Source organism: Streptomyces sp. G-G2 (assembly GCF_030063135.1).
Classification (GTDB): Bacteria; Actinomycetota; Actinomycetes; order Streptomycetales; family Streptomycetaceae; genus Streptomyces.
Genome location: NZ_JASISO010000006.1, coordinates 1 through 56,480, shown reverse-complemented (window position 1 = coordinate 56,480; position 56,480 = coordinate 1). Strand labels below are relative to the sequence as shown.

Sequence of the window (56,480 nt, the reverse complement as noted above, 5' to 3'; positions counted from 1 at the left end):
CATCGGCAACGTCGTCTTCGACAACGCCGAACTGACGCAGGTCATCGGCTACGCGGCCCTCGTGGTGATCCTCGCCGAGGGTGGTCTGGGCACGAAGTGGAAAGAGGTCAGACCGGCGCTGCCCGCGGCGATCGTGCTGTCGCTGGTCGGCGTCGCGGTCAGCGTGGGCGTCACGGCCGCCGGAGCGCACTACCTGGTGGGGCTGGAGTGGCGCCAGGCGCTGCTGATCGGGGCCGTCGTCTCCTCGACGGACGCCGCCGCCGTCTTCTCCGTACTGCGCAAGGTGCCGCTTCCCTCGCGGGTGACCGGTGTGCTGGAAGCCGAATCCGGCTTCAACGACGCTCCCGTGGTGATCCTGGTCGTGGCCTTCGCCACGGTCGGTCCGGTCGACGACTGGTACGTCCTGCTCGGGAAGATAGCCCTGGAACTCGCCATCGGCGTCGCGATAGGCCTGTCCGTGGGCTTCGTGGGGGCCTACGGCCTGCGGCACGTGGCCCTGCCCGCCTCCGGCCTCTACCCGATCGCCGTGATGGCGATCGCCGTGACGGCGTACGCGGCGGGCGCGATGGCCCACGGCTCCGGCTTCCTCGCCGTGTACCTGGCCGCGATGGTGCTGGGGAACGCGAAGCTGCCGCACTGGCCCGCGACCCGCGGGTTCGCGGACGGGCTCGGCTGGATCGCCCAGATCGGCATGTTCGTCCTGCTCGGTCTGCTGGTCACCCCGCACGACCTGGTGCACGACTTCTGGCCCGCGGTGATCATCGGCCTGGTGCTGACCATGGTGGCGCGCCCGCTGGAGGTGTTCCTGAGCCTGCTGCCCTTCCGGGTGCCCTGGCAGGAGCAGGCCCTGATGTCCTGGGCGGGCCTGCGCGGCGCCGTCCCCATCATCCTGGCGACCATCCCGATGGTGTCCGGGATCGAGGGCAGCGACCGGGTCTTCAACATCGTCTTCGTGCTGGTCGTCGTCTACACCCTGGTCCAGGGGCCGACGCTGCCGTGGCTGGCGCGCACGCTCAAGCTCGGGGACTCGGGGGCGGCCGCCGCGGACCTCGGGATCGAATCGGCGCCGCTGGAGCGGCTGCGCGGGCACCTGCTGTCGTTCGGGATCCCGGAGGGCTCCCGGATGAGCGGGGTCGAGGTCAGCGAGCTGCGGCTGCCCGCCGGGGCGGCCGTGACACTGGTGGTCCGGGACACGAAGAGCTTCGTACCGCTGCCCGCGACCGTGCTGCGGCGCGGGGACGAGCTGCTGGTGGTGGCGACCGACCCGGTGCGCGACGCCACGGAGGCGCGGCTGCGGGCGGTGGCCCGGGGCGGCAAGCTGGCGGGCTGGCTGGGGACGGGCGGGGCAACGGCCGTGACGCACCGGGGGCCGGGTCCGAAGCAGGGGCCCAGGACGGGGCCGAAGTAGGGCCCCGGCGGGGCCGGGGGCCTGCCGTCGGGGTCGAGGCGTGGCCGGGGTGGGCTCGGGGCGCGGCCGGGCTGAGGTCGAAAGGAGACAGGTTCGATGCCCACTGGCCGGTTCTGCCCTGTTTTCAGGGGTACCGGAAGGCGAAGTTCCCGTTAATCGCAGGTGAAGACATTCGATGTCGCCGCAATCACAGGGCGCTATGGGCACTTTGCCTGTAGCATGAAGGCACACCATATCGAACCAACTCTGTCTGACGCAGAGCTGGCGCGACCGCTCGGCGGCCGTGGCTCCCTCCCGCAGTGGGCGCCCAGGTATCACTCGGTTCGGCGCAAGAGGACAGCTCTCGGGGCTCCCACATGTACGGGTGCGGCTCGCTCACAAGGCGGCGCACCGTCCGCAGTCGGGGAGTTCTACCAGGCAGCGGAAAGGCCAGGCCGTGACATCCGCGGTCACGACCGACACGACCCGCCCCGGCTACGGGCAGCTCCTGCGCACTCCCGGTGCCCTCAGCTTCCTGATCCCCGGCTTCGCCGCCCGGCAGCCCTTCGCGATGCTGACCATCGGCATCGTCCTGCTCGTCCAGAACACCACCGGATCCTTCGGTGACGCGGGCATCGTCGCCACCGTCACCGGCGTCTCGATGGCCCTGTTCGCCTCACAGACCGGCAAGCTCGCCGACCGGCGCGGCCAGGCCGCCGTCCTGATCCCCATCGTCTTCCTCCACGCCGCCTCCGTCGTCGGGCTGACCGTGCTCGCGCTGCTGGGCGCGCCGCTGTGGGCCCTCGCCCTGGCCGCCGTACCGGCCGGCGCCTCGGTGCCGCAGGTCGGGCCGATGGTCCGGGCCCGCTGGGCCGTCAAGCTCGAAGGCTCGCCGCTGCTGCCGACGGCCGCCGCGTGGGAGTCCGTCACCGACGAGCTGACCTTCGTGGTCGGCCCGGTGCTCGCGACCTTCCTGTGCACCCAGGTCCACCCCTCGGCCGGGCTGCTCACCGAGGCGGGCCTGACCCTCATCGGCGGTCTGCTGTTCGCCGCGCGGCGCGGCACCCAGCCCACGCCGGCCCCGCGCGTCGCGGGCCAGGCGAAGCACGCCTCGGCGCTGTCCTTCCCCGGTCTGCGCGTCCTGATCATCGCCTTCGTCGGCATCGGCGCCGTCTTCGGCGGCATGCTGATCTCGCTCGCCGCCTTCTCCGAGGAGATCGGCAACCCGGGCGCGAACGGCCTGCTCTACGGCGTCTTCGCGGGCGGCAACATGATCGCGGGCATCGCCTGCGGCACCGTCGCCTGGAAGATCGGCCCGCGTCGGCGCCTGATCCTCGGCTACGTCGGCCTCACGGCCGCCGCCTCCGTCCTCTGGACCGTGAACTCGGTCTTCCTGCTCGGCGGGCTCGGCCTGGTCGTCGGCCTGTGCATCGCCCCGGCCCTGATCACCGGCTACACGATGGTCGAGCAGCTGATTCCGGCCGCTTCGCGGACCGAGGCGTTCACCGCGCTGACCGGAGCGGTCGCCTTCGGGCAGGCCGCCGCGGTCACCGTCGCGGGCCGCCTGACCGACGCCCACGGGTCCTCGTACGGCTTCCTGGTCCCGGCCGTCGCCACCGCGCTCGCGCTGGTCACACTGCTGGCGCTGCGCTCCAAGCTGGCTCCGAAGGCCCCGAGCCGGATCATCGGCGCGTCCCGTCCTACGGCTACCGTGCGGGTGAACGAGCGTGCGAACGAGCGTGTCGTCGGTCACCGCGTACCGGTGACGGTGGACTGATCCGCCGGAATACGTCACCATGGAACGTCGTTAGCACTCATTGAGTCAGAGTGCCAGGAGGAAATTCGTGCCGACCTACCAGTACCAGTGCACCGAGTGCGGTGAGGGCCTTGAGGCCGTGCAGAAGTTCACCGATGACGCGCTGACCGTGTGCCCGAGCTGTGACGGACGCCTGAAGAAGGTGTTCTCCGCGGTCGGCATCGTCTTCAAGGGTTCCGGTTTCTACCGGAACGACAGCCGCGGCTCGTCGTCGAGCAGCACGCCGGCCTCCAAGCCCGCGTCCGCCCCGGCGGCGTCGTCCTCGACGTCCACCGCTTCGGCGTCCTCCTCGACGTCCTCGTCCTCCTCGGCGGGGTCCAAGAGCAGCAGCGGCACCTCGGCCGCCTGACGCCCCACCCTCCGCGTTCGAGCCCCGCGCCGGTCATACCGGCGGCGGGGCCCTTCGCATGCCCGGGCCTGGGAGCGCGCACCAGCCCCCACCGGCCCCGGGGCACCTCCCGGCGGTAGCCGGGGGAAGGTCCTTCGACCACACGGCCTAAGGTTCAGGACATGGTGAACGCAGAGATCGGTGTCATCGGCGGTTCGGGCTTCTACTCCTTCCTGGAGGACGTCTCCGAGATCGAGGTGGACACCCCGTACGGCAGGCCGAGCGACTCCCTCTTCGTCGGTGAGCTGGCCGGGCGCCAGGTCGCGTTCGTCCCCCGTCACGGGCGCGACCACAAGGTCCCGCCGCACAAGATCAATTACCGGGCCAACCTGTGGGCCCTGCGCTCCGTCGGCGTGCGCCAGGTGTTCGGCCCCTGCGCGGTGGGCGGGCTCCGCCCCGAGTACGGCCCCGGCACCCTGCTCGTACCGGACCAGCTGGTCGACCGTACGAAGTCCCGCGCCCAGACCTACTTCGACGGCGAACCCCTGCCAGGGGGAGGACCGGTTCCGAACGTCGTGCACACCACCTTCGCCGACCCGTACTGCCCGGTCGGCCGCGACTGGGAACCGGTGGACGGCGGCACCATGGTCGTCATCGAGGGCCCGCGCTTCTCGACCCGCGCCGAATCCCGCTGGCACGCGGCGGCGGGCTGGTCGGTGGTCGGCATGACCGGCCACCCCGAGGCCGTCCTCGCCCGCGAGCTGGGGCTCTGCTACACCTCGATCGCCCTGGTCACGGACCTGGACGCGGGCGCGGAGACCGGCGAGGGGGTCTCCCACACCGAGGTCCTGCGGGTGTTCGGCGAGAACGTCGGCCGCCTGCGCGAGGTGCTCTTCGACGCGGTGGCCGCCCTCCCGGTGACGGAGTCGCGCGACTGCCTGTGCACGCACGCCCACGACGGCTGGGACCTGGGCATCGAACTGCCGTAGGCCGCCGCCGGGGCTCGTGCGGTATGGGGTTCCCGCCGCCCCGTACCTCGCGTCCTCGCGTCCTCGCGTCAGAGGGTTTCGCGGAGGCGGTCGGCGAACTCCTTCGGGTGCGCGAGGAATCCGGCGTGGTCGCCCGGGAACTCGACCGCCGGAGCGGAGCCGAGGCGGTCCGCCAGGGCGAGGGCCGTGCGGTGCGCGGTCTGGCCCCGGGAATCGGCGCCCACGCCGACGACGATGCGGCTGGTACCGGCGGCCAGGGCCCGGAAATCGGGCTGGTGGGTGACGGTGCCGTGCAGCTCGTGGCCGAAGAAGCGGGCGCTGTTCAGCAGGTCCTGCGGGGACGGCTCGAAGGGCGCCTCCGCGTCCCTGTCCGGCCCCGTATCCGCCGGGGTCGCCGCCGGGGCCTGCCGGGTCGCCTGGGGCGGGGCGTCGGCGCTGGTCGCCGGGGCTCCCGGGGCCGTGTCGATCGTGGCCATGAAGCGGGCCCAGGCCGCGCCCACGCCCTCCCGGCGGAACACCTCGACGACCGCCTCGGCATCGGCGCGGCGTTCGGCGGCGTCGGGGAGCAGTTCCAGCAGGGGCGGTTCGTGCGCGACGAGGGTCCGTACCCGCCCGGGGTGGCGGGCGACGAGCGCGAGGCCGGTCACGGCGCCGCCACTGCTGCCGAACACGTCGGCGGACTCCGCGCCCAGCGCGTCCAGGACGGCGGCGACGTCGTCGGCCCGCAGCTCCGGCGTGGAGTCCTGCCCGGGGTCGTCGAGCACACTGCCGGAGATGCCCCGGGGGTCGAGGGTGACCACGGTGTGGTCGGCGGCGAGAACCTCGGCGGGCCCGCCGAAGGCCGAGGCGTCCATCGGCGCTCCCAGCAGCAGGAGCAGCGGCCCGGCGCCGCGTACCTCGTAGTGCAGGAGGGCCCCGGGCACCCGGAGGGTGTGCGACTGGGGGTGGAGGCCGTCGGTGGCGGTCATGGCGGGTCCTTTGCTGGGTGTCGGGCGCGGTCACAGGTAGGACCGCGGGCGGCGGCGGAACTCATCGGTCGTCCGCACCCTGCCCTGTCGGCCCCTCGTGCGGGTGACGGGGTTGTCCACAACCTGGGGACCGTCCACAGGCCGGAGCGGGGTCCGGGGAATCGGCGGATCGTGTGGGGAGTCCGGGCAGGGTGCCCGGAGTTCACCTGGCGAAGGGTGTGGTGACCATGTCCGGTTCCACTCGATCCACCCGATCCTCACTCCCCGGCCCCGCCGGCCCCGCTGTCCCGGCCGTCCCGTGCGGGCCCGCGCACACGGTGCCCGACTTCGCCCCGCTGCGGGTGGGGCGCGGCGGGGACCGGTTGCGCAGGGCGGTGCGGCGCAGGCGGCGGGTGGTGGGTGCGGGGCTGGCGGTGACGGCGGCCGTGCTGGCCGCCGCCGTCGGGCCCGAGGCGCAGGCCTCGCGGGGCGCGCCGTCCCCGCCGCCGCGGCCGGTGGTGGCGCCCGCGGCGGGGGCGCGGCCGGTGCCGCTGGTGTCGGCGCCGGTGCGGATCGCGGACGCGGCGACCGTCCGGCTGCTGAGCCCGGGGGACCGGGTGGACGTGGTGGCGGCGGAGCGGGACGGGCCGCCGCGGGTGCTCGCGGAGTCGGCCCGGGTTGCCGAAGTACCCGATCCGGACAAGGGTGTCGGGGACGGTGGGGCGCTCGTGGTCCTGTCGGTGCCCCGGGACACCGCGCGGGCTCTCGTGGGGGCGGGTGCCATGACGCGGCTGGCGGTGACCCTGTGCTGACGCGTACGGGTACTCGCGATGACGTCTGCACTCGCACGCGGACTCGCACGCGCGCGCAGTCAAGTCACCTGAAGGTGGGCCCCGATTGGACACGCCGCGCCCGGACTGCCGTAGCTTTCGGAACCGTTGGCTCCGAGTTCAGTACGAGCGAAATGAGATGCAGTGGTGAGCGAGAAGAAGACCGGCGTTCTGGCAGGCTTCAAGGCCTTCCTGATGCGCGGCAACGTGGTCGACCTCGCGGTGGCCGTAGTCATCGGCGCGGCGTTCACGAACATCGTGAACTCCGTGGTGAAGGGGATCATCAGCCCGCTGGTCGGCGCGATCGGCACCAAGGACCTGGACGCGTACTCGTCCTGCCTGAAGAGCCCCTGCCAGACCAACGCCAAGGGCGAGGTCGTGTCCGGCATCCCCATCATGTGGGGTTCCGTGCTGAACGCGACGCTCAGCTTCCTGATCACCGCCGCCGTCGTCTACTTCCTGATGGTGCTGCCGATGGCGAAGTACCTCGCCAAGCAGGAGCTGCGCCGCAAGGCCAGGGAAGGCGTTCAGGAGACCATGGAGATCACCGAGCTGGAGGTGCTCAAGGAGATCCGCGACGCGCTCGTCGCTCAGCGGAACGCGGGCGGCCAGGGGCGCGACGCCTCGGCCTGACTCAGATGTGGTGCGGGGGCTTCTCGTCGAGGAAGCGGGCCAGATCGGCAGCGCTGTCCGCGGCGGCCGGCCGTTCGCCCCAGCCCCGGTCCGTGTCGTCCGACGACTGCCGGTCCAGCGGGTCGTCGAAGTCGAGCCTGGGCTTCGGCCGGGACCCGGCGGGCTGGGGTGACTGCGGGCCGGAGGCGGGGGCGGTACTCATGCCTCAAGGGTACGGCCGCCCCCGCGGCCGGTCAGCTGGGAGCTTCGGCGCCCTTGCGGGCGTAGAACCACCAGCAGACGACCAGACAGGTCGCGTAGAACCCGATGAACATCCACAGCGCGTTGGTGACCGCCATGGCGGCGAACATCGCCGGGATGAAGAAGAAGCCGTAGGCGGCGATCGCGGAGGAGAAGCCGGTGACGGCGCCCGCCTCCATCTCCGACTGCTTCAGGGCGGCGGCCTGCACCTCGGGGCCCTGACCCTCGGCCAGCTTCGCGTGCTGGTCCCGGAAGATGACCGGGATCTGCCGGAAGGTCGAGCCGTTGCCCATCCCGGAGAAGAAGAAGGCCACGAGGAAGCCGATGAAGAAGGTCCAGAAGCTTCCCTGGTCGCTTCCGGAAGGCAGCGCGAAGATCACCACGACCAGTGCGGCCGCCATGCCGACGAAGGACAGCATGGTGACCCTGGCCCCGCCGATCTTGTCGGAGAGCCAGCCACCCACCCACCGCATGATCGCGCCGACGAAGGGGCCGATCCAGGCATAGGTGGTGGCCTGGTAGCCCTGGGCCTCGAAGTTGTTCTTGATCAGCAGCGGCAGGCCCGCGGCGAAGCCGATGAAGGACCCGAAGGTGCCGACGTAGAGCCAGGTCATCAGCCAGTTGTGCTTGCGCTTGAAGATGATCTTCTGTGCGCTGAAGGGGGACGCGGCCACCTTGAGGTCGTTCATCAGGAACCACGCGAGCAGCGCCATGATGACCAGCAGCGGCACCCAGAGGAAGGCGCCGTTCTGCAGCCAGATGTCGGTGTCCTTCTTGGCGTCGTGCTGCGGTCCGCCCGCCGGGGCGCCGAGCACCGCGGCGGTGACCACCAGCGGCGCGACCAGCTGGACGACGCTGACGCCGAGGTTGCCGAGGCCGCCGTTGAGGCCGTTGGCGCTGCCCTTCTCCCGTTTGGGGAAGAAGAAGCCGATGTTGGCCATCGAGGACGCGAAGTTGGCGCCGCCTATGCCGCAGACGGCCGCGATCAGGGCCAGCTCCCAGTACGGCGTCCCGGTGTCCTGGAGCGCGAAGCCCAGCCACAGCATCGGGGCCACCAGGACCAGGGTGCTGAGCGCGGTGAACTTCCGCTCGCCGAAGATCGGCCCGATGAAGGTGTACAGGATCCGGAAGGTGCCGCCGGTGATGCCGGGAATGGCGGTCAGCCAGAACAGCTGCGATGTGGAGAAGCCGAAACCGACGTCGTTGAGCTTGACGACGGTGACCGACCAGACCTGCCAGACCACGAAGCCGAGCATCAGCGCGGGGATCGAGATCCACAGGTTGCGCTGGGCCACAGTGCGGCCGGTGGACTGCCAGAAGCCGTCGTCCTCGGGGCGCCAGTCCCCGATCGTGGCGCCCGGCTTGTAGGTCTCGGCCCGGTGGGACCGGGGCGCCCGCGAGGTGGGAGTGGGGGTGGGTATGGACATGGTCATCGGTCCTTCGGGTCGAGGAGCCACAGACCCAGCACGACCAGGAAGGACAGGAACAGGAATCCCGCCCCCCACCAGGCCGTGTGGGTATTGCCCTTCATCCACTCGTTGACGGTCACGGTCAGCGCCCAGAGCTGGCCGATCACGACGGTGAGGGCGAGGGCGAGACGGGCGTTGAGCTTCGAGGAGCGTTCCGGCTCCTGCTCGGTGCCCGCCCCCGGGCCGGGGCCCGTGTGCCGGATCCGGGGGTCGCCGTAGCCACTGGTGGCACGGATCTGGGGATAGCGCTCCCGGACCGGCCGGTTCAGCCGGGGCTGGGCGCTGCCGGGCACGTACTCGGGGCGCGGCGGGAGCCGCTCGTCGTTCATGTCCGCCTGCTCTCGGTGGCGCGGGCCCCGCCCGGGCAGCCCAGGCGGGCGGCCATGTCCGGGCGGGCCTCGCTGAACTGCCGGCACAGGGCGTCCTTGGCCGGCTCTCCGGACCGGGAGGTGGCCACGGCCCAGACGCTGCCGTCCACCTCCTCGGTCAGGAAGATCCTGGGCAGCGGGCGGGGCGGGGGGCCCGCGGTGACCTCGCCGGTGCGGGCGTCGAAGACGCCCTCGTGGCAGGGGCAGTACAGCTCCCCTTCCGGGCCGCGGTCCTCGCGCCAGAGCACCGCGCAGGCCAAGTGGGTGCACACGGCGGAGTAGCCGACGAGGGTGCCGTCCTTGAGGCGGACCGCGAGGGCCCGGTCCTCCTCGCCGGGGAACCGGAAGGCCACCGACTCCCCCGGCGGGAGCAGGTCGACGACCTTCTTGGCCTTGGGCGGCTTCTCGGAGTCGCCGTGCCGGTGCAGGATGCCCGCCGCCACGCCCACCCCGCCGACGGCGAGTCCGCCGGAGACGGTGGCGACGATCCGCAGGTAGTCGCGCCGGGTGGTCAGGGAGTCGGCGCTGATCCGGTCGCGGAGCTGCTCGGCGGCGGCGTCCACCCCCGTATCGGCGGCGGGTCCGCTGCCCGAGCCGGATCCGCCGCCGGGGCCAGGGCCGGAGTCGCCGCCGGGGGGCGGAGCGGGCTGTTCGGTGACGCTCATCGGACATCGACTCCGTTGATCTCGACGACGGGGAGCCCGCCCGGGACGGGCCACTGCACCTTGTCGGCGGGGACGACCATCGCCACCCCGGTCTGGACGACGACATCGCCGAAGACGAAGGAGTCGGCGACCTGGACGCCGGGGCGCTCGGCCTGGAGTTCCTCGAGGGTGCCGTAGAACAGCGCCCCGGTGGGGCAGACCGTGGCGCACATCGGGGCGAGGCCGTAGGCGGTGCGGTCGTAGCAGAGGTTGCACTTCATCTGCAGCTTCGCCTGGAGGTCGATCTTCGGGACGCCGAAGGGGCAGGCGTTGACGCAGTTGCCGCAGCCGATGCAGCGGGTGGTGTCGGCCTGCTGCACCACCCCGTCGGCGGTCACGAGGATCGCGTCGGCGGGACAGACCTCGGCGCAGGGCGCGACCGGGTCCTCACAGTGCATGCACACGGTGGGAAGGGAGGCGACGGACATGCCGGGGTCGGTGTAGTCCAGGTGGATCATCGATGTGCCGCGGTGCGAGTCGCATTCGCGGCAGGCGGAGACACACGCCTGGCAGCCGATGCAGCGGCCCGGGTCGATGAAGATCGTTCTGCCCATCATGGCGGGTCAGCTCCTGTCCGCCGTGCCGCGCCCCTGCGGGGACGAGGGTGGCAGGGGGTCGGTGCGGGAGACCTGGGTTTCCGGGTAGGCCACGTGCCCGGGGGCGGTCGGCGGGGCGGGCACCTCGTCGACCCGCTCGGCGGCCTCGATCCGGGCGGCGCAGACCTTGTACTCGGGGATCTTGGACCGGGGGTCGAGGGCGTCGATGGTCAGGGCGTTCGCGGCCGTCGGGACGGGCCAGTGGTAGGGGATGAAGACGGTGTCCGGGCGGATGGCCTCGGTGACCAGGGCCGGGAAGACCTCGCTGCCCCGGCGCGTGACCACCCGGACCGGATCGCCGTTGCGGAACCCGTGCGAGGGGTGGACCTCCACCCAGGGGCGCGGGGTCTGCTCGACCAGGGCACCCAGACGGCGGGTCTGGTTGCCGGAGAGGAAGTGCGCGACGGTGCGGCCCGTGGTGAGGGAGAGGGGGTACTCCTCGGTGTAGGCGTCCATGGGCGGATGCCACTCGACGACCTGCAGGTGGACCTTCTCGTCGGGGTGGAAGGTCTTGCCGCCCTCGAACAGCCGGGGGGTGCCCGGGTGGTCGGTGGAAGGGCACGGCCAGACGATGCCGCCGGTCTCCTCCAGGCGCTCGTAGGTGATCCCGTAGTAGTCGTTGACCGTGCCCGCGGAGGCGACTCGCAGCTCCTCGAAGACCTCGCGGGAGCCGGGGAAGTCGAATTTTTCGCCGACGCCGAGGCGGCGGGCCAGTTCGCACATCACCCAGGTGTCGGTGCGTACCCCGGCCGGGGGCTCCTGCGCCTTGTTGTGCTTGACGACGCGGGCCTCGGTGTTGGCCATGACGCCCTCGTCCTCGGCCCACACGGTGACCGGGAAGACCACGTGCGCGTTGGCGGCGGTCTCGGAGAGGAAGAAGTCGAACTGGGCGTGGAATTCGAGGGCGTCGTACCCCTCCTTGACCGTCGCGTAGTTGGGGAGCGAGACGAAAGGGTTGTTGCAGATGCCGATCAGACCGCGGATCTCGCGCCGCTGCATCTGCCAGACCATCTCCATCATGGAGGTGCCGGCGAGCGGGAGTTCGGATTCCTCGATGCCCCAGATCGCGCAGATCTGGCGGCGGTGCTCCTCGTTCATGATGGAGCGGCCGCCGGGCAGGAGGTCGGACTTCTGGCCGTGTTCGCGGCCGCCCTGACCGTTGCCCTGGCCGGTGATGGTGCCGTATCCGGCGCCCGGCTTGCCGAGGTTCCCGGTGGCCGTGCAGAGGTTGATGATCGACAGGCAGTTCTCGACGCCCTGGGAGTGGTGCTCCACGCCGCGCGCGTGCATGGCCATGGCGTTCCCGGCGCCCGCGAAGGCGCGGGCGACCTGGACGATCTGGGAGGCCGGGATCCCGCAGATCTCGGCGGAGCGGGAGGGCGGGTACTGCGCGACGGTCTTCTTGACCTCGTCCCAGCCCGTGGTGTGCTCGGCGAGGAAGGCCTCGTCGGTCAGTCCCTCTTCGACGACGACGTTGAGGACGGCGTTGAAGAAGGCCGAGTCGGTGCCGGGCTTGAGGGCGACGTGGATGTCGGCGGTCCGCGCGACCGCCGTCTCACGCGGGTCGATCACGATGAGGAGGGCTCCCCGGTCCCGGGCGCCCCACACGTACTGGGTCATCACGGGGAAGCACTCCCCCACGTTCGACCCGGCGATCAGCAGGCAGTCGGTGAGGAGGATGTCGGAGAAGGGGTTGCCCGCCCGGTCGATGCCGAAGGCCAGTTTGTTGGCCCCGGCGGCGCTGACCATGCACAGCCGGCCGTTGTAGTCCACGTGCCGGGTCTTGAGGGCGACCCGGCCGAACTTGCCGACCAGGTAGGTCTTCTCCGAGTACAGGCTGGCGCCGCCGAGCAGGCCGAAGGCGTCGTTGCCGTGCGCGGCCTGGATGCGCCGGACCTCGGCGACGGTGTGGTCCAGCGCCTCGTCCCAGGAGACCTCCTTGAAGGGTTCCTCGCGGGAGCGGCGCATCAGCGGGGCGGTCAGCCGGTCGGGGTGGTTGACCTGCTGGTAGGCGTTGATGCCCTTGGGGCACAGGCGCATCCGGTTGATGTCGTGGTTGCGCGGTTCGACGCCGAAGACCTTGCCGCCCTTGTCGACGCGCAGGTACATCCCGCACTGCACCCCGCAGAAGCAGCAGTGGGTGGGGACGAGGGTCTCGCCGTTCTGGTCGGCGTGCCACTGATCGGCCGGGATGCCGCCCGCGTCGCGGAAGTTGCGGGTTCCGGGCGGGGAGATCGAAGGGTCGAGCGGGATGCGCTGCTTGCTCACTTGAAGCCCTTCTTCACGTGGTCGAGGTACGCGCCGCCGCGCAGCACCCGCTTGCAGCGCGGGCAGTACTCCGCCCAGGCGTCGAAGTCGAGCTTCAGGTCCCGCATGGTGCCGCGCAGGTTCTCGACGTACGGGGCCGTGTCCACGGGCTCCCCGCACCGCTTGCAGGCGAAGACCTGGTCGTCCTGGCGGCCGGTGTACTTGAAGAGCTGCATCCCGACGGCCGCGGGCCGCTGCACGATGTGGAAGAACTTCCCGAAGGGGATGTAGATGAGGGTGAAGACCACCGAGACCATGTGCAGGATCGCCAGGAACTCGTACCCCCCGCCGTGCAGGAAGATCGACGAGAAGGTGAGCAGCAGCCCGGTCACCGAGATGACGATCAGCATGATGAGCGGGAGCAGGTCGTAGGCGAAGCGCTGCCCGGTGATGGCCCCGCGGTCCTTCATCCGCCGCCACAGGAAGTACGAGGCCCCGGGGATGACCAGGGCGGCGGCGATGTCGAGGCCGTGGAACATCAGCCAGCCCAGGATGTTCAGCGAGTCGAAGCCGAGCACCTTGAAGCCCCAGATGCGCATCTCGTAGCCGGGTCCCGAGGCGCTGTTCGAGGTGAAGGTGAACCAGCCCCAGGTCAGCGGGAAGGTGATCATCGCGGCCAGGACGCAGCCCCAGAAGATCAGCTGGTGGGCGGCCCAGCGGGCGTGCGAGCGGGCGCCGAGGAACTTCTGGAAGCCGAGGTAGGTGGCGATCATCTTCGGCAGCGCGGTGGGTGCCTTGCGGAAGTTGGCCGCCGAGAAGAGGCTGCCGAACCCCTTCTTGAAGAGACGGCGCGCGCCGGGCGCGGAGACCCAGACCGTGTAGCGGTAGGCGACGCCGAAGGCGAGGAAGACGGTGGCGACCGCGTACGGGAGCAGCGCCGAGTCGAAGTCGCGCAGCAGCCTGCTGCCCAGGACGATCGCGGCGATCAGGAGCAGCGAGACCACGGCGCCCGCCAGGGTGGCCCGCGCGGTGACGGACCGTCCCGCGCCCGGCTCCGGCCGCGGCGGGGGCTGCGGAACGGGCGCCTCGTCGGGGGGTGGCGCTGCGGCGAGTACTTCTGAGGGCTCGGGCACAGAACCACGCTAGGGCGTATGTCCTGGTTCAGCCCGTTATTAAGCCCTTATTGCTGAGCCATTCGAGCGAAGGCCATTCAGCGGGGCCGGTGCGGACCGCCCACACGGGCGGTCGTACGGGCGGTCGTGCGGACCGCCCGGGGCGGCGGATCAGACCGCAGTCAGGCCGCGGGCCGCGAAGACCGCCTTGGCCTCGGCGATCTGCTCGCCGGTCGGCGACGGCGTGTCGCGCAGCGAGAACTCCATGCCGAGCGCGTCCCACTTGCTCTCGCCGAGCTTGTGGAAGGGCAGTACGTCGACCCGCGAGACGTTGCCGAGTCCCCCGGCGAAGGCGGCGACACCCTCGACGTTCTCCCGGGCGTCGGTCAGCCCCGGCACCAGGACGAAGCGCAGGTGCACCTCCTTGCCGAGGCCGGCGAGGCGGCGGGCGAAGTCGAGGGTGGGTTCCAAGGGGCGGCCGGTGACGCGCTGGTAGGTCTCCCGGTCCCAGGACTTGATGTCCAGGAGCACCAGGTCCACATCGCGCAGCAGCGCGTCGGCGGCGCGGGCCCCGAGGAAGCCGGAGGTGTCCAGGGCGGTGTGCAGCCCGAGGTCGTGCTTCATCCGGTGCAGCAGCTCGCCCGCGAAGACCGGCTGGAGCAGCGGCTCGCCGCCGGAGATGGTGGCGCCGCCGCCGGAGGCGGTGATGAACCGGGTGTACTTGCCCGCCTCGGCGATCACGTCGTCGGCGGAGGTCCGCCTGCCGTTGCGCATCCGCAGGGTGTCGGGGTTGTGGCAGTACAGGCAGGCCAGCGGGCAGCCCGCCAGGAACGTCACGAACCGGGTCCCGGGGCCGTCCACACCGGTCGACAGGTCCCAGGAGTGCACGGAGCCCTCGCTCGGCCGCTGGGTCGCCGCGGCGGCGGGGGTCCGGGGGCTTCGGCCCGGGCTCACGGGGACGGCGTTGGCGGCGCCGACGGGGATGTTCGTACCGAACAGGACGGTCATGGCAGGTGCTCCAGATGCGAGAGGCTGATCTGGTGTGGGGCCGGGTGATCGGGTGGGGCGGTGGGAGTCGCGCGGTCCCGGGGCCGGGGCGGGAGGCCCCGCCCCGGGCCGCACGGGTCATGGCGCCCCGTGAGCCCCGCGAGGCCCCGCGAGGCTCGCGCGGCCCGTCGGCGTCCTACAGCGAGCCGTGGAACGTGCGGTTCAGCACGTCCAGTTGCTGCGCGCGGGTCAGCCGGACGAAGTTCACCGCGTACCCGCTCACGCGGATGGTCAGCTGCGGGTAGTCCTCCGGGTGCTCCATGGCGTCCATGAGCGTGTCGCGGTTGAGCACGTTGACGTTCATGTGGAAGCCGTCGCTGGCCATGTAGCCGTCGAGGACACCCGCCAGGTTCTTGATCCGCTCCTCGGGGGTGCGGCCCAGGCCGTCGGGGGTGACCGTGTTGGTCAGCGAGATGCCGTCCTCGGCGTCCTCGTACGGCAGCTTGGCGACCGACAGGGCCGAGGTGACGTAGCCGTGGGTGTCGCGGCCGTTCATCGGGTTGGCGCCCGGGGAGAACGGCTCGCCCGCGCGGCGGCCGTCCGGCGTGTTGCCGGTCTTCTTGCCGTAGACGACGTTCGAGGTGATGGTCAGCACCGACTGGGTGTGCTCGGCGCCGCGGTAGGTCGCGTGCCCCCGCACCTTCTTCATGAACTCCTCGACCAGCCAGACCGCGATGTCGTCGACCCGGTCGTCGTTGTTGCCGTACGCCGGGTACTCGCCCTCGGTCACGTAGTCGGTGACCAGGCCGGTCTCGTCGCGGACCGGGGTGACCCCGGCGTACTTGATGGCGGCCAGCGAATCCGCCGCGACCGAGAGACCGGCGATGCCGCAGGCCATCGTGCGGCGCACGTCGCGGTCGTGGAGCGCCATCTCGATGCGCTCGTAGGCGTACTTGTCGTGCATGTAGTGGATGACGTTGAGCGCGTGCACGTAGGTGCCCGCGAGCCATTCCATCTGCTCGTCGAACTTGGCCATGACCTCGTCGTAGTCGAGCACCTCCGAGGTCAGCGCGCCGGTCGAGGGGCCGACCTGGGCGCCGGACTTCTCGTCCCGGCCGCCGTTGATCGCGTAGAGCAGGGTCTTGGCGACGTTCACGCGGGCGCCGAAGTACTGCATCTGCTTGCCGACGGGCATCGCCGAGACGCAGCACGCGATGGCGGTGTCGTCGCCGAAGCGCGGACGCATCAGCTCGTCCGATTCGTACTGGACCGACGAGGTGTCGATGGAGACCCGGGCGCAGAACTCCTTGAAGCCCTGCGGCAGCCGCGGCGACCAGAAGACCGTCATGTTCGGCTCGGGGGCCGGGCCGAGGTTGTAGAGGGTCTGGAGGTAGCGGAAGGAGGACTTGGTGACCAGCGGGCGGCCGTCCTCGCCCATGCCCGCGATCGACTCGGTGACCCAGGTGGGGTCGCCGGAGAACAGCTCGTCGTAGTCCGGGGTGCGCAGGAAGCGCACGATGCGGAGCTTGATGATGAAGTCGTCCACCAGCTCCTGGGCCGCTTCCTCCGTCAGGAGACCGGCTTCGATGTCGCGCTGGAGGTAGACGTCGATGAAGGTGGAGGTGCGGCCCAGCGACATGGCCGCGCCGTTCTGCTCCTTCACGGCGGCGAGGTAGCCGAAGTACAGCCACTGGACGGCCTCGTGGCCGCTGCCCGCCGGGCCGGAGATGTCGCGGCCGTAGGAGGCCGCCATGGCCTTCAGCTCGGCGAGCGCGCGGATCTGCTCGGCGAGTTCTTCGCGCAGGCGGATCGTCTCTTCCAGCGAGCGGTCGCCCGCGGGGAGGGCGTTCAGCTCCTCCTTCTCCTCCTTCTTCACGGCGATGAGGCGGTCGACGCCGTAGAGGGCCACGCGGCGGTAGTCGCCGATGATGCGGCCGCGGCCGTAGGCGTCGGGCAGCCCGGTGACGATGCCCGCCTTGCGGGCGGCGCGGATCTCGGGGGTGTAGGCGTCGAAGACACCGGCGTTGTGGGTCTTGCGGTACTCCGTGAAGACCTTCTCCAGGTCCTCGGAGACCGGGTAGCCGTAGGTCTCCAGGGCGCCGGCGACCAGGCGCCAGCCCCCGTACGGCATGATCGCGCGCTTGAGCGGGGCGTCCGTCTGGAGGCCGACGATCAGGTCCTTGTCGCGGTCGATGTAGCCGGGAGCGTGCGCGGTGATCGTGGAGGGGATGTCGTGCGCGACGTCGTAGACGCCCTTCTCGCGCTCCTCCGGGAACTTGTCCGTGATCGCCTTCCACACGGCGGTGGTGCGCTCGGTCGGGCCCGCGAGGAAGGAGTCGTCACCCTCGTACGGCGTGTAGTTCTGCTGGATGAAGTCGCGGACGTCGATGGCGTCGCGCCACAGTCCGCCCTTGAAGCCGTTCCAGGCTCCGCCGTTCTTCGTGGTTTCCGCAGGGGTGGCAGTCATCGCCCGCACCTTCCGAGTCGCCTCATTGCTTGCCTCCATTGGACGCCTTTTGATCGATCATTTACGGCCGCGTTGGTCCCCACCTGACGCCCGAAGGTCCCGCGCAATCCGCCTTCCAGCCCCCTACCCCGCCCCTGACCTGGCATTTCGAGCCGGACCAAAGTCCTTGGTTCGCTTGTGAATACATTCACAAAGATGTCGGCGTGTGTGTCCGTACGCACCGACGGGGCCGGAGTCACCAGGACTCCGGCCCCGTCGGGGGCACCTGCGGCACGGGCACGCGCAGCCCTCAGCTGGGCGCCTCCGCGCCCTTGCGGGCGTAGAAGTACCAGGCCACGACCACACAGCTGGCATAGAAGGCCACGAAGCCCCACATCGCGCTCGTCACGGCGAAGTTCGCGAACATCGCCGGAATGAAGAAGAACCCGTACGCGGCGATCGCGGCGGTGAAACCGGTGACCGCGCCCGACTCGATCTCCGCCTGCTTCAGCGCGGCCGCGTACCGCGGGGTGCCCTCCGCCAGGCCCTTCAGGTGCTGGCCTCGGAAGATGACCGGGATCTGCCGGAAGGTCGAGCCGTTGCCGATGCCGGAGAAGAAGAACGCCGACAGGAAGCAGAGGAAGAAGCCGTGGAAGGAGCCGGGATCGGAGCCCGCGGGCAGGAAGGTGATCACGCCGATGATCGACGCGGCCATGCCCACGAACGACAGGATCGTGACCCGCGCCCCGCCCAGCTTGTCCGCGATCCAGCCGCCCGCCCACCGGGCCAGGGCGCCCAGGGCCGGGCCCATCCAGGCGTAGGTGGCCACCGAGTACGCCGGGAAGGTGGTCTTGATCAGCAGCGGCAGGGCCGCCGCGAAGCCGATGAAGGAGCCGAAGGTGCCGACGTAGAGCCAGGTCATCACCCAGTTGTGCTTGCGCTTGAAGATGACCTTCTGCTGGCCGAAGGGGGTGGCGGCGACCTTGAGGTCGTTCTGCCCGAACCAGGCCACCACCGCGAGGACCACCAGCACCGGCACCCACACGAAGGCGGCGTTCTGGAGGTAGATCTCCGAGCCGTTCGCCTTCTTCTGGCCCGCGCCGATCGCCAGCACCGAGGAGGTGATCAGGATCGGGGTCAGCAGCTGCACCACCGAGACGCCCAGGTTGCCCAGGCCGCCGTTGATGCCGGTCGCGTTGCCCTTCTCCTGCTTCGGGTAGAAGAAGCCGATGTTGGCGAGCGAGGACGAGAAGTTGGCGCCGCCGATGCCGCAGAGCGCGGCGATCGCGACCATCGTGGTGTACGAGGTCTGCGGGTCCTGGACCGCGAAGCCCAGCCACAGCAGCGGAACGATCAGGACGACCGTGGAGAGCGCGGTGAAACGGCGCTGGCCGATCATCGGACCGAGGAAGGTGTAGAAGACGCGGGCGGTACCGCCCGTGATGCCCGGGACGGCCGTCAGCCAGAACAGCTGCGACTGGCTGAAGCCGAAGCCGACGTCCTTGAGGTTGGTGGCCGTGATGCTCCAGACCTGCCACACCACGAAGGCCACCAGCAGCGCGGGCACCGCGATCCACAGGTTGCGGGTGGCGACCTTCTTGCCGGTGGACCGCCAGAAGGACGGATCCTCCGGAGTCCATTCGGTGATGGTGCGGCCGGGCCGGTACTGCGCCGGGTCGGGCGCCTGCGCGCGGCCGGTCGCCGGGCGCACGTCCTGGGTGGCGGAACTCATGGCGTGTCCTGAACGTTGGGAATCGTGCTGGGAGTCCTGACGTATCCAGAGTCCGCCCCGGGCCGTGTCCCGCGTCAGGGGACAACGTCGTGTGGGCGACAGGACAAGGTCCTGTCGCCCACAGTGCGTTGGTCGCGCGCCCGCGCTGCCGTAAGGCTGCCGCTGAGGCTCCCACTACGGCTACGGCTACGGCTCCGCACCCGGGCTCGGTGGTGGTCCCGCTGCTGCCCGGCGACGGCTTCCACCGCCGGATCGACCTCCCCGCGCTACTGGAGGGGCTGGTGGTGGACCGCTACGAGTCCGCGCGGGGTACCAGGATGCGGCGGGCCGCGCGCCTGGCCTGCCAGGCGGCCCGGCACTGCTGTGATTGCCGGTATGGCATACGTACCCATGACCGCCCGGAGTCCCGACGAGGGCCACCGGGCGGCGACCCCGCTGGAACTGTTCTTCGACCTGTGTTTCGTCGTCGCCGTGGCGCAGGCGGGCGCCCGGCTGGTGCACGCGCTGGCCGAGGGGCACGTGGGCGCGGGGATCAGCGGTTACCTGTTCGTCTTCTTCGGCGTGTTCTGGGCCTGGGTCAACTTCTCCTGGTTCTCGTCCGCCTACGACACCGATGACGTCCCGTACCGGATCGCGGTCCTGGTCCAGATCGCCGGCGTGCTGGTCTACGCGGCGGGCGTGCCCCGTGCCTTCGACTCCAACGACTGGACCATCGCGGTCATCGGCTACCTGGTGATGCGGGCGGCGCTGACCGCGCAGTGGCTGCGGGCCGCCGTCGGGGAGAGCGGCCGGGCGCGGCGCGCCGCGCTCTTCTACGCGGTGGGGCTGCTGGTGTGCCAGTGCGGCTGGGTGGCGCTGCTGGTGGCGCCCGCGCCGGCCCGGCACTGGCTGTTCCTGGTGATGGTGGTGGCGGAGCTGTCGGTTCCGATGATCGCCGAGCGCTACCACCAGACGCCGTGGCACGCCCATCACATCGTGGAGCGGTACGGGCTGTTCACCTTGATCGTGCTCGGCGAGACCGTGTCCGCGAGCACGGTCGCCGTGCAGTCGGCCCTGGACGAGGAGGAGGTGCTGGGCGAGCTGCTGCCGATCGCGGCGGGCGCGCTACTGCTGGTGTTCGCCGCCTGGTGGATCTATTTCGCGGTGCCCGCGCACGAGCGGGTGACGGACAACCGGGCGGCGATCCCGTGGGGTTACGGGCACTTCGCGATCCTCGGGTCGGCCGCGGCGATCGGCGCGGGCGTCGAGGTGTCGGTGGAGCAGGCGGTCGGCAAGGCCCACGTCTCGCTGCTGGCCGCGAACCTGGGGGTCACCGTGCCCGCCGCGCTGTTCCTGGCCGTGGTGTGGCTGCTGCACGCGAGGCACTTCAAGCAGGGCGCGGCCCAGCAGCTGCTGCTGCCGGTGGCGGCGCTGGCGGTGCTGGGCTGCGCCTGGACGGGCCAGCAGGCGGTGCTGTGGGCGGGGCTGGTGGCGGCGGCCACTGTGGCGCTGGGCGTGACCTTGCGGCACCGGGCGCGTTCAGAAGCGTGAGTGCGGGGGCCGCGGGGGACGGCGGGGGCGCACGAGGCTCCAGGGCGCCCTGGACACCCTGACCATCTGGAAGAAGGTGCGGGCCATGACGGTCCCGGCACAGCGGCATCCGTCCGACACCGATCTCGCCGACCCGGCGTTCTGGCAGCTCCCCCCGGAGGCCCGGATCGCGGCCTTCGCGCGGCTGCGGGCCCTGGACGGCCCGCGCCGGTTCGTCGAGCGCCCGGCGTCCTGGCGCCGTCCCGAGCGCGCGCACTGGGCGCTCGTACGGCACGCGGACGTGCAGGAGGCGAGCAGGCTGCCCAAGGTGTTCGCGAGCGCGCCGGGGGTGACCACGCCGGAGCCGGCCCGCTGGGTGCGGGCGCTGTTCGGGGACTCGATGGTCAACCTGGACGGTCCGGACCACGCGCAGCTGCGCAAGATCGTGCAACGGGCCTTCACCCCGCGGCTGCTGGCCGCGGCCGAGGCGGACGTCCACGCGGTGGCCGCGCGGATCGTGGACGACGTACTGGCCGAGCGGCCCGCGGAGTTCGTCTCGGCGGTCTCCTCGCGGCTGCCCTTGGACGTCATCTGCAACATGATGGGGATTCCCGAGGAGTACCGGTCGGAGATCGCCGACCGGGTCAACCACGCCTCGGAGAACATCGGTGTGGAGCGCGGCCTGACCGCGCGGCTGCGGATGCCGGGCCGCGGGCTGCGGGCGCTGGCCCGGATGCAGCGGATGGTCGCGGGGATCGCCGAGGAGCGGCGGCGGGCCCCCGGCGACGACCTGATCTCGGCGCTGGTGACCGCGAACGTGGACGGCCAGGCCTTGGGCGTGCGTCAACTGGGCGCGTTCTTCTCGCTGTTGATGGTGGCGGGAGTGGAGACCACCCGGAACGCGATCACCCACGGGCTGGCCCTGCTGACCGATCACCCGGACCAGCGCGCGCTGTTGCTGGGGGACTTCGAGAAGTACGCCGATGGCGCGGTGGACGAGATGGTCCGGCACTCGACGCCGATCATCCAGTTCCGCCGCACGGTGGTGGCCGAACACACCCTGGGCGGGCACCTGTTCACGCCGGGCGACAAGGTGGTGCTGTACTACGCGTCCGCCAATCGCGACGAGGCGGTCTTCCCGGATCCGGACGCCTTCGACATCACCCGCTCGCCCAACCCGCACCTGGGCTTCGGGGGCGGCGGTCCGCACTTCTGCCTGGGCGCCCACCTGGCCCGGGTGGAGATGAAGGCGCTGTTCCGCGAGCTGTTGAGCCGCCCGGTGGGGCTGCGCGCGGTGGGACTGCCCGAGCTGGCCGGGTCGAACTTCGACAACCGGGTCCGGTCGCTGCGGTTCGCGTTCGACACCTGAGCCGCCACACCCGCACGCGGAGGGCGTACGACCGCCCGCGCGGGCCGGCCACCGGGCAGGCTGGGGGCCCGGCGGCCGGCGGTCGGCGCCCCGCGCCCGGTGGCTACTTCTTGAGCCGCTGCACCCGCAGCACCGCGTGCACGCTGCTGGTCAGGACCTCTTCGTCGCCGACGAACTGCTGCAGCGCCTCGGCGTCGAGGGGCTCGCCGGGCTTGGCCTGGGGCCAGGGGCGGGTGGCGAAGAGGAAGTAGACCTCGTCGCTGTCGGCGGCCGCGGCCACCCACTCCGGCGGCGCGGTGCACCGGGCGTTGAGGCCGATGTCCTCGCCCACGACGGTGAGCGCGACCTGGTCGCCCTCGACGAGGATCTTCACCGGGAACTTGTGGGGGTGGGTGGTGCCGTCCAGCACCTCGTCGCCGATCCGCAGCCCCAGGTGCTCCAGCAGCCCGCGCGCGGACGATTCCGCGGCCTCGTGACCGTGCGGGCAGTCGCCCAGGGTGTAGGCGATGAGGTACGGAATGTTGTGCCCGTCCTCGGGGTCGCCGATCCACGCGAGCACCGAAAGGGTGCCAAGGTGGGACCGGTCGAGTTCGGTGTGAGTCGAAGTCATGGCCCGCACCTTAGTGGCCTTTCCCCCCGCTATTTCCCGGCGCTTCACCCGGGTGGGTTCAGACCGCCCAGAATCCCTCTCCGGAATTCGCCTGCGTGTTCGCGTCCTGGTACTGGAGGCGTACGATCCGCACGTTTTCCGGGATTTCGAACGCGACCCATCCCTCGGCCCGGTCACCGACCGAAAGCGAATCGAAGACGAGGGGCTTGCCGGTGGTCAGCCCGCCCGTCTTCACCGCCGGATAGCGCTGTCCCGCGCTGTCGTACGCCCACATGCTCCCGAGCGCCCCGTACGTCGACCCGCCCACGTTGACGAAGGACATCCCGGCCCCCACCCAGCGCTTGCCCGCGGCCGGGGCGAAGGTCTGGTCGACACTGACCGCCGGGTCGACGTACGCGGTGAGCACCGCCTGGAGGTGCCTGCCCACCTGCTGACCGCGCACTCGTACGGGGTCACCCACATGGGCTTCCTTGACGGCCGGGCCCGCGAGCGCGCCCGGGGCCGCCGCGGCCTCCTCGTCGGCGCCGCCGGGCACGCCGTCGTCGACGGGGACGGCCGGGGCGGCGGCGGGCGCGAGCGCGGCCCCCTCGGGGGCGCTCTGGCAGGCGGTGGACCCGAACAGCAGGAGGGGCAGGAGGGCGAGGGCGAGAACGGAGGCGGGCTGGCGCATGCGGGATCCCTTCGGGGATGTATTGCGGCCAGTCTCACGCGCCCGGACGGGAAATTGCACTCACCGACACGAGTGACCGGAGCGGGATACCGCCGAGCGACCTGCACAATTCGTTCCGGCGGAATTCACCGCCCGCACCCACCTGGAGGAACGATGGGCACGCCCGTCTCCCGCATCACCTTGTCCGCGCTGGCCGCACTGGCCGCCGGCGCCGTTTGCGCCGTACCGGCGACCGCCGATTCCGGCCTGAATACGATTTCCGTACGGGACCACGCGACCATCACCCGGGACGGCCGCGTCACCCTTTCCGGGGTCTACCGCTGCGCGCCCGGATCACCCGAGGGGGTGCAGATCCAGACCCTGGTGCGCCAGGACGGCGACAAGCGCCTCGGCATGGGCGCGGGCAGCGCCGCGTGCGACGGCGCCGTCCACGAGTGGTCCGTCACCGGCACCGTCGGGGTCGCCCCCGGTCTGCACCCCGGCGCCGCCGAGACCGAGGCCCGGCTGACCGCCACCCGGGCGCACGGCCACTCCTTGGTGCCGACCTCGTTCTCCCAGGACGTCCTCGCGCAGGACGGTCACGGCCTCACGATCGACGGCCACTGACGGGCGCCGCCGTACGACCCGGGCCCGCGGCCCCGCCCCGCGGCCCGCTCCGACCGGTAGCCGCCGCTACCGGCATTCCGGCGCCGCGCCGGTCATCGACATGAAGGCCACCGACCGGCACCCGGGCGCCGCGTGCGCGCGGCCCGCCGTCCAGTCCGCGATCCTCGGGGCGGCGCCCGCGATCACCGCGATCACCAGCGCCGCCAGCAGTACGAGCCCCCACGGCCGAATCCTCTCCATGACCGGATCATCACCCGCCCCGGCCGAACCCGCGACTCGACGTGAGGGAAAAGTCACCCGGAGTCATCGGGAGGCGCGTCGAACTCGCACCACACCGCCTTGCCGTCGCCCCGGGACTCCACGCCCCAGTGCGTGGCCAGCGCGTCCACCAGCAGCAGCCCGCGCCCGGTCGTCGCCGCCTCCCCCGGGGTCCGCCTGCGCGGCCACACGCTGGAACGGTCCTTGACCCACAGCCGGATCCGGCGCACCGGTTCCGGCAGCACCTCCATGGTCAGCACCGCGCCGCCCTCGGTGTGCAGCAGCGCATTGACCAGCAACTCCCCCGCCGCCAGCTCCACATCGTCGGCCAGCCCCGGCACCCCCCAGTCGCGCAGCGCCTGGCGCAGCGCGTAACGGGCCTCCGAGAGGCCCTCGGGGTCGGCCTGGTGGACGTACTGGTGGATCCGGGGCGCCCGGTGCGTGCCCGGGTCCGGGGCCCGGCGCAGCACCAGCAGGGCCACGTCGTCGCCCGAGCCCCAGCGCTCCCACAGCCGGTCCAGCAGGTGATCCGCCAGCGCCCCGGCCTCCTGGGGGCCCGAGCGCACCGCGTGCGCCAGCGCGTCCATCCCGGTGGTGATCGTCGTACCGGGCTCCTCCACCAGCCCGTCCGTGCACAGCACCAGGGTCTCGCCGGGCACCAGGTCGAGCCGGGTCTCGGGGAAGTCCTCCTGCTCGAAGACCGAGGCCAGGCCCAGCGGGAGGCCGCCGCGCAGGTTCGGCCAGCCGGTGCGCCCGTCGGTGTGCCGGATCAGCGGGCCCAGGTGTCCGGCGCGCACCGCCCGTACCCCGCCCGTCTCCAGGTCCACCTGGGCGTAGGTGCAGGTCGCGAAGCGTTCGGTGTCCAGTTCGGCGAGGAAGCGCGAGGCGCGGGCGAGGACCGTGGCGGGCGGATGGCCCTCGCCCGCGTACGCCCGCAGCGCGATCCGCAGTTGCCCCATGATCGCCGCCGCGTGCGTGTCGTGGCCCTGGACGTCGCCGACCACGATCCCGACCCGGTCCCGGGGCAGCGCGATCACGTCGTACCAGTCGCCGCCGACCTCGCGCCCGCTCCACGCCGAGTGGTAGCGCACCGCGATCTCGCCGCCGGTGATCTCCGGGATCCGCCGGGGCAGCATGGCCGCCTGCAGGCCGGTGGCGAACTCCCGCTCCTGGTCGAAGAGCAGCGCGCGCTGGAGCGACTGGGCGACGATGCCCGCCAGCCCCAGGCACAGGTTCCGCTCCTCGGGGCTGAACTCGCTGCGCCGCTCGTAGAAGAGCACCAGCCCGCCGATCGCCTTGGCCTGGGCGATCAGCGGCAGATAGGCGGCCGCGTTGAACCGGATCCGGCTCAGGTAGGGCGCGAACAGCGGGAACTCGGCCGCCAGCTCGCCCAGGTCGTTGACGAAACGCGCCTTGCGCGTGAGGACCGTCTGGGACAGCGGCAGCGATCCGTCCAACCGGGTGAACTGTCGCTCGCTCAGGATCTCCAGCGTCTCCCCGCTCAGCGCGATGATCTTCATCGCGCCGTTCTCGACCAGCCCCAGCGCCAGCCCCTCCGCGCCGAGCCGCTCCAGCGCGCCCGCGCCGGTCAGCGTGGCCGTGACGTCGTCCACCGTCACCGCCCGGGACAGGGCCTCCGTGGTCCGCTGGACGATCGTGCTCTGCTTGGCGCGCGCCGCCTCCAGCTTCCGCAGCAGCGTGGCGTGGGCCAGTTCGGCGGTCGCGTCGCGGACGATCCCCACGATCCGCCGGGGCCGCCCGTCCTCGTCGCGCAGCACCCGGCCCTGGGTGTGGGTCCACTGGTCGCGGCCGTCGCGCCGCCGGACCGTGAAGTACGAGCCGTACGTGTCCCCGCCGCCGTCCAGGGTCGCCAGGACCGAGTCCGCCAGCCGGGCGCTGTCATCGGCCGGGATCCGCAGCCCCAAACCCTCCGGGGTGCCGTCGAACTCCGCCGGCTCCAGGTCGAAGACCACCATCCCGGCCGGGTCCAGTTCCATGGTCCCCGAGCCCAGGTCCCACTCGAAGCTGCCCATGCCGTTCAGTGCGAGCCGCTCCTCGGCGGTGATCGCCGGGGGCGGTCCGGGCCCGTCGTGCTCCGCCGCTGCCACGCGTCACACCACCTATCGGCCGGGCCAGCACGGCTGGGAGATCAACCGCTCCCACTCCTCGTCAGGATGCCCTGGAAGGGTGCGTCCGGCCTCCCGCCAGCGCGTGACCAGGGAGAGGTAGATGGCGGGCTGGTCCCCCTGCGGTGGCTGCGGCGGCCGGGCCGCGCTCCCGCGGCCCGGCCCGGCGGGCTGCTCCGCGCGGCTGGCCGGAATGTGGACCCAGCCCCGCCCCTGTGCTCTCTCCGGGCTCATCGCGGACCCCTTTCGCACCGGCTCTCACACCGGATAGGTCTTCTGATGCCCGGCACCGAGGCCCCGGGGGGCGGCGGCGCCGGTGGAGCCCGGCAGCGGGCCCTGGGCGCCCAGGCGCTTGCGGACTCCTCTCACCAGTCTCCCCGCCGTGAAGCCCGCGCCGTGTACGAATCGCATGGAAGGGCCGAATGAGGGAGCCGTGAGCAGTCCCGCGAAGAACAGCCCCGGCCACGAGGACTCGAAGTGCGCGCTCAGCTCGGGGACGTCCGGGCCCCCGGCAGGATCCGCGCTCGCGGCCGTCCGCACCGCCGTACGCAGTCCCGCGTCCAGCAGTCCGAGGCGCCCCAGCCCCGGGCGGAAGCCGGTCGCCGCGATCACGTGCGCGACGTCCAGGACCACCGACTCACCGGAGGCGGTGGTCAGCCCCAGCCGGGTCCGGGCGCCCACCGGCACCGCCCGGTGCAGGGCGTGGCCCAGCAGCACGGGCACCCGGCTCTCGAACCGGTCCCGCAGCCACCAGGCCCCGGCCGGGCCCAGCTCGGTGGCCGCGATCCGCTCCCGGGTCGCGGCGGGCAGCCTGCGCACCGCCCAGGGCAGCTCCGACCAGGCCCAGCCGCGCCAGCCCGTGCCGAGCCCGCTGTGCGGATCGCGCAGGGCCCGGGTCAGGGGGCGCTCCAGGGGCTGCGGGAGGGTGTTCCAGTTCAGCCGGGACCGGCGGGCCACCAGTACGGGCCGGGCCCCGGCCTCGGCCAGCAGCGCGGCGGTCTCCAGCGCGGCCTGACCCGCGCCGAGCACCGCTACCTCCTGACCGGCGAAGCGGGTCAGGTCCCGGTGGTCGCTGCTGTGCGAATAGTGGGCCGGGGGCAGCGCGCGCAGCGCGGACGGGTGGTTCACGAAGGGCATCACCCCGACCGCGAGGGCGACCGTACGGGCCAGCAGGGGTTCGCCCCCGTCGGTGCTGATCCGGAACCCGGCGCCCTGCGGGGTGACCTCGGTGACCGTCACCTCCTCGACCGGGGGCGCGGCGTGCCGGGCGAACCAGAGCCCGTACGCGCTGAAGGTCCCGATCGGCAGCGGAGTGCCGTGCTCCGCGACCGTGCCGCGAGTGGCGCAGAAGTCGGCCAGGGTGTAGCGCCCGCCCGGCGCGGACAGGTTCGAGGACCACGGCTCGGACTTGAGGTACATGCCCTCGGGCATGTGGTCCCGCCAGGAGGCCATCGGGCGGCCGAGCACCCGTACGCCGAGCCCGGCCGCCGCCGCGTGGGCGGCGACGGACAGCCCGTACGGTCCCGCGCCGACCACCACGAGATCGTCCATGCGCGCCACGGCAGTCTCCAGTCTCCTGCCGGTCTCACACCGGCCCTAGCTACCCGTCCGCTCCCGCATCCCGGGCCCGGATCCCTTCCACGCACCGCCCCCGACTCCGAACCGGAGCAGCCACAACCGGCCCGGCCGAAACCAGCCAGCCCACCCACAACCAGCCCGCCCCGCCACCTCCGGCCCGGCCACAACCGTCCCGCCCACAACCGTCCCGCCCACCCACCTCCAGCCCGGCCACAACCAGCCCGCCCGGCGTTTGAGGGCCCGCCGGAGGCACCGCGCGGACCACGCGACCCGCACACCGCACACCCCACGCGCACCCCCGGCGTCACCCCGTCACCCCGTCACCGGGTCACCAGCCCCTCCGGCTCGGCGGATTCGGCCGACTCGACGCACTCGACGGACGCGGCGGACGCGAGCGACTCGGCCGCCTCACCCACCCCACCCACCACCCGCGCCCCCGGCGCGACCCGCTGCCGAGGCGCCCGCGCCACGGCCCGCGCCGTCCGCCACCCCCTCGCCGGCACCTCGCTCAGCGCGTTCCACGCACCCCGCGCCCCCTTGTCCGCCCCGCGCCCCAGGAACGCCGCGACCATCGCCAGGAACGGCAGGACGTCGTCCGCCGCGAACCAGGCCAGTTCCACCCGCCCCCGCTCCGCCGCCGGAACGACCCGCACCGGCCGCGCGGCGCTCTCCCCCGCCACCGGCTTCGCGGGCGTCGCCACCACGACCGGCGCGGCCCGCCTCGGCAGCGGCCCCCGTACGGCCGCCAGCAGCGCGTAGTTCTCCGCCACGAACACCCGCCCCGGGCCGCCCACCGGTTCCGGCACCCGTTGCCCCGTCAGGTCCCGGTACAGCGCCTGTACGACGTCCAGCCCGCCCGCGTCGGTGAACAGCCGGAACTGCGCCCCGGGCCGCGGGTTGAAGTCCACCAGCCGGAAGCACCCCCGCTCGTCCCGGCGGAAGTCCAGGTCGAGGATCCCCTGGTAGCCGAGCCGCTCCGCGATCCGCAGCCCCGCCTCCTCCACCGCCGGGTCCGGCAGCCAACGCCCCATCGCCGTCAGCCCCGTACGCACCGGCCAGGACAGCTCCTTGCGCCCCGAGCCGGTGAGCAGCGGGTGCCCGCCCCGGGTGAAGCAGCCGTGGAAGAACCAGTCCGTGTCGGTCCCGGCGGGCAGGAACCGCTGGAGCAGCAGCGGGCTCCCGGCCTCGGCGGAACGCTCGTACAGCCGCCGCGCCTCGGCGGTGGTGTGCACCAGCGTGGTGCTGCGCAGGCCGACGCCCGCGGGCAGCAGCCAGGGGCGGCTCCACTTGGCGACCACCGGCAGCCCCAGCCGCCAGGCGGCCTCGACGGCCTCGGCGGCGCTCTGCGGGATCACCGTCTCCGGGTGCGGGATGTCCCAGCGCTCGCAGAGCCGTGACAGCTCCGCCTTGTCGGCCACCCGGGCGGGCAGGCCGTCCGGCTGATGGGGGATCCGGAACCGGTCCTGGAGCATCGGCGCGATCCGCGACACCGCGATGGCGCTGAGATCGTCCATGGCGACGAGCACCGCGGGACGGCCGATCCGCTCCGAGACCCCGGTCAGACACTCCAGCAGCCCCTCGGGGCGTTCGGGGTCGACCCCGTCGGACGGCCCGGGGTGCACCGCGCGCAGATAGCGCGACCGACCCATGGGACCTCCCCCGGTCTCGACGACGGCATGGACCTCCACGCCCTTGCGCCCAAGGGATCTGACGGCGCCGAGGGTTCCGTGGTGGAACGGATTCCGATCGAGTCTGAGCAGAACAGCGGGCACATGGTTGGCGAACGCGTGCATGGAAGCGGTGTCTTTCACCTAGTCGGACCAAACGGAGAGGGTGCGCAGCTGCGAATGGCCTACGCTGCGGCCACCGGACAGGCCATTCGTCAGATGTGATGCCTAACGTCTCTGGTAAGCACACCGATTCGGGGAAGCTCGGGAGACGCCATGTCCAGACCACACCGCAGATTGGTGAGCACCTGCGTCGGTACGGTCACGGCCGGACTGCTCGCCACCGGCGCCGCGCTCGCTGCCCCCGGGGAGGAGCCGGCCGGGTCCGGCATCGCGATGGGCGCCTACCTCGACTACGGCCCGTCCGGCGTGGCACGGATCCCGTTGCTGTCGCGCTGGCTGGGCGGCAGGGAGATCCGGGTCGGCCACACCTACCTGCCCGGCGACCGCTGGTCGAACATCGAGGGCACCGACTTCCTCGCGGACTGGGCCGAGTGGCGCCAGGCCCGCTCCAACCGGATGTTCGTCCTGAACGTCCCGATGCAGGAGCGCAACGAGAGCCGGATCCCGGACCACCAGGTGGCCCGGCTGATCCGCGCGGGCGCGGACGGCCAGAACGACGCCCACTTCAAGAAGCTGGCCGAGCGGCTGGTCTCGCTGGGCGTGCCGGACACGGTGATCGTGCTGGGCTGGGAGATGAACGGCACCACCTACACCCACCGCTGCGGCCCGGACCCGGAGCGCTGGAAGGTGTACTGGAAGCGCGTCGTGACCGCGATGCGCTCGGTGCCGGGGCAGCGGTTCAAGTTCGACTACGCGCCGAACCGGGGTACGGACGCCATCGGCTGGACCCGGTGCTACCCCGGCGACGACGTCGTCGACATCGTCGGGATGGACTCGTACGACCAGGGTCCGGGCAGCACCTTCGACGACCAGGTGAGCCAGCCGTACGGTCTCCAGAAGCACGTGGACTTCGCGAAAGCACACGGCAAGGAGATCTCGTACCCGGAGTGGGGACTGTTCCGGCACGGGGACAACCCGGAGTACGTGCGACGCATGATCCAGTGGATCGAGGAGCACAAGCCCGCCTACCACACCATCACGGACTACTGCCCGCACGGCGTGTGGCAGTGCAAGCAGAACCCGCGCTCCTCCAAGGCCTTCCGGGACGCGCTGAGCGCCAAGCCGGACCCGCTGCCGACGCCCGTGGTCCCGACGCCGGTCATCCCGACCCCGGTGGTCCCGACGCCGGTCATCCCGACGCCCGTGGTGCCGACGCCGGTCGTCCCCACGCCCCAGGTCCCCACGCCCCAGGTCCCGACCCCGCAGGTGCCGAGCCCGGCTGTGCCGACGCCCGTCCTCCCGACGCCCGTCCTCCCGAGTCCCGTCCTCCCGAGTCCCGTCGTCCCGACCCCGGTCGTGCCCTCCCCCGAGATCCCTGCCCCGGAAACCGTGCCCACGCCCGTCGCGCCCAGCCCCGTCGTACCGAGCCCCGTCGTCCCCTCGGCGCCGCAGCCGTCGCCGGCCGTCCCCAGCCCCGTCGCTCCCAGTCCCGTCGTGCCCAGTCCCGTCGAGGTCCCCGTCCCCGGGTCGCCCTCGCCCGCTCCGGTGCCCGCGCCCGTGCCCACACCCCTGAAGCCGCCGGTGGTGGCTCCGAAGCCGCCGTCCGTCCCGTCCCAGTGGTGCGTCCCGCTCAACTTCGGCGAGTGGCTGTCCAAGATCGTCGGAAAGCAGGCGATCTGCTTCAAGATCGACCTGGGTGAGGACAGCACGTGGTGGCCGTTCTAGCCGGAGCGGCGCCCGGGTCACCGGACGCGCAGTTCGTTCAGCCGGGCCCGCCAGTCCCTGGCGGCGGGCAGGGACTCGCGTAGCGCGCCCACCGCCCGCTCGCGCCCCGACAGCTGCGACTCGTGCAGTCGCAGCAGGGGCGCGAGCGGGGCCGTGGCCAGCAGGAGCCGCTGGTTGACCACGACTTCGGGCCGCCAGTGGTTCTTGTACGGTTCGGACCCGCGCAGGAAGCTGACCACCGGCCGCCCCTCCGCGAGTGCCCGCCCCGTCTCGTAGCGCAGCAGCAGCGTCGCCACGTCCACCTTCCGGTCCCGCAGACCGGGATCGGCGCCGTACAGGTAGCCGCCGCTCAGCCCGGCCGACAGCAGGGTGACGTTCGCGGCGACCACCTTCCCCTCCAGCCGGAACTCGGTGAGCCGCCCCTCCCCGCAGCGCACCATCCGCCGCGTCGCCCGGGTCAGGTGCTCGGCGAACCGCGGCTTGAGGTGCTCGGGGGTCACCCCGCGCCCGCGCCACTGCTTCTCGTGCAGGCGCAGCAAGTTCCGCACCGCGCTCGGCACTTCCTGCTCGGTGACCTCGTGCTCCTCGATGCCCGCCGCGTCGGTCTTGCGGAGCTTGGCGCGCACCCGCTGGGCGCCCGCCTTCGGCATCCGCTTGACCAGCTCGTCGAAGGGCAGCGCGGGCAACTCCATGCAGGTGGAGTCGGCCAGCCGGGTCCGGGCGCCGGGCCACTCCCCGTACAGCCGCTCGGCGGCCGCCCCGGGCCGTACCTCGCGCAGGTCGATCACCGCGCCCCGGGCGGCCCGGTGCAGGCCGTGCGCGAGCGCGGGGACGACCTGGTCGGCGTACTCCGCGTCCACCAGGACGTCGAAGTAGTCGGTGATGCCCCCGCCGAGCGGGACCAGCAGCGGGAGCGGCCGGTGTACGAGCATCAGCGCGGCCGCGCCGACCAGTTCGCCCCCGCGCCGCACCAGCACGACGCGCAGCCGCCCGTCCCGGCCGTAGGACAGCCACCAGGAGTGCAGCCAGGCGTGGCTCTGGAAGGGGGTGGCGGTGGGGCATGCGCGCACGAGCCGGTTCCAGGGCTCCTCCAGCCCGGCGAACTGCCGGGGGTCGCGGCACAGCGTCACCGACAGGACCCCCGTGGAGCCCGCGCTCATCGCACCGACTCCTTCTCCTTCGCGGAGGCCGCCGCGTCGGCGGCCTCGCCCTGTGCGGGCAGCGAGGTCACGTAGCCGGACTCGGCGTGTCCGGCCGCGGTCACTGCCCCGTCCGCGGCGACCGTGCCGTCCGCCCGGCGGCGCTTGCGGCCGGGCCGGGCCAGCAGCCACAGGCCGCCGATCAGGCCGCCCGCGCACAGGCCGACCGCGCCGCTGAGCGGGGCGGACGGGGAGGCCGGGTCGGTGGGCGCGACGGCCTGGTTGAAGAGGAGCAGCTGCACGCCGGTGTTCTTGGCGGCCGTGTTGCTGCTCAGGGACAGCGCGTCGGCGACCGCGTTGGCGATGTCGGCGGCCCCGGTGGCGGTCCGGGAGGTGCCGGTGATCGCGATCATCGGGGACTCGGGGGAGGTCTCGGCGCGGACCTGGGTGCGCAGCTGCTCGGCGGCGATCCCGGCCCGGGGCTGGGCGTAGGCGAGGGTGGAACTGCTGGTGGCGATACGGCCGTAGGCCTGGGCGAAGCCCAGGGCGGTGGCCGGTTCGGTGTTGGCGCCCGGGACGGCGACGACGTAGCTGGTGGCGGCGTACTCGGGGGCCTTCAGCACCCCGTACGCCCCGCCCGCGGCCAGGCCCAGCAGGGCGCAGGCGGGCAGCGGCCACCACACGGGCAGCGGCCGCAGCCGCCCCCGCACGCGGTGCCCCCGCCGCCTGCGGGGCGCCGGGCTCTGCTCCGGCGTGCGGTCGGTCTTCTTGTGGTCGGGGGTCTCGGCCATGTGCGTGCTCACTTCCTCGTGGAGGGGAGTTCGGATTCCGGCCCGCGCGGTGTGCGCGGCCGGTGGTCGGTGTCGTCCGGGTCGTCGGCCGACGCGCGCGCCCCGGCCGCGGGCCCGGCGGCGTCCGGGTCGTCGATGACGGGCCCGGCGGCGAGCGGCCCCGCGGCGCCGGGCCCGGCGGCGGCCGGTCCGGCCCCGGGGCGGCGGGCGGCCGGGGCGCGGGGCGGGGCCAGCGCCCGCTCGTAGACGTGCAGGAGCTGTTCCGCGCTGCGGGCGATGTCGTAGCGGCGTACGACGGGCGGCGGCGGGAGCCTGCGGGCGCCGGCCTCCATGTGGCCGCGCAGGGCCGCGGTCAGCTCCGCCCGGCCGGGCCCGATCCGGCGCGCGCCGGGGGCCTGGGCCGCCGGGAGGTCGTCGATCGCGGGGCAGGTGACGTGCAGGACCGGGAGCCCGGCGGCCAGCGCCTCGATCACCGCCAGCCCGAACGCCTCCTCGCGCGACGGCGAGACGAAGACGTCCATGGCGGCGAGCAGGGCGGGGATGCCGGGCGTGCGCCCGTCCGCGCTGTCGCCGAGCGGGTCCCGCTCGCCCAGCAGGTGGATCCGGTGCTGCGCCCCCAGTTCGGCGGCGAGGGCCCGCAGCTTGGCGCGTTCGGGTCCGTCCCCGGCCAGCAGCAGGTGCGCGCCCGGCAGCGCGGCGACCGCCCGGACCAGGACGTCGAAGCGTTTGCCGGGCACCAGCCGCCCGACCCCGCCGATCACGAACGCCCGCTCGGGCAGGCCCGTGCGGGTGCGGGTGGCCCGGCGCACCGACTCGTCGAAGCGGAACCGGACCGCCTCGATCCCGTTGGGTACGACGTGCACCCGGGCCGCGGGCACCCCCCAGTCCGCCAGCCGCGCGGCCACCGTGTCCGACACCGCCACCGTCGCCGCGCCCAGCTTCTCGCTGGCCAGGTAGAGGGCCCGGACCCCGCCCGACAGCGGGCGGCCCTCGATCTCGGCCTCGCCGAGCGAGTGTTCGGTGGCCACGGTCGCGCCGACGCCCGCGATCCTGGCCGCGAGCCGCCCGTACACGCAGGCCCGGTAGAGGTGGGTGTGGACCAGGTCGTACTCGCCGCGCCGGATGAACTTCACCATCCTCGGCAGCGCCCCCAGGTCGCGGTTGCCGCGCATCCCGAGGTTGACCACGCGGACCCCGTCGGCCCGCAGCCCCTCCGCGACCGGCCCGGGGTTGGTCAGGGTCAGCACGTCGCACCGCATCGGCAGGTGACGCAGCAGCAGCCGCAGTTGCTGCTCGGCGCCGCCGACACCGAGCCCGGTGATGATGTGCAGCGCCTTGAGGGAGGTGGGGGTGCTCATCCGCGCACCGCCCGCCGGACCCGGGCGATCCGGGTCAGCCGGGCCGCCTGGTGGCGCAGCCGCTTGATCCGCAGCCGGGCCCCGCCGTCGGCCTGGCTGATGTGGGTGCGGGGCATCGCGTACGGGCCTTCCAGCGCCCCGGGGCCGATCGCGCAGGCGTACCGGTACCCGGCGGCCCGTGTCGCCTCGACGACGCGCCGGTCGATGGAGCCGTAGGGGTAGCAGAACCCGGCGGGCAGGGTCCCGGTCAGCTCCCGCAGCAGTTCGCGGCTGCCGCGCAGCTCCTGCTGGAGCACGTCGTCGGGTACGGCGGTCAGGTGCTGGTGGAGCAGCCCGTGCGAGGCGATCTCCTGGCCCGCCCCGGCCACCACGCGGATCCCCTCGGCGCTCAGCAGGGGTTTGCGCGGGCCCAGCGGGTCCCACACGTTGTCCACGCCGAGCCGCCCGGGCAGCACGAACAGGGTGGCGGTGCAGCCGTGCCGCTGGAGCAGCGGCAGCGCGTGCGTGAGGAAGTCGCTGTAGCCGTCGTCGAAGGTCAGGCCGACCAGTCCGGCGCCCCGCCCCCGCGCCCGGGCCGTCAGCAGTTCGCCGACGGAGACCCCGCGCAGCCCGCGCGCCCGCAGCCACAGCAGCTGGGCCTCCAGCGCGCCGGGGGTCACGGTGATGCCGTACGGGTCCTCGGCGGGATCGGTGAACTCGGCGACCGAGTGGTACATGAGCACCCACGGCGATGCGGGCGTGCCCTTGCGGGCGGGGGCCGCCGCGGCGGCGGCCGTGTCGGGGTCAGCGGACATGACGGAACCTCTGGGTGATCAGGGCGGGCAGGGCGGTGATTTCGAGGGCCCGGAGGGCCATGCCGGTGGCCCCGAACATGGCCGGGACCAGCAGGCAGCCGAGGGCTGCGCTGAGCAGCGGGTCGGGGATCATCGGTCCGGCGATCCAGCCGGTGGCGCAGGCCGCGGCGGCGGCCAGGGAGAGGCGGCCGATGCTGGTGGCGACCCGGCGGACCTGGATGGCGATGATCCGGGAGCCGAGGCCGGTGAGCAGGAGGGCGGCGGTGGTGGAGATCCCGGCGGCGTTGGCGGCGGCGATCCCGTAGGTCCCCCACGGGCCCACCGCGAAGGCCCCGGCGACGATGTTGACGAGGAGTCCGGCGCCCATCGCGAGCGCCGGGAACCAGGTGGGCCGGGCGGTCGAGAAGAAGGGCCGGGACAGCGCCCCGACGAGGCAGTGGCCGAGCAGTCCGATGCCGTAGACCCGCATGACGGAGGCGGTGGCCTCGGTGTCCCGGTGGGTGAAGGCACCGCGTTCGAAGAGGACCTGGATGATCTGGGGCGCGTACCCGATGACGAGGGCGGTGCCCACGAGGACGGCGAGGGAGGCGAGCGCGAGGTCCTGCTCGACCCGGCGCCGGGCCTTCTCCCGCTCGCCGCCCGCCATCGCCTGGGCGACCACGGGGAAGGTGACGGTGCAGATCATCAGGGAGAGCACCATCGGCATCTGCGCGACCTTCTGCGCGTAGTTGAGGTGCGAGATCGCTCCGGGCGGCAGGGAGGCGGCCAGGAACCGCTCCACCAGGACCTGGGACTGGCGGAAGACCGCGAAGAAGATGACCGGGGCGATCACCCCGAAGGCGATCAGGGTGGGCCGGTCGCGGCCCTGCTGACGGCGGCTGGCGCCGTTGGCGCGGGGCGGTCCGAAGCCGACATTGCGGATGAAGGCGGGCAGCTGGACCAGGATCATGAACAGCCCGCCGACGGCGACGCCCGCGGCGGCGGCCCGCACCCCCCACACGGCGTGCAGGGCCAGCATGCCGCCGATGATCCCGACGTTGTAGCCGACGTAGATCGCGGCCGGGGGGACGAAGGAGCGGTGGGCGCGCAGCGCGGCGCTGAAGTAGCCCGCGATGCCGAAGCTGAGGACCGTGAGCGCGGTCAGCCGGGTGCACTGGATGGCGAGTTCGGGGTCCGGCAGCCCCGGGGCGAGCACGGCGACGACGAGCGGCGCGGCGACGACGAGTACGCAGGCCACCACGGCCAGCAGGACGGCGAGGCGCGGCAGAGTCGCCCCGACCAGCAGCCGTACGGGGTCCTGGGCGCGGGCCTCCTTGCGGGTCAGCCCGGCCCGGCTGCCCGCGCGGCGGGCCAGGGCGTGGCTGAAGGCGGGCACCATCAGCAGCGCCATCGCGTCCTCGATCAGCAGCGTCGAGGCCATCTCGGGCACGGTCCAGGCGATCAGGAAGGCGTCGCTGTCGTGCCCGGCGCCGAAGAGGTGCGCGATGGTCTGGTCCCGGAACAGCCCGAAGGCGGCCCCGGCGACGGTCAGCCCGGCCGTCACGGCGGCGGCCTTGGCGAGGAACCGGCCGAGCGGAGCGGCCCCGGCGCCGTCCCCGTCCCGCTCCGCGCGGACTCCCGGCCCCGCGTCCCGCCCCGGCCCGGGGGTCTCGGCGCCCAAGGCCCCGGCGCCGCCGCGGCGGACGGTCCGGTCCCCGCCCGGGAGGCCGGGGCGCCGCGGAGCGCGGCCGGGGGCGGGGCCCGGCGGGTCCTGGACCCGGGTCCCGGCGGCGGCGAAGCCGGGGCCCCGCCCGTCGGCGCCGTGCCCGCCCCGCCGCACCGCGGGCCGCGCCCCCGGCCCGGCCCGCAGAACCTGCGCGGGCTCGGGTTCCTGCTCGGGCGCGGGTTCCTGCTCGGGCGCGGGTTCCTGCTCCGGTCCGGGTCCGGGCCCGACGGGCGCGCCGGACCCGGGAGCCGCGGGGCCCGGGGCGCTGCCGGGGCCCGCGGGACGACCGGCCGCCCGGTCCGCGGTGCCGGAGGCGGGCCCGTACCCGGCCGGTCGCAGACCGGTGTTCGGGCCCGTGCCCAGGATGTGGCCCCGCACCGGAGGCCGGTCCGGGAAGGGCGGGGCGGAGGGGGGGACGTGGGCGGGGCCCGCTCCCGCCGCTGGGGCGGGGGCGGGCCTCCGGGCGCCCGGCGCGGGCGTCGTATCGGTCACGCGGCGGCCGCGCCATCCGGGGACGGCAGGGCCCACCAGGCGGCCAGGCCGATGATCACCCCGGTGAGGACGGTCGAGGGGCCGCCGATGTCGGCGTACAGGAAGTCGGTCAGCTGCCAGACGAACAGCCCGGCGGCGACGAGGCCGCAGTCCCGGATCCGGCGGGCGCTCGGGTCCGGGGCGAGCACCCGTCGTACCCCGGCGACCAGCAGCGCCGCCCAGCCGCCCGCGAGGGCGGTCAGCCCGATCAGCCCCTGCTCGCTCAGGACCAGCAGGTACATGTTGTGCGGGGAGAGCAGCGGCTGGCGGATGAAGGCCTGGCCCGCGCCCGCGGTGTCACTGCCCGAGGACAGCCCCAGCGAGGAGTGGCTGTCGCGGTTGGCGGGGAAGCCCTTGAGGCCCACCCCGGCGGCGGGCCGCTCCCGCCACATCGATTCGGCGGCGGCCCACATCGTGTAGCGGTCGGTCACCGACTGGTCGGGGGCGCTGGAGACCTGCGTGATGGAGCCGAGCCGCTCGGCGATCATCTCGGAGCCGAAGCCGAGGCCGCCCACCAGCACCACCCCGGCCGCCCCGAGCGCCACGAGCACCTTCAGCGCCCGCCGCACCCCGGCCATCAGCATCACGACGAGCCCGGCGGCGAAGGTCGCGATCCACGCGCCCCGGCTGAAGGACAGCCCGAGCGGGACGAGCAGCGCCAGCGCGCAGAGGGTGGCCGTGCGCCGGACCCGGTGCGACAGCGTGGGAGTCAGCGCGGCGGCGGTGGCGATGATCAGCCCGTACGCCACCACGGTGGCCATGCCCATGACGTCACCGGGGCCGAAGGTGCCGACGGCCCGGATGTCCGAGCCCTGGTACGAGGCTCCGGTGTGCGTGGCGAACTGGACGACGCCCACCGCTCCCTGGACCAGCGCCAGCACCACGAAGCACCCCCCGGCGAGCCGGAACTCCCGCGCGTCGCGCAGCAGCAGCACCACCGCCCCCGGGACCAGTACGAACACCTGGAGGTAGCGCACGAACCCGGGCAGGGCGGCGTAGGGATCGGCGGCGGTCACGGTCGCGACCGCCAGCCCGACGGCGGGCAGCCCGAGCAGGAACGCGCCCAGCGGGCTCAGCCGTCGGGTCTGCCCGCGCAGCACCTGCACCGCGCAGCAGAACACCAGCAGCAGGGAGGCGGCGTCGGCCGGGGTGACCTTGCCGGAGGCGGTCGCGTCGCCCGCCGGGAGCGGGGCGCACAGCAGCAGTACGGTCGCGGCGAGCGGCAGCAGCGGCCAGTGCCTGCGCAGTGCCCCCGGACCACCGAGAGGAAGGACGCGGACCGGGGAGGGGGCGTGGGCGGTGCTCATGCTCAGCTGCCTCCGAGCCGGAAGCGGAAGAAGGAGGCCGCGGTGCGGGCCAGGATCCACAGGTCCTGCCAGAGCGACCAGGTGTCGATGTAGTGGTTGTCGAAGCGGGCCCGGTCCTCGATGGAGGTGTCCCCGCGCAGCCCGTTGATCTGGGCCAGTCCCGTGATGCCGACGGGCATCCGGTGCCGCGCCTCGTAGCCGGGGTGGACGCTGGCGAACTTCGCGACGAAGAAGGGCCGTTCCGGACGCGGTCCGACCAGGCTCATGTCACCTCGTACGACGTTCCACAGCTGGGGCAGTTCGTCGAGCGAGGACTTGCGCAGGAAGGAGCCCACCGGGCCCATCCGGTTGTCGTTGGCGACGGTCCAGCGGGTGGCGGACTCGTGCTCGTCGGCGGGGCGCAGGGTGCGGAACTTCAGCAGGGTGAAGGGGCGCCCGTACAGGCCCACGCGTTCCTGACGGAAGATCACCCCCGGTCCGTCGGCCAGACGTACGGCGAGCGCGCAGGCGCCCATCACGGGGGCGGCGGCGCACAGCGCGAGGGCGGCGAGCGTGGAGTCGATGATCCGCTTGCCGTGCCGCTCCAGCGGCCGGGCCGGGCGCGGCAGCAGCGGCTGTACGGCGTAACCCCACAGGTGGTCGGCGGGCCGCGCCACCCGCATCCCGGTGACCTTGGCGGTCCCGGCCGGGTCGGCGAGCCAGAGCCTGCACCCGTGGTCGTGGAAGAGCCGCACCAGGGAGGCGGTGCGCTCGTCGGCCTCCGGCGGGCGGGTGAAGACCGCGTGGCGCACGGAGTTCTGGATGACGGCGCGCCGGATGTCCTCGTGGGTGACCAGTACGGGCAGACCGGCCCCGGCGGCGCCTTCGGCGCCGGGGCCGGTGTCGGCGAGCCCGACCGGGCGCAGGCCGTACTCGGGCCGCCCGTGCAGGGCGGCGGCCACCGCGCCCGCCCCGGCCCCGGGGCCGACGACCAGCGCGGAACGGGGGGCGCGCACGGCCGTACGGCGGCGCAGCTGGTTCACCAGCCCGCGTCCCGCGCAGGCCAGGACGAACTGCAGGCTCACACAGGTGACCAGGACGCCCCAGCCGAGGGCCTGACGGGGCGCGGCGGCGGCGACCACGGCGGCGACCCCGCACCACAGCACGGCGGCCCGGCCCGCCAGCGTGGGCAGTTCGAGCAGCGCGGAGGGTGCCAGGCGCGGCCGGTAGAGCCCGGCCTGGGCGTGCAGGGCCGCGGCGAGCAGCGCGATCGGAGCGGCGGCCTGGACCGGCAGGCCGGTGCCGGGAAGGGCCGTCGCGGTGGCCGCGGCGGCCAGTACGTCCACGGCCAGCAGCGCACCGACCCCGTCCCGGCGGCGGACCCGCTGCGGGCGCAGGGCGGGCCGGGCCTGTTCGGCCTTGGGACCGCGCGGCGGGTGGATGGCGGCCGCGGAGCGCCGGACCGCGGTGGTGCCCGCGGGCCCGGTGCCGCTCTGCCCGGTGGGCCGGGCGTGTGCGCTGTCCATCGTCATCGGCTGATGCGCTCCTGGTTCAAGGGCCGGGGCCTGCCCAGCAGTTCGTGATACAGACCGGTGACCGCGTCCGCGCTCCGCCGCACGTCGAAGTCCGTCCGCGCGTGCTGTCGCGCCTGCTCGCCCAGCTCGGTGAGCAGCCGCGGTTCGGCCAGCAGCAGGCCGAGCGCCTTGGCGAGCGCCGTCGGGTCCTCCGGCGGCACCAGGCACAACCGGCCCTGGCCCGGCGGCAGGCTCTCCCGGGCGCCGCTGACGTCGGAGACCAGGACCGGGCGGCCGCAGGCCATGGCTTCGAGCGGGGCGAGCGCCATCCCTTCCCACCGCGACGGAAGTACAACGAGATCGGCGGCCCGAAGCCACGGTCGGATGTCCGGGGCGGCTCCGGCGAAGAACACCCCGGGCGGCGCCGTCCGGCGCAGCCGCTCGGCGTCGGGGCCGTCGCCGACCAGGACCAGGCGGGCGCCGGGCAGCGCTCCGAGCAGCTCCGGCCAGGCGCGCAGCAGGACGTCCTGGCCCTTCTGCTCGCAGAGCCTGCCGACGCACACGGCGAGCGGAGCGCCGTCCGCGAACCCGGCGGGCAGCGGGAGTCCTGCGCGGGCGGCCTTCCGGTCGTCCGCCGGGGAGCCGCGGCCGGGGCGGAAGTGGTCGAGGTCCACCCCGTTGCGGACGACCGACCAGCGGGCGGTGATGCCCGCGGCCTCGCCCGCGCGCCGTTCCGCCTCGCTGACACAGAGCACCCGGTCGGCCCAGCGGGCGGCGAAGCGCTCCCAGCGCAGGGCGAGCGCGCCGGTGGCGCCCGTGGCCGCGTCGAAGGACCAGGCGTGCGGCTGGAAGACGGTGGGCAGCGTCCCGCGCACGGCGAGCCGTCCGGCGAGGCCCGCCTTGGCGCTGTGCGCGTGCAGCAGGTCGGGCCGGACCCGGCGGACCAGCCGGACGGCGCCCGCGACCTCGGCGGCGAGCCCCGGCCCGGGGGCCCGCCCGGCCCGCCAGGGGAGCACCTCGGCCCCGGCTTCCCGGGCGCCGTCGGCGAGCTGTCCGCCGGGCGGGCAGCCGACGACGGCGCGGATGCCCGCGGCGCTCTGGGCGCGGACGAGGTCGATGACGACCCGGGCGACCCCGCCCTCCACGGGCTGGACGAGATGGAGGACGGTCATCCGTTCCGGCGCGGGGTCCGGCGCGCAATGCGGCGCGGAATGCCGCGCTGAATGCGGCGCGCGGTCCGGCTCACGGTCCGGAGCGGGATGCGGAGCGGGATTCGGCGCATGGTCTGATACTCGGTCTGACGGCACGTGGAGCGGTCTCCTGCGATCAGCGGCGCGCGTCGGTCTGAACGAAGAGCACGCCGAGGAAATGACCCTGGTTTTCGCCCGTCAAGCGGAAAGTCAGCTTGCGGGCACCACCGGACAGGGCGGGACTCAGATCGAACACGTCCGCGTCATATCCGAGATTATTCATATTTTCAGGCTGTCGTACTGAAGCGGAATGCCCGAAATCAGTGATCGTCGAATTCATCACGTCATTGAACGGGTTTTCGCCGTCGCTCAGGTTCAACCGCCGACCGCTGTCCGCGGTCACCGTCAGTGAGTCCCCCAGGACCCCCCGGTCCCCGTCGTAACCGACCATCCCGACCCGGCCCGCCGCCCCGGGGGGCGCGTCCACCCCGGACACCTCCACCGTTTCCGCGGCCTGCTGACCGGCCCCGGCGCGCAGCTCCTCGAAGCCGTCCCACACCGCGACCCGGCGCACCGGCTCCTGCGGCTGCTCGTAGGCCGCGACCAGCGTCCAGCCGCCCCACGCGCCCACCGGCGAATTGCCCATGGCGATGTTGATCTGCGCCACCGTCCACATCCCGGCGCCGCCCTCGCGGACCAGCGGGGTGACATCGGCCGAGGCCTGGTAGGCATCGCTGCCCGCGTCCGAGCGGTGCCCGATCACGGTGTCCGCCAGCACTTCCTTGTACGCGCCCCCGGGCTCGGCCAGGAGCACCCGGCCGCTGTCCTCCGGCGGCTTCTGCTCCCCGACGCGCAGGTTCCCGCCCCAGTAGAGACGGGCGTACGCGATCTTCGCGCCCTGCGGGACCTTCAGCTCGGCGCGGGTGGAGTTGTAGGTGTCGGGGTCCTTGTCGACCTCCGTGTAGAACATGTCGAAGTCGCTGTTGACCCCGGCCGCGCCGCGCTTGACCTCCTCGCAGGGCTCGGCCTGGGGGGACTCCTCCTTGCGGCAGCTGATGCCCGCGTTGGAAGCCCGTACGAGGCCGCCGTGCAGCTGGGCCTGATAACGCGGAGTGAAGGGCACACGGGTCATTTCCCGTTGCGCGGGAGCCTTCGGGGGCGAGCCCGCGGCACCGGCCGCAGAAACGTTCACTGAAAGCGCGAGGCAGGACAGCAGGGCGAGCGAACCGAGGATTCTGCGGGAGGAACCCATGACCCTGTCTCCATTTTTCGATCAAGGGGACAAAACAGTAGTGAACTTTGTCAGAAATCAAGCTGGAAATCACGCCGGACTCGCGCGTACGGCCTTTTGGGCGATACCACGCACCCTCCCGCAGAGGAGGTCGTTATGGGGATGCACCATTGTTCGAACCGAAAGGGATAACGGAGATGGGGAAGAGGCTGTCGCGCGGCACCACGCTGGCGGTCGCGGGCGCCGCGGTGCTGATGGGCGGCGCCGGCCTCGCCTCCGCCCACGGTGGCGACGGCGCCTCGGCGCACGGTGCCACCGCGGGATCCCCCGGCGTCCTGAGCGCGACCTGCCCCAGGTCCCGGTCGACGTTCCGGTGAACGCGTGTGGCAACACCGTGAACCTGATCGCCCTGCTGAACCCGGCGTTCGGCACCAGCCGTGTGAACGCCTGACCGTCAACCGCGCCGCCCGAAACGTCGGCATCCGGGTGAATCCGCGCAACCCATCCCGGGACACGACAGTTGTTCCGGGTGCTCCTGTACCGGGCAATCTTGCAGAAAAGGGACGATTGTGATCAAGAAGATGATGGCCGCCGCGGCCGTCGCCGCCTCCGTCGTGGGCATGGGTGCGGCCATGGCCCCGCAGGCGATGGCTATCGGGAACGACAACGGCGTCAACACCGTCAACGGCAACGGTGCCGCGCAGATCTACGGCAACCAGGCCACCTACGGGAACATGAGCCCGCAGATGGCGCTGGTCCAGGGCTCCCTCAACAAGCCCTGCATCGCCCTGCCCGCCAAGGCCAACTTGCAGTCGCTGGTGGCCGCTGTGAACGTCGGCATCCAGGACGTCCCCATCCTGTCCAACCCGATGACCCAGCAGTGCACCGAGAACTCCACCCAGGCCAAGGGCGACGAGCCGCTGTCGCACATCCTGGACAACATCCCGGTCCTCTCCGGCAACGCCTCCGCCGGCAGCTGATCGCGGAACACGCAGTCGGGGCCGTCGCACCTTCGGGTCGCGGCGGCCCCGCCCTTGTGTCCGCCCCGCATGGAACGCACATCCGTTCCGGCCCCTCGAAAATGCCCGGGTATATACCGCGCATTCCCGCACTCCAGGCATTGGGGTGAATTGACTCAGGGCCGCGCGGGTTGCCTGGATTTTCGCGGTTTCTTTTCCCGGCGCGGCTCGTTGTAATTTGTGCAGTGGATACGCCCCTGCGGGAAAGGACTGGAATTCTCATGACGTACAAGAAGGCAGTTGTACTGGCCGCCGGTGTTCTGATGGCCGTGGGTGCCGCTGCCCCCGCCATGGCGGACGCCAACGCCGAGGGCAAGGCCGTCGGCTCCCCCGGTGTGCTGTCCGGCAACGTGCTCCAGGTGCCGGTGCACATCCCGGTCAACATCTGCGGCAACACGGTCAACGTGATCGCGCTGCTGAACCCGGCGTTCGGCAACACCTGCGTCAACGCCTGACGAAGCGCCTGAGCCCTTAAGGGACAAGACCTCCTCGGGGTGGCCTCGGAGTGCACGGCGGTGCACTCCGGGGCCGCCTTCGATTCAGCACCGGCGGCCCCGCCGGTAGACAGGGAAGGACCCATGCGACAGGTACTGAGCCGAAAAGTACTGGGCAAGGGAGTGCTCACGGCCGCGGCCGCGTCGAGCCTGCTGTCGATCGCGACCGGTGCGGCCTACGCCCATCCCGGAGCGACAGCCGAGGCCGCACACTCACCGGGCGTGCTCGCCGGTAACAGCGTCTCGGTACCGATCACGTTCTCGCCGAACGTCTGCGGCAACAGCGTGGACGGCGCGGCCGCGCTGAACCCCTCCATGGGCAGCACCTGCGTGACCGCGGACGGCCGGGGCGGACGCTCCGGCGACTACGCGGAGTACGAACGCTACTTGAGCCCGGAACACGCCGCGGCCCTGGAGCGCTACCTCGACGAGCACGAGCACGCGCGGGGCCAGGAGCGGGGCGACCAGCACGCCGGCGGCCCCGCCGACGAGCGTGGTGAAGAGCGTGGTGAAGAGCGCGACGACCACGCCGACGAGCGGCGCGAGCGGGACGAGCAGCGCGCGGGCACCGGCCGGCACCGGATGCCCGAGCAGCGCGGCCCCGAGCAGCGCGGTCCCGAGCACCGCGGGGGCCCGGGCGGCTCCACGGGCTCCGGCGGTCCGGAGGAGGACTGCGACGAACACCCCCGCGCCGCCCCGGCCCCCGCGGTGCACGAGGCTCCCGCGCCGCGCCCCGCGCACGGGCCCGCGCACGCCAAGCCGAAGCCCGCGCCCGCGCGCCACGCGGCGCCCGCGCCGAAGCCCTTGCCCGCCCCCGTGTGGGAGGGCGGGCCGCCCCCCGGCTCCAAGGCCGCCACCGCCCCGCCCCCGGCGCCCGCGCCCGCCCCCGTGGTGGCCGAGGAGGCCCCCGCCCCCCGGCCGCCGCGGCACGGCAGCCAGATGGCCGAGCACCCGGCGGCTCCCGCCCCGGCACCGGCTCCCGTCGCCGCGCCGCGTCCCGCGCCCGCCCCGGCGCCCGTAGCGGAGGCCGTACGTCCGGCCGTGCACGCGGTGGACCAGCCCCCGGCCGCTCCGGCCGGGGACGCCCCGATCCATCTGCTCCCGGCTCCGGTGCCGGCCCCCGCGCCCGCTCCCGCTCCGGTCCGCGAGATGCCCGCGGCACCGGTCGCCGGACCGATGCTGGCCGAGACGGGAGCCGCGGGCCAGCCCGCGGCCGCCGCCGCCCTCGCCGCGGCGCTGCTGCTCGGCGGGTCGATCCTGTACCGCAGGTCTCGTATCTCCTGACCGGACGGCAAGAGGAAGAAATAGCGGCCGGAGAATCCCCAGCGGATTCTCCGGCCGTTGCCGTTCGTCTTACCGTTCGCCTCGCGTTCGAGGAACTTCCGGACAGTTCGGGCAACAGAGTTTCCGTAGCCGCCAGGAATCGTTACCCAGGGCGAAAGTGACGCGCCGGTCGTCGCTGGAAAAGGATTTCGATAATGAAGTACACGAAGGTCGCCGCTGTTCTCGCAGGCTCCGTCGCCGCCCTCGGCGCCGTGACCCCGGCCTTCGCGGCCGAGCCGGGAGCGCTGCCGCCCATGAGCCTCACGAGCGGGGCGACCGAGGTGCTCAACGCGGCCGCGCCGATCTCCGCCTCACTCCCGCAGACCCTGGGCAACGGGCTGGCCGAGCAGGGCGACACCGTGGGCAAGGTGGTGGGCACCGCGCAGAAGGTGAACAAGTTGCGCAACGCTGGGCCGACCGAGGTACTGGGCGCCGCCAACTCGGCCACCAAGCTGACCCCGATGCTGGGTGGCGTGAAGCTCAACGGCGGCCAGGGCTGAGTCCCCGCACCCGGGCAAACGACTGTGGGCGCCACCGGCGATGCCGGTGGCGCCCACAGTCACATGCGGTGGCTGGCGTCAGTCGTTGATGCAGACGTTGCCGAATGCCGGGTTCAGGGCGCCGACGGCGTTCACGGAGTTACCGCAGACGTTGATCGGAATGTGAACCGGGACCTGAACGAGGTTGCCCGACAGGACACCGGGGGAGCCCACGGCCGCACCCTCGGCCGAGGCGTCGGCAGCGGCGGAACCGGCGGCACCGGCCGCGGCGAGACCAGCGGCGGCCATGACCAGGGCGGCCTTCTTGGCAGAGTTCATGGGAATTGCACCTTCTGTTCGATGTTCTGCCCCGTACCGGGGCTCACACCGAGCGAAACGGTCCAGCGCCCAGAACGACACGGCGAGGGGCGCGATCAGACCTGTTCAGCCCAATAGTCGTAACGCGCCATGGACTCGCCCGGTCAGCCGAGGCCAGGGATGTCGGGAATGTCGGGAATGTCGGGTACCGCGGGTGTCACCGCGGGCGCGCCCGGGACCGTAGGGACGGCCGGAACCGCCGGGACCCCGGGGACGGCCGGGATCGCGGGGACGTTGGGCAGCTTGGGCGGCTTGATGTCCGGGATCTTCACCTCGGGCAGCTTGATGTCCGGGAGCTTGACCCCGGGCACCTCCGGCAGCTTGATGTCGGGGATCAGGCCCTGCAGCGTCTTCAGCAGGTCCGCGATGGTCTTGGTGAGGGACGCGAGGAGGTCGTCGATCGGACCGGCCGCCGCGACGCGTGCGTCGATCTGCTGCTGGACCGTGGCGACCCGTTCGGTGAGCGCGGCCGCCTTCTCGCCGTCGAGGGCACTCGCCGGGGCCGCGGCGCCGAGCAGTATGGCGGCGGTGAGGGCCGACGGGACGAGGACGCGGGACGCCTTGGTGCGGTGCATGACGGTTCCTTACGGGTGCTCGGGCCGGGGCGGACCACGAAAGTCCACTTATTTCACCCACCGTGCTAATAGGTTCTACGCACCGCAACCGGATCTTGATCCCTACTGGCTGCGTACGGGCTTCGCGCAAGCGTCCGGAGCGCTCTCACCCGGGCTGGGGAAAACCCGCGCGCAAGCGGGCCGTTTGAGTGAAGCAGCGGAACCAACCCCCCGGCCGGGCAGTTGATCAGGGCGCTCCACTAGCGGGCACTCGTGCGACAAAAGGAACATGATGAACAAGCTCGTCCAGGCCACCCTGATCGGCGCGTCCGTGCTCACCGCGGGTGTCGCCACGGCCGCCCCCGCCCTGGCCATCGGCAACGACAACGGCGTCAACACGGTCAACGGCAACGGCTCGTCCCAGGTGTACGGCAACCAGAAGACCTACGGCGACATGAGCCCGCAGCTCAGCCTGGTCCAGGGCAGCGCCAACAAGCCCTGCGTCGCCCTGCCGGCCAAGATCAACGTCCAGTCGCTGGTGGGCCTGGCCAACGTCGGCGTCCAGGACATCCCCATCCTGTCCAACCCGATGACCCAGCAGTGCACCGAGAACTCCACCCAGGCCAAGGGCGACGAGTCCCTCTCGCACATCCTGGACAACATCCCGATCCTCTCGGGCAACCTCTCCGCGGGCAGCTGATCTCCGCTCTCGATTACGGTCCGGGCCCCCGCGCCCGTGGAGCGAAGTGACAGGGCCCCGGCAGCGTCCAGCCGCCGGGGCCCTCGCCGTGCCGCCGCTGCCGCGGCGCCCTCGCGTCAGCTCGTCCAGAACTCCCACCAGCGGGTCAGGATCAGCATCCCGATCACGCCGACGTGCAGCACGGGCGGGGCCCAGCCGAATTCGGTGAAGAATCCCTTCACCGGACCGGGGGCGGGCAGGACGCCCGTGCGAACGGTGTGCGCCGTCACCGCCCAGAACATGACCAGCGTCGCCACCCAGGCCAGACAGCACCACAGGCACAGCGCGTTGATCTCGTACAGCGACTGCGCCATCAGCCAGGTGCAGAAGCCGACGCCGAACAGGGTGCCCGCGTTCAGACCCAGCCAGAACCAGCCGCGGTGGCGGGCGCCGGCCAGCAGGCCCATGCCGACGCACACCACGACGGCGTAACAGGCCAGCCCCAGCATCGGGTTGGGGAAGCCGAAGACGGCCGCCTGGTCGCTCCGCATGACGCTGCCGCAGGAGACGACCGGGTTGAGGCTGCACGCGGGCTTGAAGTCGGGATCCTCCAGCAGGAGGAACTTGTCGAGGGTGATCACCCAGGCGGCCAGCAGCCCCGCCGCCCCCGTCAGCACCAGCAGCCAGGCCAGCGCGCGGGGGGACGCGACCGGTTCTCCCGGTTCGCCTTCGTGTGGAGCGCGGGTCTGCCCCTGCTGGCGGGGGACGCCCACTGTATTCGTTGCCATGTGTCCCATAGTCCCGCACTTCGCCATTGATAGTGGCGAACCGTCGCTATTCGTACGCAAGTTGACCGATTGAAGGGCCGGGAACCCCTGATACTTCCCGGACGTTTTACCGAACCCCGGACGTAATGTCAGACCCAGGGGCTACGTTGAGCGTCCGCGAAGTGACAAGCTGCGACGGCCTGGAGACCCACCTTGAGCGATCCGTACGAGACAACCGAGGCCCACCTCGACCGACTCCTGGGCCGCGCCCTCAACTCCTTCGACCTGCCCGACCGGCTGGTCGAGCGCCTCGGCACGGCGCTCGCCCACAGCTCTTCGCTCCACAGCACGCACCACGGACCGGCCGCGGGTCACTGGCGGGAGACCCACCAGCACGCCTACCTGCTTTCCGACGGCGGGGCGGTGACCCTGTGGGAGCTGGCGTACCGGCTGGAGCAGGACCGGGTGACGCGGCATGAGGTCTTCGTCAGCCGTGCGGAGGCCGCCCTGGCCGCGGTCCGGATCTTCGGCGAGGACCCGGCCGCCGTACGGGACTTCGCGCTGCTGGAGGAGGCCGAGGGCGAGGCGGCCGGCCAGGACCCGCTGAGCGCCCTGCTCGCCGCTTCCGGCCCGGTCCAGCTCCGCCGGGAGTACGCGGTGGAGCAGTCCGCCGACCACGCCCGCCGGGTGCTGCGCCGCGCGGAGAACGCCGACCGGCCGGGCGAGGAGGTGGCCGTCCTGCTGCGCGGGGCGTACGCGCACCAGATCACCCAGGCCTTCGGCGGCAGGCAGTGCCTCGCGGACGGCAGGGCCGCCGGTTTCACCCTCTACGAGCACGCCTTCGTCCTGCTGGACGGGACCGAGCTGAGCCTGTGGGAGGTCGAGCACACGGCCACGCCGGACGGGCGGCACATGTGCGAGGTGTACGAGAGCGAGAGCACCGCGCGCGGAGCCATGGAGCTCCGCGCGCGGGTGCGGTGACGGTGTGACGGGATGACGGTGGCGCCGGGATGACGGTGGCGCCAGGGTGAGGGTGGCGCCAGGGTGAGGGTGGCGCCAGGGTGAGGGTGGCGCCAGGGTGAGGGTGGCGCCAGGGTGAGGGTGGCGCCAGGGTGAGGGCCGGGGTCAGGCGGCGACCGCGACCTTCGTCCCGGTCCCGGTCTCGGTCTCGGCCCCGGCCTCCGGCTCGGTGGTGGCCGGGTCGGTGCGGCGCATCCCCTTGAGGAGGATGACCAGGCCCGCGGCGACGCCCGTACCGGCGGCGATGGCGATCAGGTAGAGCAGCGGGTTGCCGATCAGCGGGATCACGAAGATGCCGCCGTGCGGGGCCCGCAGGGTGCACTCGAAGGCCATCGAGAGGGCTCCGGTGACCGCGCCGCCCACCATGGAGGCGGGGATGACCCGCAGCGGGTCGGCCGCGGCGAAGGGGATGGCCCCTTCACTGATGAACGAGGCGCCCAGGAACCAGGCGGCCTTGCCGTTCTCGCGCTCGGTCCTGGAGAAGAGCTTCCCGCGCACGGTGGTGGCCAGCGCCATGGCGAGCGGCGGCACCATGCCCGCGGCCATCACGGCCGCCATGACCTTCAGGCTGCCCTCGTTGGGGGCGGCCAGACCGCCGATGGCGAAGGCGTACGCGACCTTGTTGAGCGGGCCGCCGAGGTCGAAGCACATCATCATGCCGAGGATCATCCCGAGGATGACCGCGTTGGCGCCGGAGAGGCCGGACAGCCAGTCGGTCAGGGCCTGCTGGAGCGAGGCGACCGGCTTTCCGATGACGAGGAACATCAGGAACGCGGTGACGGCCGAGCCGATCAGGGGCAGGACCACCACCGGCATGATCCCGCGCATCGCGGCCGGGACCCTCACCCGCTGGACGGCCAGGACCGTACCGCCCGCGATCAGACCGGCGATCAGACCGCCGAGGAACCCGGCGTCGATGGTGAGCGCGACGGCGCCGCCGACGAAGCCGGGGACCAGGCCGGGGCGGTCCGCCATGCCGTAGGCGATGTATCCGGCGAGGACGGGGACGAGGAACCCGAAGGCGAGGCCGCCGGTCTGGAAGAGCAGGGCCGCCCAGCTGGCGGACTCGGTCCAGACGAAGTGCTCGGCGACGGAGGGGGCCTCGTTGATGCCGTAGCCGCCGATGGCGAAGGCGAGGGCGATGAGGAGGCCGCCCGCGGCGACGAAGGGGACCATGTAGCTGACGCCGGACATGAGCCAGGTGCGGAGCTTGGAGCCGTAGCCCTCGCCCGGTGCGCCCGCCTCGTCCACGGGGGTCCTCGGGGCATCCGCCCCGCCGCTCTCGCCGCGGGCGGCCTTGTCGCGGGCCTCCGCGAGGAGTTCGGCGGGGCGGTTGATCCCGGCCTTGACGCCCACGTCGACGGTGGGCTTCCCGGCGAAGCGGGCACGGTCGCGGACGGGCACGTCGTGGGCGAAGACGACCGCGTCGGCGGCGGCGATGGCGGCGGGGTCGAGCTTGGTGAAACCGGCGGAGCCCTGGGTTTCGACGGTGAGGGTGATGCCCGCGGCGGCGGCGGCTTGCTGGAGGGATTCGGCGGCCATGTAGGTGTGCGCGATGCCGGTGGGGCACGAGGTGACGGCCACCACCGTGAAGGGCGCTCCGCCCTCTCCGGTCCCCCGCGCCTCGGGCGCCGGCGGGGGCGGGTCACTCGCCTCGGGCGCCGGCGGGGGCGGGTCACTCGCCTCGGGGGCCGGTGGGGCCGGATCGTGCGCCGCAAGCGCCGACGGGGCTCCTGAGTCCGGGGTGTCGCCCGATACCAGGGCCGCGGCTTCCGCCGGGGTCGTGGCGGAGCGCAGGGCGGCGACGAACTCGGGCCGCATCAGGCGGCGGGCCAGGGAGGACAGGATCGTCAGGTGGGCGTCGTCCGCCCCGGCGGGGGCCGCGATCAGGAAGATCAGGTCCGCGGGCCCGTCCGGCGCGCCGAAGTCGACCCCGGCCGGGGCCCGGCCGAAGGCGAGGGTGGGGGCGGACACGTGCGCGCTGCGGCAGTGCGGGATGCCGATCCCGCCCTCCAGCCCGGTCGGCATCTGCGCCTCCCGCGCCGCCACGTCCGCGAGGAAGCCCTCCAGGTCCGTGACCCGGCCCAGCGCGAGCATGCGCCGGGCCAGGGAGCGGGCCGCCGCTTCCTTGGAGTCGGCGGCGAGGTCGAGGTCGACCAGCTCCGCGGTGATCATCATGGTCGGCTCGCTCATCGCTCGTCGCTCCGTTCGGACAGGGGGAGGTCCAGGGGGATGTCCTGGGTGACGCGGACCGCGTCGGGACGCAGGTCCGCGGGGGTCGGCATGGCGCTGCCGGGGAGCTGGACCGCGGCCGCGCCGTGGGCCAGGGCGGAGGCGAGGGCTTCGGGGCCCGCGCCGCCCGCGATCAGGAAACCGGCCAGGGAGGCGTCACCGGCGCCCACGTCGCTGCGTACCGCCGAGACGGCCGCCGTGCCGTAGTACGTGCCCTCGGCGGACACCAGGAGCTGGCCGTCCGCGCCGAGGGAGGCGAGGACCGCACCGGCGCCCAGGTCGCGCAGTTCCTCGGCGGCCTTGACCACGTCGCCCAGGGTGGGCAGGGGGCGGCCGACGGCGGCGGCGAGTTCCTCGGCGTTGGGCTTGATGACGTCCGGGCGGGCCCGCAGCGCGGCGGTCAGGGCCGGACCGGAGGTGTCGAGGGCGATCCGCGCGCCCGCCTCGTGGGCCCGGGTGACCAGGTCGGCGTACCACTCGGGGGCCAGGCCGCGCGGGAGGCTGCCGCAGCAGGCGATCCAGTCGGCGCCGCCGGCGCAGGTGCGGACGGTGTCGAGGAGGAGGCCGGATTCGGCTTCGCTGAGTTCGGGACCGGCCGCGTTGATCTTCGTCAGGGTGCCGTCGGGTTCGGCGACCGAGATGTTGGAACGGGTCTGGCCGGTGATGCTGACCGCCGTGACGTCCACGCCCTGGGCGCCGAGGAGTGCGGCGATGAGGGTACCGGGGGCGCCGCCCAGCGGGAGGACCGCCGTCGTGCGTACGCCCGCGGCCGCGACGGCGCGGGAGACGTTGACGCCCTTGCCGCCGGGGTCGACCCGCTCGGCGGTGGCGCGCAGGACCGCACCGCGGTCCAGCGCGGGGACCTCGTACGTCCGGTCCAGGGAGGGGTTGGGGGTGACGGTGAGGATCATACGAGCACAACTTCCGTACCGGCGGCCTCGATCGCCGCCTTGTCTTCGGGGGTCAGACCCTGGTCCGTGATGAGGAGGTCCACGTCGGCGAAGGAGGCGAAGCACGCGAACTGCTCCTGGCCGGACTTCGAGGAGTCGGCCAGGACCACGACGCGGCGGGCGGCCGCGACGGCGGCGCGCTTGACGGCGGCTTCGGCGAGGTCGGGGGTGGTGAGACCACCGGCGGCGGTGAAGCCGTTCGCGGCGAGGAAGAGGACGTCGGCGCGGATCTCGGCGTACGCGCGCAGCGCCCAGGCGTCGACGGCGGCCCGGGTCCGGTGGCGGACGCGGCCGCCGACGAGGTGCAGGTCGATGCCGGTGTGGTCGGCGAGCCGGGCGGCGACGGGCAGCGCGTGGGTGACCACGGTGAGCGCGGTGTCGACGGGGATGGCGGCCGCGAGGCGGGCGACGGTGCTGCCCGCGTCGAGGATCACGCTGCCGCCGTCGGGCAGCTCGGCGAGGGCGGCGGCCGCGATGCGGTCCTTCTCGTCGGCGGCGGTGGACTCCCGCTCGGTCAGGTCGGGCTCGAAGTCCAGGCGCCCGGCCGGGATGGCCCCGCCGTGGACGCGGCGGACGAGTCCGGCCCGGTCCAGGGCGGTGAGGTCGCGGCGTACGGTCTCGGCGGTGACCTGGAACCGCTCGGCGAGGGAGAGGACGTCGACCCGCCCGGCCTCGCGGGCGAGGCGGAGGATCTCCTGCTGGCGCTCCGGTGCGTACATGTGGTTTTACGTCCGTTCGATGCCCGACTCAGTGGGTTTCCTTGATCTTACGCCCACACCGGACTCGAAACAATAAAAAACGGACATGCCCGCCACCAAAGGCGGGCATGTCCGCGAAAAGGGGCCGGACGACCTAGGCCACCGGGACCTTCTCCGGGCTGATGACGGGGTCTCCGTCGCCGGCGTCATCGCCCGCGACGCCGACCGCGTCATCGACCGGGCCGTCGACCGGGCCGGTGCCCTCGTGGGCGGCGGTCGCCTGCTTGCGCGGCAGCGCGAACATCACCGCGAAGATCACGACGAGGACCGCGACCACCCACCACAGCGCGCTGTGGAACGCGTCGACGTACTGCGGCCCGAAGACCGTATCGTCGTCGATCACGCCGAAGTAGAGGACCGAGGTGAGGCCGAGGCCCAGCGCGTTGCCCATCTGGCCGGTGGTGTTGATCAGGCCGGAGGCGGAACCGGCGTGCTCGCGCGGTACCTCGGAGAGGACCGTGTCGGTCAGCGGCGCCACGATCAGGCCCATGCCGATGCCCATCACGACCAGCGGCGCGGCCATCTGCCAGGAGGCGATGCCCATGCCGAAGTGCTGGGACTCCCAGATGTAGAGGAGCAGGCCCGCGGCCATGGTCAGGGCGCCCGCCTGGAGCACCTTGCGGCCGAAGCGCGGCACCAGCTTCTGCACGGAGAGGCCCGCGGCGGCCGAGACGGCGATGGAGAAGGGGATGCCGGTGGTGCCCGCGCGCAGCGCGCTCCAGCCGAGGCCCATCTGCATGTACAGCGTCCAGACCAGGAAGAAGATGCCGGTCGCGATGCCGAAGGTGAGCTGGACGGCGATGCCCGCCGCGAAGCTCTTGACCTTGAACAGGGACAGCTCGACGAGCGGCGAGCCGTCCTTGCGGATCTTGTACTTCTCGTACGCGATGAACCCGGCGATCAGGAACGGGACCGCGCCCATGCACAGGAAGCCCCACAGCGGCCAGCCGTTCTCGCGGCCCTGGGTGAGCGGGTAGATGAGCATGACCATGCCCGCGGTGGCGATGACGACGCCGATCAGGTCGAGGCGCAGGGCGTTGGGGGCCTTGGACTCGGTGATGAACTTGCGGCCGAGGATCACGCCCGCGATGCCGACCGGCAGGTTGATCAGGAAGATCGGGCGCCATTCGAGGCCGAACATGTTCCACTCGGTGAGCAGCGCGCCGAGCATGGGGCCGGAGACGGCGCCGAGCCCGACGATCGCGCCGAACAGGCCGAAGACCTTGCCGCGCTCGTGCGGGGGGAAGGTGACGTGGATGATGGCGAGCACCTGCGGCACCATCATCGCGGCCATCACCCCCTGGAGCAGCCGGGAGGAGACGAGCATGGCCGGGTTGGCGGCGATGCCGCAGAGTAGCGAGGCGGCGGTGAAGCCCGCGATGCCGACGAGGAAGAGGCGCTTGCGGCCGTAGATGTCACCGAGGCGGCCACCGGTGATCAGACCCGCGGCGAAGGCGAGCGCGTAGCCCGCGGTGATCCACTGGATGGCGCTGGTGGAGGCGTTGAGGTCGCCCCGCATGCTGGGTATCGCGATGTTGACGATCGTGACGTCGACCAGGTCCATGAAGGCCGCGGTCATCACGATGGCGAGCGCCAGCCAGCGGCGGCGGTCGGCCTTGGCGTCGAGGGGCGTCTGGTCCCATGCGTCGGGGGCGGCGCCGACGGCGCGGGGGGCGGCGCCGATGCTGTGGGGTGCGGCGGGGGCTTCGGTCGTCCGCTCTGCTGGTTCGGGCCCGGTCTCGCTCTCGGGCGATGTCTTGGAGGTCTCCGTGCTCATGGGGAGAAACCTAGACGGGATGTAGGTCAGGTGGTGTCCTACTTCCCTGGCAATCTTGAACCATGACCGATACCCCGGCACGGCTGCTGACCCTGCTGTCCCTGCTCCAGACGCCCCGCGAATGGCCCGGGAGCGAGCTGGCGGGACGGCTCGGGGTCAGTTCCCGCACGATCAGGCGCGACATCGACCGGCTGCGGGACCTCGGGTACCCGGTGGAGGCCACGCTGGGCGCGGAGGGAGGCTACCGGCTCGTGGCCGGGGCGGCCATGCCTCCGCTGGTCCTGGACGACGAGGAGGCGGTGGCGATCGCCGTGGGGCTGCGGGCGGGGGCCGGGCACGCCATCGAGGGGGTCGAGGAGGCGTCCGTACGGGCGCTGGCCAAGCTGGAGCAGGTACTGCCGTCACGGTTGCGTCACCGGGTGGGGTCGCTCCAGGCGGCCACCGTCGCGCTGACCCGGGGGGACGGGGCCAGCATCGACCCGCGGACGCTGACGACGATGGCGTCGGCGACGGCCGGGCGGGAGCGGCTGCGGTTCGCCTACCGGGCGGCGGACGGGGCCGGTACGCGGCGACTGGTCGAGCCGAACCGGCTGGTGAGCACCGGATGGCGCTGGTACCTGGTCGCCTTCGACCTGGACCGCGACGACTGGCGGACCTTCCGGGTGGACCGGGTGAGCGAGCCGTTCGCGACGGGGGCCAGGTTCGTACCGAGGGAGCTGCCGATGGACGCGGTGGCGTTCGTGGAGCGGGGCCTGCGGGGCGGGGGTGGCGGGACGCCGGCCTATGAGGTGGACCTGCGGTTCGAGGCCGAACCGGAGGCGGTGCCGGGGTGGTTGGGGTCGGCGGTGGCGTTGCCGGGTGGGGGGTGCCGGGTGCGGTTCTCCTGTGCGGATGCGCCGGAGTGGCTGGCGGTGCGGATCGCTTTGGCGGGGCTGCCGTTCACCGTCGACGGGCCGCCGTCGCTGGCGGCCGCCGCGCGTGCGCTGGGCACGCGCCTGACGTCCGCGGCCGTCGCCCGCTAGGGGCGGCCGGTTCCCCCGGCCCGGGGGCGGCCGGTTCCGCCCGGGCGCGGCCAGGTGGGGCCTCCGGCGGGCCCTCAAACGCCGGGCGGGCTGAGATGGCGGGCCCTGTGCTCGGCGGGCTGGAATGGCCCGCCTGGGCTTCGCTAGTCCCGCGGGGCAAACTCAGCCCCGCCGGCGATTGAGGCGCCGCCGGAGGCCGGCCGGACCCGGCGGCGAATGAGGCGGCCGTGCGGGGGAAAGGGGGAGCCCCGGTACCTGGGGGGGATAGGTACCGGGGCCGTATGGGGGGGCTAGATGATTGATTCCAAGGGGTAGCGGCACGGACGCGAGGGTGTCCACCCTCGATGTGTGACGACCGATATGGACACCCTCGCAACTGCACTGTACGTGCGGGTCGATGACCTTTTGAAGGCCTCG

General features: G+C 72.7%; 50 protein-coding genes and 2 pseudogenes (1 of these 52 running past the window's edge). 18 read left to right on the top strand and 34 right to left on the bottom strand.

What is annotated here, in order from left to right; translation table 11 throughout:
* The 4 genes from QMF80_RS06805 to QMF80_RS06790 all read left to right on the top strand — a co-directional run.
* Positions 1-1,408, top strand: the 3' portion of a protein-coding gene (locus QMF80_RS06805; protein WP_349372189.1) for a potassium/proton antiporter. Its footprint begins 146 nt before the window's first position; only the last 1,408 of its 1,554 coding nucleotides appear in the window; its start codon lies off the left edge, out of view; its stop codon occupies positions 1,406-1,408.
* Between the two features lie 436 nt (positions 1,409-1,844).
* Entirely contained in the window at positions 1,845-3,164 is a 1,320-nt protein-coding gene (locus tag QMF80_RS06800; protein ID WP_283450493.1) for an MFS transporter, read from the top strand.
* A 67-nt stretch (positions 3,165-3,231) separates the two neighbouring features.
* Positions 3,232-3,552: an FmdB family zinc ribbon protein gene (locus QMF80_RS06795; protein WP_283450491.1), complete on the top strand. Its 321-nt coding sequence runs from the start codon at positions 3,232-3,234 to the stop codon at positions 3,550-3,552.
* A 161-nt stretch (positions 3,553-3,713) separates the two neighbouring features.
* Positions 3,714-4,520 carry an S-methyl-5'-thioadenosine phosphorylase gene (locus tag QMF80_RS06790; RefSeq protein ID WP_283450489.1) on the top strand — a complete coding sequence of 269 codons (807 nt, stop codon included), beginning with the start codon at positions 3,714-3,716 and terminating at the stop codon, positions 4,518-4,520.
* Between the two features lie 68 nt (positions 4,521-4,588).
* Here QMF80_RS06790 and QMF80_RS06785 read toward each other — a convergent pair whose 3' ends face one another.
* Complete coding sequence (locus QMF80_RS06785; protein WP_283450487.1) at positions 4,589-5,488, bottom strand: alpha/beta fold hydrolase; 900 nt, start codon at positions 5,486-5,488, stop codon at positions 4,589-4,591.
* 317 nt (positions 5,489-5,805) lie between these two features.
* Here QMF80_RS06785 and QMF80_RS06780 point away from each other — a divergent pair, with 317 nt between their 5' ends.
* Together QMF80_RS06780 and mscL are read left to right on the top strand one after the other, a co-directional pair.
* A complete protein-coding gene (locus QMF80_RS06780) occupies positions 5,806-6,279 on the top strand; it encodes a hypothetical protein (RefSeq protein ID WP_349372188.1) in 474 nt (157 codons plus the stop codon).
* A 165-nt stretch (positions 6,280-6,444) separates the two neighbouring features.
* The gene (mscL, locus tag QMF80_RS06775; RefSeq protein ID WP_283450484.1) at positions 6,445-6,930 is read left to right on the top strand and encodes a large conductance mechanosensitive channel protein MscL; all 486 of its coding nucleotides are present in this window, start codon (positions 6,445-6,447) and stop codon (positions 6,928-6,930) included.
* A 1-nt stretch (position 6,931) separates the two neighbouring features.
* Here mscL and QMF80_RS06770 read toward each other — a convergent pair whose 3' ends face one another.
* The 10 genes from QMF80_RS06770 to QMF80_RS06725 all read right to left on the bottom strand — a co-directional run bounded on the left by QMF80_RS06770 (position 6,932) and on the right by QMF80_RS06725 (position 18,831).
* Entirely contained in the window at positions 6,932-7,132 is a 201-nt protein-coding gene (locus tag QMF80_RS06770) for a hypothetical protein (RefSeq protein ID WP_283450481.1), read from the bottom strand.
* 31 nt (positions 7,133-7,163) lie between these two features.
* Positions 7,164-8,597, bottom strand: coding sequence for a NarK family nitrate/nitrite MFS transporter (locus tag QMF80_RS06765; RefSeq protein WP_283450480.1), 1,434 nt, complete (start codon positions 8,595-8,597; stop codon positions 7,164-7,166).
* Positions 8,598-8,599: 2 nt separating this feature from the next.
* Positions 8,600-8,968, bottom strand: a complete 369-nt coding sequence (locus QMF80_RS06760) for a hypothetical protein (RefSeq protein ID WP_283450478.1) — start codon at positions 8,966-8,968, stop codon at positions 8,600-8,602.
* Positions 8,965-9,672, bottom strand: coding sequence for a QcrA and Rieske domain-containing protein (locus QMF80_RS06755; protein ID WP_283450476.1), 708 nt, complete (start codon positions 9,670-9,672; stop codon positions 8,965-8,967). Before QMF80_RS06755 ends, QMF80_RS06760 begins: the two co-directional genes overlap by 4 nt.
* On the bottom strand, positions 9,669-10,268 hold the full coding sequence (locus QMF80_RS06750) for a 4Fe-4S dicluster domain-containing protein (RefSeq protein WP_283450474.1): 600 nt from the start codon (positions 10,266-10,268) through the stop codon (positions 9,669-9,671). The genes QMF80_RS06755 and QMF80_RS06750 overlap by 4 nt, the downstream gene beginning before the upstream one ends.
* 6 nt (positions 10,269-10,274) lie before the next feature.
* A complete protein-coding gene (locus QMF80_RS06745; RefSeq protein WP_283450473.1) occupies positions 10,275-12,575 on the bottom strand; it encodes a molybdopterin oxidoreductase family protein in 2,301 nt (766 codons plus the stop codon).
* Positions 12,572-13,687 carry an MFS transporter gene (locus QMF80_RS06740; protein WP_283450471.1) on the bottom strand — a complete coding sequence of 372 codons (1,116 nt, stop codon included), beginning with the start codon at positions 13,685-13,687 and terminating at the stop codon, positions 12,572-12,574. The genes QMF80_RS06745 and QMF80_RS06740 overlap by 4 nt, the downstream gene beginning before the upstream one ends.
* 150 nt (positions 13,688-13,837) lie before the next feature.
* A complete protein-coding gene (gene pflA / locus QMF80_RS06735; protein WP_283450469.1) occupies positions 13,838-14,674 on the bottom strand; it encodes a pyruvate formate-lyase-activating protein in 837 nt (278 codons plus the stop codon).
* A gap of 175 nt (positions 14,675-14,849) precedes the next feature.
* Positions 14,850-17,120 (bottom strand): formate C-acetyltransferase, encoded by a 2,271-nt coding sequence (gene pflB / locus QMF80_RS06730; protein ID WP_283450467.1) that lies wholly within the window; start codon positions 17,118-17,120, stop codon positions 14,850-14,852.
* 289 nt (positions 17,121-17,409) lie between these two features.
* A complete protein-coding gene (locus QMF80_RS06725; RefSeq protein WP_283450465.1) occupies positions 17,410-18,831 on the bottom strand; it encodes a NarK family nitrate/nitrite MFS transporter in 1,422 nt (473 codons plus the stop codon).
* Positions 18,832-19,206: 375 nt separating this feature from the next.
* Here QMF80_RS06725 and QMF80_RS06720 point away from each other — a divergent pair, with 375 nt between their 5' ends.
* On the top strand, positions 19,207-20,361 hold the full coding sequence (locus tag QMF80_RS06720; RefSeq protein WP_283450463.1) for a low temperature requirement protein A: 1,155 nt from the start codon (positions 19,207-19,209) through the stop codon (positions 20,359-20,361).
* 85 nt (positions 20,362-20,446) lie between these two features.
* On the top strand, positions 20,447-21,709 hold the full coding sequence (locus QMF80_RS06715) for a cytochrome P450 (RefSeq protein ID WP_283450461.1): 1,263 nt from the start codon (positions 20,447-20,449) through the stop codon (positions 21,707-21,709).
* Positions 21,710-21,812: 103 nt separating this feature from the next.
* Here the strand turns inward: QMF80_RS06715 and QMF80_RS06710 are convergent, their stop codons facing one another.
* Entirely contained in the window at positions 21,813-22,319 is a 507-nt protein-coding gene (locus QMF80_RS06710; protein WP_283450459.1) for a DUF5949 family protein, read from the bottom strand.
* 58 nt (positions 22,320-22,377) lie between these two features.
* A complete protein-coding gene (locus QMF80_RS06705; protein WP_283450458.1) occupies positions 22,378-22,989 on the bottom strand; it encodes a DUF4352 domain-containing protein in 612 nt (203 codons plus the stop codon).
* A gap of 153 nt (positions 22,990-23,142) precedes the next feature.
* Here QMF80_RS06705 and QMF80_RS06700 point away from each other — a divergent pair, with 153 nt between their 5' ends.
* On the top strand, positions 23,143-23,595 hold the full coding sequence (locus QMF80_RS06700) for a DUF6299 family protein (protein WP_283450456.1): 453 nt from the start codon (positions 23,143-23,145) through the stop codon (positions 23,593-23,595).
* Between the two features lie 66 nt (positions 23,596-23,661).
* Here QMF80_RS06700 and QMF80_RS06695 read toward each other — a convergent pair whose 3' ends face one another.
* The 5 genes from QMF80_RS06695 to QMF80_RS06675 form a co-directional block, all read right to left on the bottom strand.
* Positions 23,662-23,835: a hypothetical protein gene (locus QMF80_RS06695; RefSeq protein ID WP_283450454.1), complete on the bottom strand. Its 174-nt coding sequence runs from the start codon at positions 23,833-23,835 to the stop codon at positions 23,662-23,664.
* A 53-nt stretch (positions 23,836-23,888) separates the two neighbouring features.
* Entirely contained in the window at positions 23,889-25,961 is a 2,073-nt protein-coding gene (locus QMF80_RS06690) for a SpoIIE family protein phosphatase (RefSeq protein ID WP_283450452.1), read from the bottom strand.
* A gap of 12 nt (positions 25,962-25,973) precedes the next feature.
* Positions 25,974-26,213 carry a hypothetical protein gene (locus tag QMF80_RS06685; protein WP_283450450.1) on the bottom strand — a complete coding sequence of 80 codons (240 nt, stop codon included), beginning with the start codon at positions 26,211-26,213 and terminating at the stop codon, positions 25,974-25,976.
* 24 nt (positions 26,214-26,237) lie between these two features.
* On the bottom strand, positions 26,238-27,530 hold the full coding sequence (locus QMF80_RS06680; protein WP_283450449.1) for an NAD(P)-binding domain-containing protein: 1,293 nt from the start codon (positions 27,528-27,530) through the stop codon (positions 26,238-26,240).
* Between the two features lie 347 nt (positions 27,531-27,877).
* Positions 27,878-29,206: a carboxylate--amine ligase gene (locus QMF80_RS06675; RefSeq protein WP_349372187.1), complete on the bottom strand. Its 1,329-nt coding sequence runs from the start codon at positions 29,204-29,206 to the stop codon at positions 27,878-27,880.
* Positions 29,207-29,500: 294 nt separating this feature from the next.
* On the opposite strand from QMF80_RS06675, the gene QMF80_RS06670 reads away from it, so the two are divergent.
* Complete coding sequence (locus QMF80_RS06670) at positions 29,501-31,072, top strand: glycoside hydrolase family 26 protein (RefSeq protein ID WP_283450446.1); 1,572 nt, start codon at positions 29,501-29,503, stop codon at positions 31,070-31,072.
* Between the two features lie 17 nt (positions 31,073-31,089).
* On the opposite strand, the gene QMF80_RS06665 is transcribed toward QMF80_RS06670, so the two are convergent.
* From QMF80_RS06665 to QMF80_RS06625, 9 genes and pseudogenes are all read right to left on the bottom strand, one after another.
* A complete protein-coding gene (locus QMF80_RS06665) occupies positions 31,090-32,232 on the bottom strand; it encodes a GNAT family N-acetyltransferase (RefSeq protein WP_283450445.1) in 1,143 nt (380 codons plus the stop codon).
* Positions 32,229-33,002 carry a YveK family protein gene (locus QMF80_RS06660; protein ID WP_283450444.1) on the bottom strand — a complete coding sequence of 258 codons (774 nt, stop codon included), beginning with the start codon at positions 33,000-33,002 and terminating at the stop codon, positions 32,229-32,231. The genes QMF80_RS06665 and QMF80_RS06660 overlap by 4 nt, the downstream gene beginning before the upstream one ends.
* A 209-nt stretch (positions 33,003-33,211) precedes the next feature.
* Positions 33,212-34,360 (bottom strand): annotated as a pseudogene (locus tag QMF80_RS06655) (glycosyltransferase); the annotation flags it as partial.
* Entirely contained in the window at positions 34,357-35,154 is a 798-nt protein-coding gene (locus QMF80_RS06650; RefSeq protein WP_283450440.1) for a polysaccharide deacetylase family protein, read from the bottom strand. The pseudogene QMF80_RS06655 and the gene QMF80_RS06650, both read right to left, overlap by 4 nt.
* Positions 35,144-37,237, bottom strand: a complete 2,094-nt coding sequence (gene murJ, locus QMF80_RS06645; RefSeq protein WP_283450439.1) for a murein biosynthesis integral membrane protein MurJ — start codon at positions 37,235-37,237, stop codon at positions 35,144-35,146. The genes QMF80_RS06650 and murJ overlap by 11 nt, the downstream gene beginning before the upstream one ends.
* A gap of 110 nt (positions 37,238-37,347) precedes the next feature.
* Positions 37,348-38,697, bottom strand: coding sequence for an O-antigen ligase family protein (locus QMF80_RS06640; RefSeq protein WP_283450437.1), 1,350 nt, complete (start codon positions 38,695-38,697; stop codon positions 37,348-37,350).
* Positions 38,698-38,699: 2 nt separating this feature from the next.
* Positions 38,700-40,208 carry an exopolysaccharide biosynthesis polyprenyl glycosylphosphotransferase gene (locus QMF80_RS06635; RefSeq protein ID WP_502962782.1) on the bottom strand — a complete coding sequence of 503 codons (1,509 nt, stop codon included), beginning with the start codon at positions 40,206-40,208 and terminating at the stop codon, positions 38,700-38,702.
* The gene (locus tag QMF80_RS06630) at positions 40,205-41,362 is read right to left on the bottom strand and encodes a glycosyltransferase (RefSeq protein WP_283450435.1); all 1,158 of its coding nucleotides are present in this window, start codon (positions 41,360-41,362) and stop codon (positions 40,205-40,207) included. The genes QMF80_RS06635 and QMF80_RS06630 overlap by 4 nt, the downstream gene beginning before the upstream one ends.
* A gap of 154 nt (positions 41,363-41,516) precedes the next feature.
* Entirely contained in the window at positions 41,517-42,512 is a 996-nt protein-coding gene (locus QMF80_RS06625) for a DUF3344 domain-containing protein (RefSeq protein ID WP_283450432.1), read from the bottom strand.
* 296 nt (positions 42,513-42,808) lie between these two features.
* On the opposite strand from QMF80_RS06625, the pseudogene QMF80_RS06620 reads away from it, so the two are divergent.
* The 5 genes and pseudogenes from QMF80_RS06620 (at position 42,809) to QMF80_RS06600 (ending at position 45,947) form a co-directional block, all read left to right on the top strand.
* Positions 42,809-43,062: pseudogene (locus QMF80_RS06620) on the top strand (chaplin).
* Between the two features lie 118 nt (positions 43,063-43,180).
* Positions 43,181-43,591: a rodlin gene (locus QMF80_RS06615; protein ID WP_283450431.1), complete on the top strand. Its 411-nt coding sequence runs from the start codon at positions 43,181-43,183 to the stop codon at positions 43,589-43,591.
* Positions 43,592-43,851: 260 nt separating this feature from the next.
* Positions 43,852-44,085 carry a chaplin gene (locus tag QMF80_RS06610; protein WP_283450429.1) on the top strand — a complete coding sequence of 78 codons (234 nt, stop codon included), beginning with the start codon at positions 43,852-43,854 and terminating at the stop codon, positions 44,083-44,085.
* Between the two features lie 123 nt (positions 44,086-44,208).
* Positions 44,209-45,408 (top strand): chaplin, encoded by a 1,200-nt coding sequence (locus QMF80_RS06605; RefSeq protein ID WP_283450427.1) that lies wholly within the window; start codon positions 44,209-44,211, stop codon positions 45,406-45,408.
* 194 nt (positions 45,409-45,602) lie between these two features.
* Entirely contained in the window at positions 45,603-45,947 is a 345-nt protein-coding gene (locus QMF80_RS06600; protein ID WP_283450424.1) for a hypothetical protein, read from the top strand.
* 78 nt (positions 45,948-46,025) lie between these two features.
* On the opposite strand, the gene QMF80_RS06595 is transcribed toward QMF80_RS06600, so the two are convergent.
* Together QMF80_RS06595 and QMF80_RS06590 are read right to left on the bottom strand one after the other, a co-directional pair.
* Entirely contained in the window at positions 46,026-46,265 is a 240-nt protein-coding gene (locus QMF80_RS06595; RefSeq protein WP_283450421.1) for a chaplin, read from the bottom strand.
* 143 nt (positions 46,266-46,408) lie between these two features.
* Complete coding sequence (locus QMF80_RS06590) at positions 46,409-46,879, bottom strand: hypothetical protein (RefSeq protein WP_283450419.1); 471 nt, start codon at positions 46,877-46,879, stop codon at positions 46,409-46,411.
* Between the two features lie 268 nt (positions 46,880-47,147).
* Between QMF80_RS06590 and QMF80_RS06585 the strand changes: the two genes are divergently transcribed.
* Entirely contained in the window at positions 47,148-47,558 is a 411-nt protein-coding gene (locus QMF80_RS06585) for a rodlin (protein WP_283450418.1), read from the top strand.
* Between the two features lie 116 nt (positions 47,559-47,674).
* On the opposite strand, the gene QMF80_RS06580 is transcribed toward QMF80_RS06585, so the two are convergent.
* Positions 47,675-48,325 carry a vitamin K epoxide reductase family protein gene (locus QMF80_RS06580; protein WP_283450416.1) on the bottom strand — a complete coding sequence of 217 codons (651 nt, stop codon included), beginning with the start codon at positions 48,323-48,325 and terminating at the stop codon, positions 47,675-47,677.
* Positions 48,326-48,517: 192 nt separating this feature from the next.
* Between QMF80_RS06580 and QMF80_RS06575 the strand changes: the two genes are divergently transcribed.
* The gene (locus tag QMF80_RS06575) at positions 48,518-49,285 is read left to right on the top strand and encodes a DUF6227 family protein (RefSeq protein ID WP_283450414.1); all 768 of its coding nucleotides are present in this window, start codon (positions 48,518-48,520) and stop codon (positions 49,283-49,285) included.
* A 144-nt stretch (positions 49,286-49,429) separates the two neighbouring features.
* On the opposite strand, the gene QMF80_RS06570 is transcribed toward QMF80_RS06575, so the two are convergent.
* The 4 genes from QMF80_RS06570 to QMF80_RS06555 form a co-directional block, all read right to left on the bottom strand.
* Positions 49,430-51,517: a PTS fructose transporter subunit IIABC gene (locus QMF80_RS06570; protein ID WP_283450412.1), complete on the bottom strand. Its 2,088-nt coding sequence runs from the start codon at positions 51,515-51,517 to the stop codon at positions 49,430-49,432.
* Positions 51,514-52,467, bottom strand: a complete 954-nt coding sequence (gene pfkB, locus QMF80_RS06565) for a 1-phosphofructokinase (protein ID WP_283450409.1) — start codon at positions 52,465-52,467, stop codon at positions 51,514-51,516. The genes QMF80_RS06570 and pfkB overlap by 4 nt, the downstream gene beginning before the upstream one ends.
* The gene (locus QMF80_RS06560) at positions 52,464-53,225 is read right to left on the bottom strand and encodes a DeoR/GlpR family DNA-binding transcription regulator (RefSeq protein WP_283450408.1); all 762 of its coding nucleotides are present in this window, start codon (positions 53,223-53,225) and stop codon (positions 52,464-52,466) included. The genes pfkB and QMF80_RS06560 overlap by 4 nt, the downstream gene beginning before the upstream one ends.
* A 133-nt stretch (positions 53,226-53,358) precedes the next feature.
* Positions 53,359-55,041, bottom strand: a complete 1,683-nt coding sequence (locus QMF80_RS06555; protein WP_502962781.1) for an MFS transporter — start codon at positions 55,039-55,041, stop codon at positions 53,359-53,361.
* A 62-nt stretch (positions 55,042-55,103) separates the two neighbouring features.
* Here QMF80_RS06555 and QMF80_RS06550 point away from each other — a divergent pair, with 62 nt between their 5' ends.
* Positions 55,104-56,063 (top strand): helix-turn-helix transcriptional regulator, encoded by a 960-nt coding sequence (locus QMF80_RS06550; protein ID WP_283450405.1) that lies wholly within the window; start codon positions 55,104-55,106, stop codon positions 56,061-56,063.
* The last annotated feature ends 417 nt before the right edge of the window (positions 56,064-56,480 follow it).

Coding starts and splice junctions, on each gene's coding strand:
- QMF80_RS06790 (WP_283450489.1), top strand. CDS start 3,714: ATGGTGAACGCAGAGATCGGTGTCATCGGCGGTTCGGGCTTCTACTCC.
- QMF80_RS06785 (WP_283450487.1), bottom strand. CDS start 5,488: ATGACCGCCACCGACGGCCTCCACCCCCAGTCGCACACCCTCCGGGTG.
- QMF80_RS06770 (WP_283450481.1), bottom strand. CDS start 7,132: ATGAGTACCGCCCCCGCCTCCGGCCCGCAGTCACCCCAGCCCGCCGGG.
- QMF80_RS06765 (WP_283450480.1), bottom strand. CDS start 8,597: ATGTCCATACCCACCCCCACTCCCACCTCGCGGGCGCCCCGGTCCCAC.
- QMF80_RS06760 (WP_283450478.1), bottom strand. CDS start 8,968: ATGAACGACGAGCGGCTCCCGCCGCGCCCCGAGTACGTGCCCGGCAGC.
- QMF80_RS06755 (WP_283450476.1), bottom strand. CDS start 9,672: ATGAGCGTCACCGAACAGCCCGCTCCGCCCCCCGGCGGCGACTCCGGC.
- QMF80_RS06750 (WP_283450474.1), bottom strand. CDS start 10,268: ATGATGGGCAGAACGATCTTCATCGACCCGGGCCGCTGCATCGGCTGC.
- pflA (WP_283450469.1), bottom strand. CDS start 14,674: ATGACCGTCCTGTTCGGTACGAACATCCCCGTCGGCGCCGCCAACGCC.
- pflB (WP_283450467.1), bottom strand. CDS start 17,120: ATGACTGCCACCCCTGCGGAAACCACGAAGAACGGCGGAGCCTGGAAC.
- QMF80_RS06725 (WP_283450465.1), bottom strand. CDS start 18,831: ATGAGTTCCGCCACCCAGGACGTGCGCCCGGCGACCGGCCGCGCGCAG.
- QMF80_RS06720 (WP_283450463.1), top strand. CDS start 19,207: ATGGCATACGTACCCATGACCGCCCGGAGTCCCGACGAGGGCCACCGG.
- QMF80_RS06715 (WP_283450461.1), top strand. CDS start 20,447: ATGACGGTCCCGGCACAGCGGCATCCGTCCGACACCGATCTCGCCGAC.
- QMF80_RS06710 (WP_283450459.1), bottom strand. CDS start 22,319: ATGACTTCGACTCACACCGAACTCGACCGGTCCCACCTTGGCACCCTT.
- QMF80_RS06705 (WP_283450458.1), bottom strand. CDS start 22,989: ATGCGCCAGCCCGCCTCCGTTCTCGCCCTCGCCCTCCTGCCCCTCCTG.
- QMF80_RS06700 (WP_283450456.1), top strand. CDS start 23,143: ATGGGCACGCCCGTCTCCCGCATCACCTTGTCCGCGCTGGCCGCACTG.
- QMF80_RS06695 (WP_283450454.1), bottom strand. CDS start 23,835: ATGGAGAGGATTCGGCCGTGGGGGCTCGTACTGCTGGCGGCGCTGGTG.
- QMF80_RS06685 (WP_283450450.1), bottom strand. CDS start 26,213: ATGAGCCCGGAGAGAGCACAGGGGCGGGGCTGGGTCCACATTCCGGCC.
- QMF80_RS06680 (WP_283450449.1), bottom strand. CDS start 27,530: ATGGACGATCTCGTGGTGGTCGGCGCGGGACCGTACGGGCTGTCCGTC.
- QMF80_RS06675 (WP_349372187.1), bottom strand. CDS start 29,206: ATGGGTCGGTCGCGCTATCTGCGCGCGGTGCACCCCGGGCCGTCCGAC.
- QMF80_RS06670 (WP_283450446.1), top strand. CDS start 29,501: ATGTCCAGACCACACCGCAGATTGGTGAGCACCTGCGTCGGTACGGTC.
- QMF80_RS06665 (WP_283450445.1), bottom strand. CDS start 32,232: ATGAGCGCGGGCTCCACGGGGGTCCTGTCGGTGACGCTGTGCCGCGAC.
- QMF80_RS06660 (WP_283450444.1), bottom strand. CDS start 33,002: ATGGCCGAGACCCCCGACCACAAGAAGACCGACCGCACGCCGGAGCAG.
- QMF80_RS06650 (WP_283450440.1), bottom strand. CDS start 35,154: ATGTCCGCTGACCCCGACACGGCCGCCGCCGCGGCGGCCCCCGCCCGC.
- QMF80_RS06640 (WP_283450437.1), bottom strand. CDS start 38,697: ATGAGCACCGCCCACGCCCCCTCCCCGGTCCGCGTCCTTCCTCTCGGT.
- QMF80_RS06635 (WP_502962782.1), bottom strand. CDS start 40,208: ATGACGATGGACAGCGCACACGCCCGGCCCACCGGGCAGAGCGGCACC.
- QMF80_RS06630 (WP_283450435.1), bottom strand. CDS start 41,362: ATGACCGTCCTCCATCTCGTCCAGCCCGTGGAGGGCGGGGTCGCCCGG.
- QMF80_RS06625 (WP_283450432.1), bottom strand. CDS start 42,512: ATGACCCGTGTGCCCTTCACTCCGCGTTATCAGGCCCAGCTGCACGGC.
- QMF80_RS06610 (WP_283450429.1), top strand. CDS start 43,852: ATGACGTACAAGAAGGCAGTTGTACTGGCCGCCGGTGTTCTGATGGCC.
- QMF80_RS06605 (WP_283450427.1), top strand. CDS start 44,209: ATGCGACAGGTACTGAGCCGAAAAGTACTGGGCAAGGGAGTGCTCACG.
- QMF80_RS06600 (WP_283450424.1), top strand. CDS start 45,603: ATGAAGTACACGAAGGTCGCCGCTGTTCTCGCAGGCTCCGTCGCCGCC.
- QMF80_RS06595 (WP_283450421.1), bottom strand. CDS start 46,265: ATGAACTCTGCCAAGAAGGCCGCCCTGGTCATGGCCGCCGCTGGTCTC.
- QMF80_RS06590 (WP_283450419.1), bottom strand. CDS start 46,879: ATGCACCGCACCAAGGCGTCCCGCGTCCTCGTCCCGTCGGCCCTCACC.
- QMF80_RS06585 (WP_283450418.1), top strand. CDS start 47,148: ATGATGAACAAGCTCGTCCAGGCCACCCTGATCGGCGCGTCCGTGCTC.
- QMF80_RS06580 (WP_283450416.1), bottom strand. CDS start 48,325: ATGGCAACGAATACAGTGGGCGTCCCCCGCCAGCAGGGGCAGACCCGC.
- QMF80_RS06570 (WP_283450412.1), bottom strand. CDS start 51,517: ATGAGCGAGCCGACCATGATGATCACCGCGGAGCTGGTCGACCTCGAC.
- pfkB (WP_283450409.1), bottom strand. CDS start 52,467: ATGATCCTCACCGTCACCCCCAACCCCTCCCTGGACCGGACGTACGAG.
- QMF80_RS06560 (WP_283450408.1), bottom strand. CDS start 53,225: ATGTACGCACCGGAGCGCCAGCAGGAGATCCTCCGCCTCGCCCGCGAG.
- QMF80_RS06555 (WP_502962781.1), bottom strand. CDS start 55,041: ATGAGCACGGAGACCTCCAAGACATCGCCCGAGAGCGAGACCGGGCCC.
- QMF80_RS06550 (WP_283450405.1), top strand. CDS start 55,104: ATGACCGATACCCCGGCACGGCTGCTGACCCTGCTGTCCCTGCTCCAG.